This is a genomic window from Methylocystis borbori (genome assembly GCF_036576025.1).
Taxonomy (GTDB): Bacteria; Pseudomonadota; Alphaproteobacteria; order Rhizobiales; family Beijerinckiaceae; genus Methylocystis; species Methylocystis borbori.
Genome location: NZ_JAZHYN010000020.1, coordinates 1 through 54,259, shown reverse-complemented (window position 1 = coordinate 54,259; position 54,259 = coordinate 1). Strand labels below are relative to the sequence as shown.

The 54,259-nt window shown below is 63.7% G+C and carries 59 protein-coding genes and 1 pseudogene; 34 read left to right on the top strand and 26 right to left on the bottom strand.

Going from position 1 to position 54,259, the window contains the following annotated elements; translation table 11 throughout:
- Positions 1-93: 93 nt before the first annotated feature.
- The 7 genes from V3H18_RS08750 to V3H18_RS08720 all read left to right on the top strand — a co-directional run bounded on the left by V3H18_RS08750 (position 94) and on the right by V3H18_RS08720 (position 6,115).
- Positions 94-1,767, top strand: a complete 1,674-nt coding sequence (locus V3H18_RS08750; RefSeq protein WP_332081636.1) for an acyl-CoA dehydrogenase family protein — start codon at positions 94-96, stop codon at positions 1,765-1,767.
- A 40-nt stretch (positions 1,768-1,807) separates the two neighbouring features.
- Positions 1,808-2,047 (top strand): DUF4160 domain-containing protein, encoded by a 240-nt coding sequence (locus tag V3H18_RS08745; protein WP_332081635.1) that lies wholly within the window; start codon positions 1,808-1,810, stop codon positions 2,045-2,047.
- Positions 2,031-2,282 (top strand): DUF2442 domain-containing protein, encoded by a 252-nt coding sequence (locus V3H18_RS08740; protein ID WP_332081634.1) that lies wholly within the window; start codon positions 2,031-2,033, stop codon positions 2,280-2,282. The genes V3H18_RS08745 and V3H18_RS08740 overlap by 17 nt, the downstream gene beginning before the upstream one ends.
- Positions 2,283-2,580: 298 nt before the next feature.
- Positions 2,581-2,868 (top strand): hypothetical protein, encoded by a 288-nt coding sequence (locus V3H18_RS08735; protein ID WP_332081633.1) that lies wholly within the window; start codon positions 2,581-2,583, stop codon positions 2,866-2,868.
- Positions 2,869-2,985: 117 nt separating this feature from the next.
- Positions 2,986-3,441, top strand: coding sequence for a host attachment family protein (locus tag V3H18_RS08730; protein ID WP_332081632.1), 456 nt, complete (start codon positions 2,986-2,988; stop codon positions 3,439-3,441).
- Positions 3,442-3,820: 379 nt separating this feature from the next.
- Positions 3,821-5,047, top strand: a complete 1,227-nt coding sequence (locus V3H18_RS08725; protein ID WP_332081631.1) for an alpha/beta hydrolase — start codon at positions 3,821-3,823, stop codon at positions 5,045-5,047.
- Between the two features lie 147 nt (positions 5,048-5,194).
- Positions 5,195-6,115 (top strand): hypothetical protein, encoded by a 921-nt coding sequence (locus tag V3H18_RS08720; protein WP_332081630.1) that lies wholly within the window; start codon positions 5,195-5,197, stop codon positions 6,113-6,115.
- Between the two features lie 31 nt (positions 6,116-6,146).
- Here the strand turns inward: V3H18_RS08720 and V3H18_RS08715 are convergent, their stop codons facing one another.
- From V3H18_RS08715 to V3H18_RS08690, 6 genes and pseudogenes are all read right to left on the bottom strand, one after another.
- Positions 6,147-7,466, bottom strand: coding sequence for an alpha/beta hydrolase domain-containing protein (locus tag V3H18_RS08715; protein ID WP_332081629.1), 1,320 nt, complete (start codon positions 7,464-7,466; stop codon positions 6,147-6,149).
- On the bottom strand, positions 7,369-8,826 hold the full coding sequence (locus V3H18_RS08710) for a UdgX family uracil-DNA binding protein (RefSeq protein ID WP_332081628.1): 1,458 nt from the start codon (positions 8,824-8,826) through the stop codon (positions 7,369-7,371). The genes V3H18_RS08715 and V3H18_RS08710 overlap by 98 nt, the downstream gene beginning before the upstream one ends.
- Before the next feature lie 34 nt (positions 8,827-8,860).
- A pseudogene (locus V3H18_RS08705) lies at positions 8,861-10,100 on the bottom strand (putative DNA modification/repair radical SAM protein).
- A gap of 215 nt (positions 10,101-10,315) precedes the next feature.
- Positions 10,316-12,079, bottom strand: a complete 1,764-nt coding sequence (locus tag V3H18_RS08700) for a di-heme-cytochrome C peroxidase (RefSeq protein WP_332081627.1) — start codon at positions 12,077-12,079, stop codon at positions 10,316-10,318.
- A 127-nt stretch (positions 12,080-12,206) separates the two neighbouring features.
- A complete protein-coding gene (locus V3H18_RS08695) occupies positions 12,207-12,755 on the bottom strand; it encodes an RBBP9/YdeN family alpha/beta hydrolase (RefSeq protein WP_332081626.1) in 549 nt (182 codons plus the stop codon).
- Positions 12,755-14,443 (bottom strand): lysine--tRNA ligase, encoded by a 1,689-nt coding sequence (locus tag V3H18_RS08690; RefSeq protein ID WP_332081625.1) that lies wholly within the window; start codon positions 14,441-14,443, stop codon positions 12,755-12,757. The genes V3H18_RS08695 and V3H18_RS08690 overlap by 1 nt, the downstream gene beginning before the upstream one ends.
- A gap of 434 nt (positions 14,444-14,877) precedes the next feature.
- Here V3H18_RS08690 and V3H18_RS08685 point away from each other — a divergent pair, with 434 nt between their 5' ends.
- On the top strand, positions 14,878-16,200 hold the full coding sequence (locus tag V3H18_RS08685) for a carbohydrate porin (protein ID WP_332081624.1): 1,323 nt from the start codon (positions 14,878-14,880) through the stop codon (positions 16,198-16,200).
- A gap of 99 nt (positions 16,201-16,299) precedes the next feature.
- Here the strand turns inward: V3H18_RS08685 and V3H18_RS08680 are convergent, their stop codons facing one another.
- From V3H18_RS08680 to V3H18_RS08665, 4 genes are all read right to left on the bottom strand, one after another.
- Entirely contained in the window at positions 16,300-16,620 is a 321-nt protein-coding gene (locus V3H18_RS08680; protein ID WP_332081623.1) for a hypothetical protein, read from the bottom strand.
- Between the two features lie 211 nt (positions 16,621-16,831).
- A complete protein-coding gene (locus tag V3H18_RS08675; protein ID WP_332081622.1) occupies positions 16,832-17,713 on the bottom strand; it encodes an NAD(P)-dependent oxidoreductase in 882 nt (293 codons plus the stop codon).
- Between the two features lie 3 nt (positions 17,714-17,716).
- Positions 17,717-18,754, bottom strand: coding sequence for a GTP 3',8-cyclase MoaA (gene moaA / locus V3H18_RS08670; protein ID WP_332081621.1), 1,038 nt, complete (start codon positions 18,752-18,754; stop codon positions 17,717-17,719).
- 103 nt (positions 18,755-18,857) lie between these two features.
- Positions 18,858-19,016: a hypothetical protein gene (locus V3H18_RS08665; protein WP_332081620.1), complete on the bottom strand. Its 159-nt coding sequence runs from the start codon at positions 19,014-19,016 to the stop codon at positions 18,858-18,860.
- Positions 19,017-19,113: 97 nt separating this feature from the next.
- Here V3H18_RS08665 and V3H18_RS08660 point away from each other — a divergent pair, with 97 nt between their 5' ends.
- Positions 19,114-19,488: a DUF971 domain-containing protein gene (locus V3H18_RS08660; RefSeq protein ID WP_332081619.1), complete on the top strand. Its 375-nt coding sequence runs from the start codon at positions 19,114-19,116 to the stop codon at positions 19,486-19,488.
- Positions 19,489-19,696: 208 nt separating this feature from the next.
- Here V3H18_RS08660 and V3H18_RS08655 read toward each other — a convergent pair whose 3' ends face one another.
- Entirely contained in the window at positions 19,697-20,326 is a 630-nt protein-coding gene (locus V3H18_RS08655; RefSeq protein WP_332081618.1) for a L,D-transpeptidase, read from the bottom strand.
- 196 nt (positions 20,327-20,522) lie between these two features.
- Positions 20,523-22,112, bottom strand: coding sequence for a phosphoglycerate dehydrogenase (gene serA, locus V3H18_RS08650; protein WP_332081617.1), 1,590 nt, complete (start codon positions 22,110-22,112; stop codon positions 20,523-20,525).
- Between the two features lie 82 nt (positions 22,113-22,194).
- Here serA and V3H18_RS08645 point away from each other — a divergent pair, with 82 nt between their 5' ends.
- Positions 22,195-22,449, top strand: a complete 255-nt coding sequence (locus V3H18_RS08645) for an antitoxin (RefSeq protein WP_332081616.1) — start codon at positions 22,195-22,197, stop codon at positions 22,447-22,449.
- Entirely contained in the window at positions 22,446-22,868 is a 423-nt protein-coding gene (locus V3H18_RS08640; protein WP_332081615.1) for a type II toxin-antitoxin system VapC family toxin, read from the top strand. Before V3H18_RS08645 ends, V3H18_RS08640 begins: the two co-directional genes overlap by 4 nt.
- 98 nt (positions 22,869-22,966) lie before the next feature.
- Here the strand turns inward: V3H18_RS08640 and V3H18_RS08635 are convergent, their stop codons facing one another.
- A complete protein-coding gene (locus V3H18_RS08635) occupies positions 22,967-24,148 on the bottom strand; it encodes a phosphoserine transaminase (protein WP_332081614.1) in 1,182 nt (393 codons plus the stop codon).
- Positions 24,149-24,347: 199 nt separating this feature from the next.
- On the opposite strand from V3H18_RS08635, the gene V3H18_RS08630 reads away from it, so the two are divergent.
- From V3H18_RS08630 to V3H18_RS08615, 4 genes are all read left to right on the top strand, one after another.
- On the top strand, positions 24,348-24,809 hold the full coding sequence (locus tag V3H18_RS08630) for a MarR family winged helix-turn-helix transcriptional regulator (protein WP_332081613.1): 462 nt from the start codon (positions 24,348-24,350) through the stop codon (positions 24,807-24,809).
- Positions 24,810-24,840: 31 nt separating this feature from the next.
- Positions 24,841-25,242: a DUF1398 domain-containing protein gene (locus tag V3H18_RS08625; RefSeq protein WP_332081612.1), complete on the top strand. Its 402-nt coding sequence runs from the start codon at positions 24,841-24,843 to the stop codon at positions 25,240-25,242.
- Positions 25,243-25,399: 157 nt separating this feature from the next.
- Entirely contained in the window at positions 25,400-25,699 is a 300-nt protein-coding gene (locus V3H18_RS08620) for a DUF6156 family protein (RefSeq protein ID WP_332081611.1), read from the top strand.
- Between the two features lie 68 nt (positions 25,700-25,767).
- Complete coding sequence (locus tag V3H18_RS08615; protein WP_332081610.1) at positions 25,768-26,400, top strand: nucleoside deaminase; 633 nt, start codon at positions 25,768-25,770, stop codon at positions 26,398-26,400.
- A gap of 19 nt (positions 26,401-26,419) precedes the next feature.
- On the opposite strand, the gene V3H18_RS08610 is transcribed toward V3H18_RS08615, so the two are convergent.
- Entirely contained in the window at positions 26,420-26,716 is a 297-nt protein-coding gene (locus V3H18_RS08610) for a BolA family protein (protein WP_332081609.1), read from the bottom strand.
- A 217-nt stretch (positions 26,717-26,933) separates the two neighbouring features.
- Here V3H18_RS08610 and V3H18_RS08605 point away from each other — a divergent pair, with 217 nt between their 5' ends.
- From V3H18_RS08605 to cobT, 6 genes are all read left to right on the top strand, one after another.
- Positions 26,934-27,533 (top strand): J domain-containing protein, encoded by a 600-nt coding sequence (locus tag V3H18_RS08605; RefSeq protein ID WP_332081608.1) that lies wholly within the window; start codon positions 26,934-26,936, stop codon positions 27,531-27,533.
- Between the two features lie 149 nt (positions 27,534-27,682).
- On the top strand, positions 27,683-28,633 hold the full coding sequence (gene cobS, locus V3H18_RS08600; protein ID WP_332081644.1) for a cobaltochelatase subunit CobS: 951 nt from the start codon (positions 27,683-27,685) through the stop codon (positions 28,631-28,633).
- A 26-nt stretch (positions 28,634-28,659) separates the two neighbouring features.
- Entirely contained in the window at positions 28,660-29,136 is a 477-nt protein-coding gene (locus V3H18_RS08595) for a DUF29 domain-containing protein (protein WP_332081607.1), read from the top strand.
- A gap of 95 nt (positions 29,137-29,231) precedes the next feature.
- Positions 29,232-29,459: an FmdB family zinc ribbon protein gene (locus tag V3H18_RS08590; RefSeq protein WP_332081606.1), complete on the top strand. Its 228-nt coding sequence runs from the start codon at positions 29,232-29,234 to the stop codon at positions 29,457-29,459.
- Positions 29,460-29,697: 238 nt separating this feature from the next.
- Positions 29,698-29,949 (top strand): hypothetical protein, encoded by a 252-nt coding sequence (locus tag V3H18_RS08585; protein WP_332081605.1) that lies wholly within the window; start codon positions 29,698-29,700, stop codon positions 29,947-29,949.
- Positions 29,950-30,616: 667 nt separating this feature from the next.
- Positions 30,617-32,557 (top strand): cobaltochelatase subunit CobT, encoded by a 1,941-nt coding sequence (gene cobT, locus V3H18_RS08580; RefSeq protein WP_332081604.1) that lies wholly within the window; start codon positions 30,617-30,619, stop codon positions 32,555-32,557.
- Between the two features lie 71 nt (positions 32,558-32,628).
- Here cobT and V3H18_RS08575 read toward each other — a convergent pair whose 3' ends face one another.
- Complete coding sequence (locus V3H18_RS08575; protein ID WP_332081603.1) at positions 32,629-33,606, bottom strand: hypothetical protein; 978 nt, start codon at positions 33,604-33,606, stop codon at positions 32,629-32,631.
- 754 nt (positions 33,607-34,360) lie between these two features.
- Between V3H18_RS08575 and sorA the strand changes: the two genes are divergently transcribed.
- Positions 34,361-35,569, top strand: coding sequence for a SorA family sulfite dehydrogenase catalytic subunit (gene sorA / locus V3H18_RS08570; RefSeq protein ID WP_408631774.1), 1,209 nt, complete (start codon positions 34,361-34,363; stop codon positions 35,567-35,569).
- A gap of 10 nt (positions 35,570-35,579) precedes the next feature.
- Complete coding sequence (sorB, locus tag V3H18_RS08565) at positions 35,580-35,873, top strand: SorB family sulfite dehydrogenase c-type cytochrome subunit (RefSeq protein WP_332081602.1); 294 nt, start codon at positions 35,580-35,582, stop codon at positions 35,871-35,873.
- A 9-nt stretch (positions 35,874-35,882) separates the two neighbouring features.
- On the opposite strand, the gene V3H18_RS08560 is transcribed toward sorB, so the two are convergent.
- The gene (locus V3H18_RS08560) at positions 35,883-36,683 is read right to left on the bottom strand and encodes a quinoprotein dehydrogenase-associated SoxYZ-like carrier (RefSeq protein WP_332081601.1); all 801 of its coding nucleotides are present in this window, start codon (positions 36,681-36,683) and stop codon (positions 35,883-35,885) included.
- A gap of 89 nt (positions 36,684-36,772) precedes the next feature.
- On the bottom strand, positions 36,773-37,726 hold the full coding sequence (locus V3H18_RS08555; protein ID WP_408631773.1) for a quinoprotein relay system zinc metallohydrolase 2: 954 nt from the start codon (positions 37,724-37,726) through the stop codon (positions 36,773-36,775).
- Positions 37,727-37,989: 263 nt separating this feature from the next.
- On the opposite strand from V3H18_RS08555, the gene xoxF5 reads away from it, so the two are divergent.
- The 4 genes from xoxF5 to V3H18_RS08535 all read left to right on the top strand — a co-directional run bounded on the left by xoxF5 (position 37,990) and on the right by V3H18_RS08535 (position 42,070).
- Positions 37,990-39,804: a lanthanide-dependent methanol dehydrogenase XoxF5 gene (gene xoxF5 / locus V3H18_RS08550; protein WP_332081600.1), complete on the top strand. Its 1,815-nt coding sequence runs from the start codon at positions 37,990-37,992 to the stop codon at positions 39,802-39,804.
- Between the two features lie 322 nt (positions 39,805-40,126).
- Positions 40,127-40,594: a c-type cytochrome, methanol metabolism-related gene (locus V3H18_RS08545; protein ID WP_332081641.1), complete on the top strand. Its 468-nt coding sequence runs from the start codon at positions 40,127-40,129 to the stop codon at positions 40,592-40,594.
- Between the two features lie 19 nt (positions 40,595-40,613).
- On the top strand, positions 40,614-41,519 hold the full coding sequence (locus V3H18_RS08540) for a substrate-binding domain-containing protein (protein WP_332081599.1): 906 nt from the start codon (positions 40,614-40,616) through the stop codon (positions 41,517-41,519).
- Entirely contained in the window at positions 41,516-42,070 is a 555-nt protein-coding gene (locus V3H18_RS08535; RefSeq protein ID WP_332081598.1) for a PQQ-dependent catabolism-associated CXXCW motif protein, read from the top strand. Before V3H18_RS08540 ends, V3H18_RS08535 begins: the two co-directional genes overlap by 4 nt.
- Positions 42,071-42,079: 9 nt before the next feature.
- Here V3H18_RS08535 and V3H18_RS08530 read toward each other — a convergent pair whose 3' ends face one another.
- A complete protein-coding gene (locus V3H18_RS08530) occupies positions 42,080-42,685 on the bottom strand; it encodes a hypothetical protein (RefSeq protein ID WP_332081597.1) in 606 nt (201 codons plus the stop codon).
- 172 nt (positions 42,686-42,857) lie between these two features.
- Between V3H18_RS08530 and V3H18_RS08525 the strand changes: the two genes are divergently transcribed.
- Entirely contained in the window at positions 42,858-43,544 is a 687-nt protein-coding gene (locus V3H18_RS08525; RefSeq protein ID WP_332081596.1) for a HisA/HisF-related TIM barrel protein, read from the top strand.
- A gap of 16 nt (positions 43,545-43,560) precedes the next feature.
- Here V3H18_RS08525 and fae (V3H18_RS08520) read toward each other — a convergent pair whose 3' ends face one another.
- The 5 genes from fae (V3H18_RS08520) to mch all read right to left on the bottom strand — a co-directional run bounded on the left by fae (V3H18_RS08520) (position 43,561) and on the right by mch (position 47,895).
- On the bottom strand, positions 43,561-44,130 hold the full coding sequence (gene fae / locus V3H18_RS08520) for a formaldehyde-activating enzyme (RefSeq protein WP_332081595.1): 570 nt from the start codon (positions 44,128-44,130) through the stop codon (positions 43,561-43,563).
- A 258-nt stretch (positions 44,131-44,388) separates the two neighbouring features.
- Positions 44,389-44,898, bottom strand: a complete 510-nt coding sequence (fae, locus tag V3H18_RS08515) for a formaldehyde-activating enzyme (RefSeq protein WP_332081594.1) — start codon at positions 44,896-44,898, stop codon at positions 44,389-44,391.
- A gap of 137 nt (positions 44,899-45,035) precedes the next feature.
- Positions 45,036-45,908 carry a triphosphoribosyl-dephospho-CoA synthase gene (locus V3H18_RS08510; RefSeq protein ID WP_332081593.1) on the bottom strand — a complete coding sequence of 291 codons (873 nt, stop codon included), beginning with the start codon at positions 45,906-45,908 and terminating at the stop codon, positions 45,036-45,038.
- On the bottom strand, positions 45,901-46,857 hold the full coding sequence (locus V3H18_RS08505; protein WP_332081592.1) for an ATP-grasp domain-containing protein: 957 nt from the start codon (positions 46,855-46,857) through the stop codon (positions 45,901-45,903). The genes V3H18_RS08510 and V3H18_RS08505 overlap by 8 nt, the downstream gene beginning before the upstream one ends.
- Positions 46,858-46,917: 60 nt before the next feature.
- The gene (mch, locus tag V3H18_RS08500) at positions 46,918-47,895 is read right to left on the bottom strand and encodes a methenyltetrahydromethanopterin cyclohydrolase (protein ID WP_332081591.1); all 978 of its coding nucleotides are present in this window, start codon (positions 47,893-47,895) and stop codon (positions 46,918-46,920) included.
- 329 nt (positions 47,896-48,224) lie between these two features.
- Here mch and V3H18_RS08495 point away from each other — a divergent pair, with 329 nt between their 5' ends.
- Positions 48,225-48,377, top strand: a complete 153-nt coding sequence (locus V3H18_RS08495; RefSeq protein ID WP_332081590.1) for a hypothetical protein — start codon at positions 48,225-48,227, stop codon at positions 48,375-48,377.
- A 22-nt stretch (positions 48,378-48,399) separates the two neighbouring features.
- Here V3H18_RS08495 and V3H18_RS08490 read toward each other — a convergent pair whose 3' ends face one another.
- The gene (locus tag V3H18_RS08490; protein WP_332081640.1) at positions 48,400-49,383 is read right to left on the bottom strand and encodes a GlxA family transcriptional regulator; all 984 of its coding nucleotides are present in this window, start codon (positions 49,381-49,383) and stop codon (positions 48,400-48,402) included.
- 195 nt (positions 49,384-49,578) lie between these two features.
- Here V3H18_RS08490 and amoC point away from each other — a divergent pair, with 195 nt between their 5' ends.
- The 4 genes from amoC (at position 49,579) to V3H18_RS08470 (ending at position 52,664) form a co-directional block, all read left to right on the top strand.
- On the top strand, positions 49,579-50,352 hold the full coding sequence (gene amoC / locus V3H18_RS08485; protein ID WP_332081589.1) for a bacterial ammonia monooxygenase, subunit AmoC: 774 nt from the start codon (positions 49,579-49,581) through the stop codon (positions 50,350-50,352).
- Between the two features lie 314 nt (positions 50,353-50,666).
- Positions 50,667-51,992, top strand: a complete 1,326-nt coding sequence (locus tag V3H18_RS08480; protein ID WP_332081639.1) for a dihydroorotase — start codon at positions 50,667-50,669, stop codon at positions 51,990-51,992.
- 79 nt (positions 51,993-52,071) lie between these two features.
- The gene (locus V3H18_RS08475) at positions 52,072-52,386 is read left to right on the top strand and encodes a plasmid stabilization protein (RefSeq protein WP_332081588.1); all 315 of its coding nucleotides are present in this window, start codon (positions 52,072-52,074) and stop codon (positions 52,384-52,386) included.
- Between the two features lie 50 nt (positions 52,387-52,436).
- Entirely contained in the window at positions 52,437-52,664 is a 228-nt protein-coding gene (locus V3H18_RS08470) for a hypothetical protein (protein WP_332081587.1), read from the top strand.
- An 8-nt stretch (positions 52,665-52,672) separates the two neighbouring features.
- On the opposite strand, the gene V3H18_RS08465 is transcribed toward V3H18_RS08470, so the two are convergent.
- Both V3H18_RS08465 and V3H18_RS08460 read right to left on the bottom strand, forming a co-directional pair.
- Positions 52,673-53,167, bottom strand: coding sequence for a hypothetical protein (locus V3H18_RS08465; RefSeq protein ID WP_332081586.1), 495 nt, complete (start codon positions 53,165-53,167; stop codon positions 52,673-52,675).
- Positions 53,168-53,203: 36 nt separating this feature from the next.
- Complete coding sequence (locus V3H18_RS08460) at positions 53,204-53,716, bottom strand: hypothetical protein (RefSeq protein ID WP_332081585.1); 513 nt, start codon at positions 53,714-53,716, stop codon at positions 53,204-53,206.
- 131 nt (positions 53,717-53,847) lie between these two features.
- Between V3H18_RS08460 and V3H18_RS08455 the strand changes: the two genes are divergently transcribed.
- Positions 53,848-54,259: DUF4175 family protein (locus V3H18_RS08455; RefSeq protein ID WP_332081584.1), on the top strand; the 412-nt coding region annotated here is incomplete at its 3' end.

Below are 54,259 nucleotides of genomic sequence, written 5' to 3'. Positions count from 1 at the left end.
TACCAGCGCGGTTGCGTCTTAGGCCAAATGTCGGCATGTAGGGCGCGAATTTACCCGCGCCTGAGGGGCGCCTCGACTTCCGGACAAGAGAGAATGACCGCAGCCGTCGCGACGAAACTTGCAGCCGCCGATTGGACGAGTGACGCGAAAGAGGCGCTCGCCGCCGTCGAGGCGCTTTATCAGGACGCGCTGGCGAGCTTGCGCGCGCGTGTCTCGCGGGACGGCAAGATCGCCAACGACCTGTTCGAAGCCGACCAGCACGCCGCCCACGGCCTCGCCTGGCTCGCGACCTATGTGCAGGGCCTGCGCGAACTCATCGACTACGCCGAGCGGCTCTCGGCGGAGGGGGCCTATGGCGAGACCGAGGAACTCCTGAACCAGATCGGCTTCGCCGAATTCCTCGCCCAGGTCTATGGCGGCATTCCGATGAGCCAGGGCGAGATCGTCCGGCTCACGGACTTCGGGCTGACGAGCCAGCAGATCGCCGCGCGGCGCCCCACTTGCGTCGATCGGCTGATCCTTTCGGGCAATACGCCCGCGAACCGCGCCCGCCTCGCCGAGCTCATCGACCATCACGCCGCGGCGGAGACCATCGGCGCCTCGGGCCTCGACGAGACGCTGGAAGCCATCCGCAGCGAGATGCGCAAATTCGCGGCCGACAATGTCGTCCCCCATGCGCATGAATGGCATCTGAAGAACGACTATATCCCGCTCGAAGTGATTTCCGGCCTCGCCGAGCTTGGCGTCTTCGGCCTGACGATCCCCGAGGAATATGGCGGCTCAGGCATGGGCAAGATCGCCATGTGCGTCGTCTCCGAGGAATTGTCGCGCGCCTATATCGGCGTCGGCTCGCTCGGCACCCGCTCGGAGATCGCGGGCGAACTCATTCTCGTCGGCGGGACGCAGGCGCAGAAGGAGAAATATCTGCCGCAGATCGCTGTGGGCGAAATCCTGCCGACCGCCGTCTTCACCGAGCCCAACAACGGCTCTGATCTTGCCGGTCTGCGCACCCGCGCGACGCAGGAGGACGGCGTCTATAAGGTCTTCGGCAACAAGACCTGGATCACCCATCCGGTGCGCGCCGATCTGATGACGCTGCTCGTGCGCACCAATCCGGGTGAGAAGGGCTATAAGGGCCTCTCCATGCTGCTCGCCGAAAAGCCGCGCGGAACCGACAGCGATCCTTTTCCCGCGAAGGGCATGACCGGCGGCGAGATCGAAGTGCTCGGCTATCGCGGCATGAAGGAGTTCGAGATCGGCTTCGACAATTTCGAAGTTCCGGCGGAAAACCTGCTCGGCGGCGAGGAGGGCAAGGGCTTCAAACAGCTCATGGAGACATTCGAGTCGGCGCGCATCCAGACGGCGGCGCGCGCGCTCGGCGTCGCGCAATGCGCGCTGGATCTTGGCCTGCGCTACGCCAAGGAGCGCATCCAGTTCGGCAAGCCGCTCTTCTCCTTCCCGCGCGTCTTCAACAAGATCGTCTCCATGGCGATCGAGATTCACATCGCCCGCCAGATCACCTATTTCGCCGCGCGCGAGAAGGACGAGGGCAAGCGCTGCGACCTCGAGGCCGGCATGGCGAAGCTGCTCGGAGCGCGTGTCGCCTGGGCGGCGGCGGACAACGCCCTGCAAATCCATGGCGGCAACGGCTTCGCGCTCGAATATCCGGTCTCGCGCGTGCTGTGCGACGCCCGCATCCTCAATATTTTCGAGGGGGCGGCGGAGATTCAGGCGCAGGTCATCGCGCGGAGGCTGCTGGAGGGATAGCCGGCGCCGACGAGCGGCGTCGAGTTCGGATCGCCATGAAATGCCTCTCGTTTTTCGTCAAAACGGTTTCCGTTTCTTTTTCTATTCCAACGAGGGCAGTCCGCGCGAAGCGGCCCATGTGCACGTTCGAAAGGGGGAAGGCGACGCCAAGTTCTGGCTCGCCCCAGTCGCTCTCGCCTATAGCGATGGCTTTGATGCGCGGACCTTGCGCCTATTGGAGAAAATCGTCCAAGATCGCGCGGCGTTCATAGAGAGGGCGTGGCATGAGCATTTCGGCTAAATCGCTGCGTTTCGACCAAGACAACATGTGGGTCGAACTCTCCGACGGGCGCACGCTCGGGGTTCCGCTCGCCTGGTTCCCGCGTCTTCTGCATGCTTCTCCAGCGCAACGACTCGGCTATGAGATCAGCCGCAAGGGGCTGCACTGGAGCGAACTGGACGAAGATATCTCCATCGATGGCCTGCTCGCCGGCCGTGGCGATGCGACTCGCCAGAAGCCTGTCGCCGCGGAGTAAGGCGACTGACGCTTGGGCTTTAGTTAAAGAAAGTTAAGGCGGCGCGCCTTGCGGGCCGCTTTTTTCTGAATTGTTGCGCAACATTTTTCGGCGCGAGATTTGCTTCTTCTCCGGGGCCGCACGCCAAATCCGGCTTGTGTCAATCCTTCGGCAAACACTGGCGAAATGCCGCAGGCGCGTTGCGTTGACGCGGAATATGCTGCGGCGCACAATTCTCGCCACGATGATGCGCTAGAGGATTGCGGCGCTGGCGGCGGAATTGGCGGGCGGCCCTGTCCTGCGGCGCGAAGGAGGTCACATGGAAGCGATCAAACAATGGTTGCAGGATTGGTCGGACGCCTGCGAATACGCCAAGGAGTGCTGGCCGGATTTCTCGACCTTGCCGTCCATAGGCCTCGGCGAGCCCTATACGGCGCTGTTGAGCGTCGCCGGACTCTGCATCCTTATCTGGGCCTGGAATGAGAGAGCCCTTCGCCGCGACCACGCGCGGCGGCTTGCGAACCCGGCGCCCGTCGGCGGCGAATCCGACGCAGCGCTCGGCGTGATGAAAGCTGACGGCTCAGCGGAGCGGAAACTCGCCGCCTGACATATCGGGCGCGGCGTTTTTTAGCGATCCGCCATGCTCAAGGCGGCGAATAGCCACGTTGCCTTTCTTGTGCGAATGACCACCTGTAGGGCGGCTTTTTCACAGAGAGAGGCGATAATGAGCGAAATTTCCGTCGGCAACGGCGCCTGGGTCCTGGTCGGCGACGGGCGGCGCGCCCTGTTCTTTCAAAACCACGGCGACGCCGAGCTTCTCGATCTGCGGATCGTGGAGACGCGTATAGACGACAATCCCTCGACGCGCGAACAAGGCTCGGACAAGCCTGGCCGCAGCTTCGCCTCCAAGGGCGGCGTGCGCAGCGCGGTCGAGGACTCCGACTGGCATGAGCTGGAGGAAGAGCGCTTCGCCCGCGCCATGGCGGATCGAATCAATCACGCCGCCGAGTCGGGCGAATTGAGCCAGATCGTCATCGTCGCCCCGCCGCGTACGCTCGGCGACATCCGCAAGGAGCTCTCGCACAAGGCGCAGGGCAAGGTCGTCGGCGAACTCGCGAAGGATTTGACGCGCCATCCGCTCAAGGACATCGAAAAGGCTCTGGCCAGAACGACTTCTTGACGCTAGATCACGCTGCGTTTAGGCGGAGCCGCCCAAACGCAGATGACGTGATCGATTCCAAAAACTTAGAGCGCGCTGGACGCGAAAAACCGGCGTCCACTTTTTCGCGAGCCGCGCTCTAACGCCAGACCGAAAAGACAGGGGGACGCCTTTCGGCTTCCCCCTGCGCAAGTCGGAGACCGTTCGTCCCAGCCCCGTCTCCGACGCTCGCTTATTGGCGAGCGCCGCCATCATGCCGCAGTTTGGTTGAGATGTCCCTAGGATTGTCCACAATTACGCGCCGCGTCGCATTGCGGCCGCAAAATTGGCGGACGGAAGCGATTGGCTGCGTTCCGGGACGTTGCCGAACCATTCATTTCATCTCGACCATGGCGGACGCATGGCTGCCCAGCGCATCGCTCTTCTCATCGCGCTCTTTCTTGGGGCGAGCTCCCTTGCCGCCTGCGCCGCGAGGCCGCACGGCTCGCTCATCGCGACGCATCAGGCGCCGCCCGGCGCGAGCGTCGTCGATCTCCTCGTCGTCACGACGCGCAGTCCCGATGGGGTCGAGCCCGGCGTGATGTTTTCGGGCGAGCGCGGTTCGTCCATCTCTTTCGCGGACATCGCCGTCTCCATTCCGCCGGACGCCAATCGCAGGGTTGGAGAGGTGCAATGGCCGGAAGGGCCGACGCCGGACCCCTCGCGTCAATTTACGGTCGTCGAGGCCTCGGTGCTGAACCGCGAGGCGGCCATCGCCGCCTTCAACGCGCGCATCCGCAAGACGCCCCTGCGGCAGGTCCTCGTCTTCGTCCATGGCTTCAACACGCGCTTCGAAGAGGCGGTCTATCGCTTCGCGCAGATCGTGCATGACTCGGAGGCCCGCGTGACGCCGGTGCTCTTCACCTGGCCGTCGCGCGGCCGCTTGCTGCAATATGGCTATGATCACGAAAGCGCGAGCTTTTCCCGCGACGCTTTGGAGAATCTGCTGCAGGCCCTGCAGCGCGATCCCAATGTCGGCGAAATCTCCATCCTCGCCCATTCCATGGGAAATTGGGTGACGCTCGAGGCCCTGCGCCAGATGGCGATCCGCGACCGGGGCCTCGCGCCGAAAATCCGCAATGTCATGCTCGCCGCGCCGGACGTCGATTTCGACGTGTTTCGCCGCCAGATCGTGCAGATCGGCGCGCGGCCGTCGATCTTCACGCTTTTCGCCTCGCGCGAGGATGAGGCGCTCGCGGCCTCGCGCAAATTTTGGGGCAATACCCGGGTTGGCGCGGTCGACCCCAATGTCGAGCCTTACAGGGATGTGCTGGACGAAGATCGCATCAAGGTCGTTGATCTGACCACGATCGCCTCCAGCGACCCCCTCGGGCACAGCACATTCGCCTCCTCGCCGCAGGTCGTGCGCTCCATCGGCGTCCGGCTCGCGCAGGGCCAGCCGCTCAAGGACGGCCAGGCGGGCGTCGGCGACCGCCTCGGCCTCATGACCGCGGGGGCGGTTTCGGCGGCGGGCGAGGTCGCCGGCGCCGCCGTCTCGGCGCCTTTCGCCGTGGTCGATCCTGTCGCGCGCGAAAACCTGGGCGAGCGGCTCAACGCCGCCGGCGGCCGTCTCGATCCGCAATATTAACCGACGTCCACTTCTATGGTGCGGCGCAAAATAATTTGCGGCTGGACAGATTTTGGACGTTCTGTTGCGCCAATGTGACAGCCAGCGACGCCGAAGCTCAGTAGGGTGCCGGTGTCGATGGCGAGCATAGAAGGGACTTTATTCGCAATGTCGTATCCGCGTCAGCTTCTCGCCTCCACGGCGGTCGCCTTCGCTCTGTCGTCTGCCCTGTTCCAGTCGGCCGCATCGGCTGCGGAGCCTTCCTGGTGGAAGGCGCCGCTCGAGCCCGGTTTCACGCAGGGGCCGGCCGTCGACGGAGTCAACGGCAAGCTCGAGGGATTCGGAGGCTGGTCGGATTGGCGGGGCTATGGCCGGCTCGCCAATGTCTCGGCGGGCGGTTTGGGCTCGTTCACCGCGCCGCTCGGCAAGAGCTTCGGCGTGCAGCTCGACGGCATCGCGGCCAGCCATCGCGGCTTCTTCCTCGGCGGCGGGGCCGGCCATTTATTCTGGCGCGATCCCGGCGTCGGCCTTCTTGGCGCCTATGGCGGATTCCTCCATAACAATCGCTTGAACGACAGCCGCTATCGCGTCGGCGCCGAGGGCGCGGCCTATTACGGGCCTTTCACTGTGACGGGCGTCGCCGGCTATGAGGACGGAGCGTCGCATTTCACGCCGCTCGGTTTCGGCCCGAATTTCTTCGCCTATCAATGGTCGCCGTCGCGCGGCCGCTTCTTCGACATGATCGATATCAGCGTTTATCCGACCTACAACATCAAGCTCTCGGTCGGCCATCGTTATGTCGGGAGCCTGCACGCCGCCGCGCTCGGCGGCGAGTCGCTGATCTGGAACCTCGGCAATACGGCGGTCACCGGCTTCGTCGAGGGCCGCGTCGGCGAAAACGACTATAAGGCGATCTGGGGCGGCGTGCGCGTCTATTTCGGCCAGAACGACAAGACGCTCATCAGCCGCCATCGCGAGGACGATCCGCCGAACTGGCTGAAGGACGACATGTTCGCCTCGCAGAACGCCGTGCGCAACGGCGCGATTCCGCTGCCGCAGGCCGCCTCGGCGCCCCCGCCGCCGCCCTGATCCATCGACGCTGGCGGAGGATTCTTCCTTCCTAGAAGGGAGCGCTCTTCGCCGCCGCGACATAGGCGTCGGCGTCCTCCGGCAGCAGCAGCCGCTCCTTGACGAGCTTATTGGCGACGATTCGCATGGTCGCGACGAAATAGGCGCGCGAGCCATAGCGCTCATTGAGCGAGGGGCGCGGATCGGCGCTTTTTTCGCGCGCGGCCTTGTCGGGAGCGAAGGGGATCGCCGCGCCGGCGACGCAATCCGGCGCAACCTTGTCCTTCTCCTTTTCTTTCTCTTTTTCTTTCCTGGCGTTGAAGCCGGTGAACGTCGCGATCGGCAGCGCATGGTCCGGCAGGCGCAGGCCGGAAAGCTCATTGCCGTCGGCGTCGATCCGGGGAACGTCGCGCGCCGCTTCGGGAGCGCGCTGCGAAGAAGTGGAGTCGCGCTTTTCGCTTAAGGCGCGCTCTCCATTTTTTGAATCGATCGCTTTATCTACGTTTAGGCGATCTGGCGGCGCGGGAAATCCCGCGACTTTCGGCCATTTGAGGTCGCCCGCCTTGGCGAGCTCGGCTGCGGTCGGCGCGCGCGACGGCGGCGGGACGAGGCCTTTCGCCGTCCAGTCGTCGAGCGCGACGAGGAGCGCGCGCATGGCGGGGGCAATCGCGCGCGTATTAACGGGGGCGGCGCAATTGTCGGGCGAGACCGCCGCGGCCGTCCCCGCGAGATAAAAGCTTCGCTTGGTCGCGGGCTCGGCGCCCACCGGCGCCGCGCGCGGGACCGCGCGCCAATAGGCGTCGGCGCCCCATGTCTCGATGACCCGCGTGGGCGGGGCGGGAAACCGGCTGGCGTCATGCAGCAGCAGGCCGTCGAAAGCCGCGCCTGCCATCGCGTCGGCGTCCTTGCCCTGCGCGCTGCCGAGGACGCGCTTCATTTTGAGCGCGCCGCGAATATGCGTCACGAGATCGCGTAAGGCAGGCTCCTTGGCCTTGTCCGGGAGCTTAGCGAGATCGAGCGTCAGCGCCGCGAGGCCGCGTTGGAGCGCAAGCGCCTTGAGGTCGTCGCCCGACTGCGCCTCGATCAGAATCGCCTTGGCGCCGCCCTGCGGCTTTGCCGGCTTCGAAAGAGTTCCCGCAATATCGTATGAGATTCCGTCGATCTTGACGATCGCGGACACCGCTTCATTCGCGCCGTCGGCGCGCGTTTCGAATTTCAGAAGCTCGGCATGGGCCGCGCCGGCGCCCGCCAGCGACGCGATCAGCGCGAGGCCTTCAGCCCGCGATGCGCGCGTCGTCTTTTTCGATCCAGCTCGCGATTTTGCGAAGATCGGCGAGAAAGCCTCGCCATGCTTGGCGTTTATCCGACTCATCCTTCAAGCGTAGCAGAGAGGAGGGGTGAACGGTGGCCAGGAATTGCGCGCCGTCCTCAAGCTCGATGAATTCGCCGCGCAGACGCGACACGGCTTCCGAGCGGCCGAGCGCGCCGCGGATCGCTGTCGCGCCGAGCGCCACGATCAACCCGGGACGGAGCAAAGCCCGTTCGCGATCGAGCCACCAACGGCAAGCGTCGATCTCGCCGGCGTCGGGCTTCTTGTGCAGACGGCGCTTGCCGCGCGGTTCGAATTTGAAATGTTTCACCGCATTGGTGACGAAGCATATCTCGCGCGCGACGCCTGCGCGCGCCAGCGCAATGTCGAGCAGCTTGCCGGCGGGTCCGACGAAAGGGCGCCCCGCCAAATCTTCCTGATCTCCGGGCTGCTCGCCAATGAGCATCACGCGCGCCTGCGGCGGTCCTTCTCCGGGCACGACCTGAGTGGCGTTTTTATAAAGCGGACAGCGGGCGCAGCCGACCTCCTCCTCAGCGAGCGCCGCAAGGGTTTCGGCCTCAATCATGGCCGACTTGTCCAGGGCCGGGGCGGCGCCGCGCCGCGCGTAGCGCGACGGTCGCGTCGGCGGAGCCGCGACCATTTGCGACGACCGCGCGGCGGCGTCGCGGATGAGCGGCGCGATGAGCGGCGCTTCCGGCAAATTGCGCCAATATTTCTTCGGCATCTGCGCGGTCATGGCTTTCACTTTCAGGCGCGAAGGATTGAAGATCGAGGAGAAGTAAACGCGCCATTCGCGTTCAAGTTCGTCGTGGCTGGGCGCATCGCTGCGCGTCGCGCCATCGCCGATCGTCAAGGTTGCGCCATCCCAATGCGCGCTGCCGCGCGGGCAGAGGATCGACCAGCGCATGTTCGCGAAGCGTTTGACGAAGAAAGGCGCGACGGCCGAGACGATATGATGGTCGGGCTCGAACCAGGCGACGAAGGCCTCCTCGCCGTCTGGCGCCAACACCCGGCGAAAGCGTATGAAGGCTTTCATTTTATGGATGTCGCGGCGAACCGCCTTGGCGAAAATGTGCGCGCGCGCGACCTGCGGATCGCAATCGATCTGCAGAAGATTTGGCGTGCGCCGCACGCGCCATAAAAGCGTATAGAGGAGCGCGAAACGCTCGCGATCGTTATGAAGTGCGGCGCTCCGCGCGAGCTCGATGAAAGGTTGGGGAAGAGGCGTTGAACGAACCATACGTTCGCCAACGCGCGCTGACGCCGCGAAGAGGTCGGCGGAGGCGCCGACCGACCAGATAATGTCCTCGGGTCGCATCGTCGAGCGCAGCGCGTCGGCCGCCTGCGCCAAAAATCCCTCGACATCGTCGTCGCGCATAAGCGCCAGGTGAACCTGTCGCATGCCGCGACTTTCATTGAGGGCCGCGACAGAGACCTCAGGCGGCGAAGAGATCGAGCTGGCGGGGCGCATGAATGAGCTTTTCGCGCGGGCGCGCTTGATCGAGCAGCCGAGTGGGACGCCAGTCGGCGGCGATGATGAAAGGCCGCACCTTGTCCAGCGATTGCACGAGACGGCCGAGATCGATGAGGTTGAGCGTTGTGAAGCGCCGCGAGCGAATAATGCGGTCGACGCCGCGCGCGCCAAGACCGGGCACGCGCAGCAACGCCTCCTTCGGCGCGCGATTGACGTCGACAGGGAATCGCGCGCGGTTGGCGAGCGCCCATGCGAGCTTTGGATCGACCTCTAGATCGAGCATGCCGTCCGAAGTCGCCGCGTCGATTTCATCGAGCGCGAAGCCGTAATTGCGAAGGAGCCAATCGGCCTGATAGAGCCGATGTTCGCGCATAAGCGGCGGCGCCGCCGGCGGCAACGCTTGCGCGGCGTCGGGGATTGGCGAGAAGGCTGAATAATAGACGCGCCGCAAGCGGAAGCTCGCATAGAGCGTCGCGCTCATGGAAAGAATATCCATATCGTGCGCGCCGTCCGCGCCGACGATCATTTGCGTCGACTGACCGGAAGGCGCAAAGGCGGGCGCTTTGCTATTTTTCTTGCGCTCTTCCCGATGCCCGTCGATTGCGGCCCGCAGCCGGCCCATGGATTTCTTGATGTTCCCCAGCCGCTTTTGCGGCGCGAGCCGCGACAGGCTGGCCGCGCTCGGCAATTCGACATTGATCGACAGACGATCGGCGTAGCGTCCCGCTTCTTCGATCAGTCCCTGATCGGCTTCGGGGATGGTCTTGAGATGGATGTAACCGCGAAAATCATGATCGAGGCGTAAAGTCTTTGCGATGCGCGTCATCGCCTCCATCGTGTCGTTGGGAGAGCGGATAACGCCGGAAGAGAGAAACAGCCCTTCGATATAGTTGCGCTTGTAGAAATCGAGCGTGAGGGAAACGACCTCTTCCACCGAGAAGCGCGCGCGGCGCACGTTTGAAGAGACGCGGTTGACGCAATAGGCGCAGTCGAAGACGCAAAAGTTCGTCATCAAAATTTTGAGCAGCGAGATGCAGCGGCCATCCGGCGCATAGGCATGGCAAATGCCCGAGCCATTGGTCGAGCCGACGCCTTTGCCGCCGATCGAATCCCCGTTTCGATCCGCCGCTCGAGGCGCAGGAGGCGTCGTATTTCGCCGCATCGGCGAGGATTGCGAGCTTTTCGGTCAGCGTGAGCATCAGTCCGGCTCTGAATTATGTTCCTTATTTGTTCTAGAGCAAACGGACGCAAATTTCAACGCGTGGAGGCGTCGGACTTGCGATTGGCCCGCAAAGCGAAGCAATCGCGGACAAATCGCGGCTCCTCAACCGCTCGTCGGCTTGGGCTTATCGGACGAGCGCTCAGCTTGAGGCGGGACCGAGGAACGAATCGCGTGACGTTTTTCCCGCAGCGCCGATCAAAGCGTCTTCAAATATTCGAGCAGCGCGCGCTTTTCCCCGTCGCTCAACGCCGTTCCATAGTCATGGCCGCAATGGCTGACGCCGGAGCCTCTGTTGCAATCCGTTTTCATCAGGAAAGTCGACTTGGGCTGCTCGACCGCCAAGCCCACAGTGGAAATGTCATAGGCAGGACCGACCTTGAAATCCGCGACGCGCGACTGCGGCGGCTTCAAAAGCTCGGCGAGCGAGGGGGCCGAGGCGTTGTGCAGATAGGGCGCCGCCGCCCAGATCCCTTCCAGGACGCGGGCTTCATATTTGATTTTGCCTTCCGTCTCCGGCGCGCGGCGGCAGGCCCAGCGTCCGGCCCCGGGCGTGCCCGGGATTTTATAGACGCCCTTCAGTTCTTCGATCAGCGGCTGCAAAATCGCCAGCGCCACATCGGCCTTCTTGCGCTCGAGCGCGTTCACCGTGACCGGAATGAAGTGCTGCAGGATTGCGCCGCGCACCGCGGTCGCCAGCACCGAGACCGGCGCATCTTTCCTGTCGAGCGGCTGCGACACGAAGGGAATGAAGGCGCCCGTCAGCGCGCCGGTGTCGACCTTCCAGTCCGGCGCGAAATATTGATATTCGCGCGCGTCGGTGCCGACGTCTTGAACAGGGGTGCACCAAGTGTCCGGATTGAGCAGGCGCGGCTGCCCGCGATCGATTCCGTGGCAATCCGCGCATCCGCCCTCTTCATAGGGACGCTCGTAGATCAGCTTGCCTTGCGCGGCGAGCGTCATGTCGACGGGCCATGGCCATTTCGGCGGACCAATCCGCTCGACCAGCCGCTCCAAATCGATCAGCCCTTTAAAGTCGACCGAATTGGCCTTAACGTAATTGAAGCCGAGAAGATGCGAGGCGTCCTTCTCCGGGAAGAATTCGCCGAAGACGCCGTAGACCTGTCCGACGTTTCTAGCCATGGCCAGAATGCGGTCGCCATTATCGGCGAAGCCGGGCCATTGCGTATGGTCTTGCCGCGGCGCGTTCCAAAGGAAAGGCGGCCGCACGGGCGCGTCCGCCTTCCGGATATTTTCCACAATGAGATGCGTCGGCCCCGGTCCGATATCGAGGCCGGTCACCCGGTTGAGGATCATGCCGACGGCGTCGATGCGCCCGGCGCCCCAAGGCTTGTCCTTGGGCAGGCCCTTGTCGGTGATCGCATGGTGGCGCGCATACCAAAGCTCTGCCTCGGCGCGCAGCTTGACTTCCTTCTGGGGGTCGTAGCCGCTCCCGAGAACCGCCTTGGCGAATTCCAAAAAGGCCGTCGGCTCGCCGAGAATTTTGCTCACCGCCGTGTCGAGATCGGCCCAGAGCGTTCCTATGTCGGCGAGCGCCGGGCCGCCGTCGATGCGATAGGATTTGCCCTCGACCTCGATCTGCCGCGTATGGCACGCGGAGCAGGTCGGCCCCAGGACGCCGTCGGCCACGACGAAACCGACCGGCAGCCCCGGCGTCGCGCTCTCGGGATTGGCGAGATAGCCGTAACGAACGAGTCCGTCCGCGAGGAAGGGTTGGCCGTCGGCCTGTTTCAGCGCTTTGATCCAGTCCCAGGGGATAAGGCGCGAGCCCTGGCTCAAACTATAGAAATCGTTCCAGGCCTGTTCGTCCCAGAGGGCGGCGCCTGGAATGGAAGATTTCTGCTCGAGCCGCTCGAACGCCATCGGGCGGGAAATGGGCGCGCTTGCGATGAAAAAGATAGTTGCAAGCGCAGCGGCGCGGAGAGTTTTCGTGGCGCTCATCTCAAATCTTCTCAATAAATTGCAGTTGCAAACGGCTCGACGCCGACAGTGGCGAAGCCGCGGCCCTCGCGCCGCGTCAAACTCGATGATTGCCCATAGGGTGTCAATACTCCGAATTGATGACGGCTTAGAGCTTCGCCATGAAATTGGCGAAGGCGAGCGAGCCTTCCGGCCAGGGGCCATGGCCGCTATCGGCGTTGATATGGCCGCTCGCGCCGGCGTCGATAAATTGCGCGCCGATATCCTGCGCGAGTTGGCGCGTGAAGAGCAGATCGGCGTATGGGTCGTCGCTGCTGCCGACCATCGCCGCCGGAAAGGGAAGCCGCGCGCGGGGGATCGGCAGAAAGGCCTTGTCGACGGACGGCAGCTCGCGGATCGCGGCTTCGGAAGGCGGCGCGACGAGAAAGGCGCCGGCGATGCGCTCGCCGACGCGATGCGCCGCATGCAGCGTCGCAACGACGCCGAGCGAATGCGCGACGATGACGACCGGGCGCGCGCTCGCCATGACTTCGCGCGCGATCGTCTCTTCCCATTCGATGCGCTTCGGGTTCTCGAAGTCGCGCTGGACCACGCGGCGCGCGGTGGAGAGCTTCGCCTGCCAGCGGCTCTGCCAATGTTCCGGGCCGGAGCCGGAGAGGCCCGGAACAATGAGAATGTCGGCTTCGGCGGCGCGCATCAGGCGGTTTCGCGCGCCACAAAAGCGCCCTTGAGCGCGTCCTCGATGAGCTTGCGCGTCTCCGCGACGCCGTAAAGCGCGATGAAGGAGCCAAAGCGCGGGCCCTTCTTCTCGCCGAGCAGGACTTCATAGAGCATGTTGAAGAAATCATTGGAGACGCCGGGACGCTCGGGCGTCGCGCCCTTGGCGTTGAAATCCTGATAGCGCGGCGCGGCGCGGCCGACGTCGTAAAGCGCCGCCTGAATCTCTTCGGCGCTCGCGCCCGCGGGAAGGGCGCAGAGAGTCTCGTCGATCTTGCGCAAGACCTCGCGCTCTGTCTCGTCGGCGGCGCGATAGCTCTTCGCCGGCTTCACGAAGTCACGGAAATAGGCGACGGCGTAGCCGACGAGCTTGTCGAGCCGCGGATGGTTTTCGGGCGTCACGGTGGGCGCATAGCGGTGCAGAAAGCCCCAAAGCACCGCCGGGTCCTCGGCGTTGGCCACAGTGGCGAGGTTTAGCAACATGGCGAAGGAGACGCTGGTCCCTTTCGCCTCGCCCGTGTGTACAAGTACTTCCGCTTCCGGCGGCTCTCCGGCGTGAATATGCCAGACCGGATTGCCGAGACGATTTTTCCAGTCCTGGCGCGGATAGGCGTCGAGGAAAGAGAGGTAATCGTCGACCGCGCGCGGGATCACGTCGAAATAGAGCCGCTTCGCCGCGGTCGGCTTCTGATACATGAATTGCGCGAGGCTCTCGGGGCTGGCGTAGGTGAGCCATTCCTCGATGGTGAGCCCATTGCCCTTCGACTTCGAAATCTTCTGGCCCTTCTCGTCGAGGAAGAGCTCGTAATTGAAGCCTTCCGGCGCCCGCCCGCCGAGCGCGCGCACGATCGCGCCCGAGAGCTTCACCGAGTCGATGAGGTCCTTGCCGGCCATTTCGTAATCGACGCCGAGCGCATACCAGCGCATGGCCCAGTCGGGCTTCCATTGCAGCTTGCAATGGCCGCCGGTGACGGGCGTCGTGAATTTCTCGCCCGTGTCGGGGTCGGTCCAGGAGATGGTTCCGGCTTGCGCGTCATAGCCGTCGAGCGCCACCTGCATGACGATGCCGGTCTTGGGATGTACGGGTAAAAACGGCGAATAGGTCGCGGCGCGCTCCTCGCGAAAGCTCGGCAGCATGATCTCCATCACCGCATCGTAGCGGGCGAGCATGTGCTTCAAGGCCGCGTCGAAACGCCCGCTCTTGTAATATTCGGTCGATGACGCGAACTCATATTCGAAGCCGAAGGCGTCGAGAAAGGCGCGCAGCCGCGCGTTGTTATGCGCGCCGAAGCTTTCATGCGTGCCGAACGGGTCCGGCACCTGCGTTAAGGGTTTGCCGAGATGCGCCGCCACCAGCTCCTTATTGGGGATATTGTCGGGAACCTTACGCAGCCCGTCCATGTCGTCGGAGAAGGCGAGCAGGCGCGTCGCGACCTTGCCTTCGGTCATGACCTCGAAGGCGCGGCGCACCATGCTCGTGCGCGCGACCTCGCCGAAAGTGCCGATATGCGGCAGGCCCGAGGGGCCATAGCCGGTCTCGAACAGCACATTCTTCTGGCCGCTCGCCTCGATCCTTTTGACGAGCTTTCGCGCCTCCTCGAAAGGCCAGGCGGGCGAAACGCGCGCGGCGTCGACGAGTTCGGACGACAATTGGAGCGGTGCGGACATGGGCCTTTGACGTTCGTGACTCTTGCGGGAAGCGCGGCACAGTAGGGAGCGCGGCCAGGAGCGTCAACGCGGAAGCGGGCGGCGCCTAACGCAATGGGGGTGAAAGACGGTCATCCTCGCCCTCATCCTGATTATCTGGCTCATAATGCGAAAACCTCATCCTGAGGAGCCGCGAAGCGGCGTCTCGAAGGATGCTCCAGAGGCGGGATTCTCGGCGTTCCCACCCCTCGAGACGCGCCCTTCAGGCGCTCCTCAGGGTGAGGAAACAGATTATGAGCCAGACCCTGAGGAAACCTTCGCCCGATCGCCTAGGGGGCCTATCGAAAGCGCGCGACCGTTGCGCGCCGTCAATAGACAATGACGGAAGGCGCGCTAAGCTCGACAATCCATTTGATTCATGTTTGGCCGGTGACGATCGCAAGGAGAAGGGCGAATTGAGCGGGGCCGCCTCCCTTGGCAGAAATTGTCGCCGCCAAGTCGCGGCGCTTGCGGCCTGCGCCTTTCTCGCCTCGGCGGGGCCGGCCTTCGCCGATGACTCTTTCGTCTCCCTCGCCAAGCAGAAGTCGCTGACCGACACGCCTGACGGCCCCAAGGAGCAGTTGCGCAAGTTCGGGATCGACGTCGACGTCTGGATCACCCAATTTTATCAAGGCATCCCCGCCGGCGCGCTCGACCGGACCGCCCGTTATGGCGGCAAGATGGACGGGTTTCTCCGCCTCGACGGCGAAAAGCTCGGCCTCTGGCAGGGCCTCAAATTCAACGCGCAATATGAGCATTACTTCGGCCGTAATGTGAACCGGCAGGATCTGGCGCTGGTGCCGGTCAACGCCGCTCAGGCCTTCATCGAGCGCGACGGCTATCATTCGGCGCTCTCGATGAGCGTCACCCAGGAGCTCGGCGAGCATCTGTCGGTGACCGCCGGGAAATTCAACATGATGACGCTCGCCTCGCAAACGCCGCTCGTCGGCGGCGGCGGGATCGACACGTTCATGAACCGGGCCTTTGCGCTTCCCTCGACCGGCATTGGCGTCAGCTCGCCCGAAAGCGTCGCCGACCGCCTGATCGTCGCGCCGCCCTATCTCCTGGGCGCGGTCGTGGCGCTCAAAACCTCGCTGGTCGATCTCAAGCTGATGGTCGCCGATCCGCGCAACGCCCAGCAGCCGCGCGTGATCGAACGGCCCTTCGAGCGGGGCGTCGGCGCCGGCGTCGTCGCGACCGTGCCCGTCGAGCTTGGCGGGCTGCGCGGATTCCACACGTTCCGCGTCGCCTATAGCAACGCCCGCGGCTTCGATCTCGACGATTCGGGAGAAAGGCGGCCGCTCGTGGCGCGCCTTCTCGGGATCACGAAAAAGGGCTTTCGCTTCGCCTCCTACGCCATTCAGCAATATTTTCAGCAGAGCGAAGCCGATCCCAATGTCGGCTGGGGCCTCTTCACGCTGGCGACGCTCTCCGACGGCAATCCCAACCCCATCAGATGGAGCATGCTGGTCGGTCTTGCGGGAAATAATCTGACGCCCGGGCGGGAAGACGATCGCTGGGGCGTCGGTTTCTATCATTATGGCTTGAGCCAGCCCCTGCTGGATGGGCTGGAGGCGCGGCGCATCACTCGGCGCAGCGAAGGCGGCGTCGAGACTTTCTACAATTTCGCCGTCACGCGCTGGCTGCGCCTTTCCGGCGATCTGCAGATCATCGACCCCTGGAATCCGCGCAGGGCGCGGGCGAGCTATCTCGGCCTGCGCCTGCAGACGAAGTTCTAAACAATGGCGCAAACAAAAAGGCGAAGATGTTCGTTTCCGAACGATCCTCGCCTCAAGGCCAGCCCTATTGGCCTTAATCCGGGTGCGCGACTCTCGGCGTTAATTCGCGCAGGAGACGCTACGCATATAACGGACACGACCTTTCTCGTCAGCCTTCGGCGTAATGACGAGCGTGCAGTCTTCATCCTCGGCGCCATAGGCGCGCCCCACACGGATTGCCGGTCCACGCGCCAGCGGGCGCAGGCCGTCGTCGTTAAGGCTCACTGCGGCTTGGACAGCAGCGGCCACAGATTCGCCCTTGAGACCAGTTGGCGCCGACGGCGCGGCTGCGACAGCAGCAACCACGCAGGTGGCGACGGTCAATCCAAGGATAATCCGCGACGTACGGCTTGCGAAAGTGCTTTCGCGTGAAACGGCCATGATTTAGGGCTCCCCATAAGGGTGAACGGGAATTTTGCCCTGCTCGCTACTCAAACGCTGCAAGCCTGGACGCTTCCTCTTGTTGCGGGGGGAAAACGCGGTCGCTGCCGAATAGTTCCGCCAACGCCAAAATATTTTCACAAATGGCCTTAAAAGCGCCTTAACGCTCAGGAGCGGAAGTCACGCTTTGACGGAAAGCGTAGCGTTTTCGTCAAGAACGATCTCGCTCCAGACGCGCGATGAGGCTCGACGTGTCCCAGCGCCGGCCGCCCATTTTCTCGACCTCGGCGTAAAATTGGTCGACGAGCGCGGCGACCGGCAGGCGCGCGCCGTTGCGCCGCGCCTCCGCGAGGCAGATGGCGAGGTCCTTGCGCATCCATTCGACCGCGAAGCCGAAGTCGAACTCGCCAGCCAGCATTGTTTTCGTGCGATTCTCCATCTGCCAGCTCTGCGCCGCGCCATTCTTCAGAAGGTCCATGACGGCTTCGGCGTCGAGGCCGGCGCTTCTGGCGAAATGCAGCGCCTCGGCGAGCCCCTGAACGAGGCCGGCGATGGCGATCTGATTGACCATCTTGGTCAATTGCCCCGCGCCCGGCGGCCCCATCAGCCGGCAGGCGCGCGCATAGGACGCGATGACGGGCTCGGCCTTGGCGAAAATTTCGGGATCGCCGCCGCACATCACCGTGAGCTGGCCGTTCTCCGCGCCCGCCTGGCCGCCCGAGATCGGCGCGTCGATAAAGCCGACGCCGCGTCCGGCCGCTTCGGCGTGAAGCTCCCGGGCGATCTGCGCCGAGGCGGTCGTATGGTCGACGAAGACCGCGCCCGGCGCCATGCCGGCGAAGGCGCCCTCGTCGCCGAGGGCCACCGCGCGCAGATCGTCGTCATTGCCGACGCAGGAGAAGGTGAAAGCGGCGCCCTGTGCGGCTTCGGCGGGGGTCGGCGCCCACTCGGCGTTATGCGCCGCCGCGAATTTTTCCGCCTTCGCGGTCGTGCGATTATAGACAGTGACTCGATGGCCGTTTCGGGCCAAATGCCCAGCCATGGGAAAGCCCATGACGCCCAGGCCCAGAAAAGCGACGGATTTGGGCTCCATCGCTCAGCCGCCGGTCATGCTCATGTGACGCGAGACGGCGGATGCCGGCGCGGCGCGGTCGATGACGAAGTCATGGCCCTTCGGCTTGCGCAGAATGGCCGTCTCGATCGCCTCATGGAGCAGCGCGTCGCCAGCGCTGGCGCGCAGCGGCGCGCGGAGATCCGCGGCGTCCTCCTGGCCGAGGCACATATAAAGCGTTCCCGTGCAGGTGACGCGCACCCGGTTGCAGCTTTCGCAGAAATTATGGGTGAGCGGCGTGATGAAACCGACGCGCCCGCCGGTCTCCCGCGCGCGCATGTAGCGCGCCGGGCCGCCGGTGCGGTAGTCGATCTCGTCGAGCGTGAAGGCCTCGCCGAGCCGCTCGCGCACGACATGCATGGGCAGATATTGATCGACCCTGGCGGGGCCATCGAGTTCGCCGAGCGGCATCACCTCGATGAAAGTCATGTCCATGCCGCGCGCATGGGCGAAGCGGACGAGCGGGACGAATTCGTCCTCATTGACGCCCTTGAGCGCCATGGCGTTGAGCTTGACCTTGAGTCCCGCCGCGAGCCCGGCGTCCACGCCCGCGAGCACCCGGTCGAGTTCGCCGGTGCGGGTGAGCGCGCGAAAGCGTTCGGCGTCCAGCGTATCGAGCGAGACGTTGACGCGCTCGACGCCGCAATCGGCCAGCTCCCGCGCGAAGCGCGACAGCTGCGCGCCATTGGTCGTGAGCGTCAGCTCGTCGAGCGCGCCGGAGACGAGATGGCGCGAGAGCGCCCGAAAGAGCTTCATCACGTCATGGCGCACGAGCGGCTCGCCGCCGGTGATGCGCAGCTTGCGCGTGCCGCGCGCGACGAAGGCGGCGCAGAGCCGGTCGAGCTCTTCGAGCGTCAGCAGGTCCTGGCGCGGCAGAAACCGCATATGTTCCGCCATGCAATAGACGCAGCGGAAATCGCAGCGGTCGGTCACGGAGACGCGCACATAGGAGATCGCCCGGCCGAAAGCGTCGATCAGCGGAGCCGGCGCGGCGACGGCGGGCGTTTTGGCGTGCGCGTTCATTTATCTCGCTTTGGGCGGGCGAACTCCCGCCCGCTTCACTTTCATATATTGCGAGAAACGGATCGCGTGAAGCCTGAAAGGCCCTATAGCCCTATAGGGAGTCTTAGAGCCGTTCGTCATGTCCGTCATGGACCCGATATTGCAAGATCGCCTCGAAGCCGGTTCCAAGGCCGCCGATCAGAATGGGATTGCCGACGGGATCGAAAGGTTGCGGCTGCTGAATGACATTGACGATCTTTTGGCGCCCTTCGCGAAAAGACATAAAAGTCTAATGGCGCGCGCCGACGGCCCCTCGAGACGAGCTGCGCCGATCGACGGCTAACGCGGAAATAGAGCGCGAGAGGCGGGGAGAAGCATGAATGAGCGAAGAGCCTTGGCCGACCGAGATCAAGCTTCTTGAGGGCGGGCGCATGCTGAACGTCGCCTTCGACGACGGCGCGAGCTTCGCGCTCACCGCCGAGCTGCTGCGCACGCAAAGCCCGAGCGCCGAGGTTCAGGGCCATTCGCCGGAAGAGCGGGTCACCGTCGGCGGCAAGCGCAATGTCGCCATCATCGGCGTCGCGCCGGTCGGCAATTACGCCATTCGGCTCGACTTCGACGACATGCATGGCACCGGCATCTACACCTGGGGCTATTTGCGCGAGCTTGGCGAAGGGGCCCCGGCGATATTCGACGCCTATCTCCAGGAGCTCGCGGCCAAGGGGTTGGATCGCGACCGGCCCGGAGAGAGATAGGCGTTTAAGGCTCGCATCAAATGCCCAAGCCCCTCACCTACCTCTCCCCGCAAGCGGGGAGAGGGGTCGTCGACGTTGCGCCTGATATTGAAAAAATTTTGGCATCCCAGCGCCGCTTCTTGGAGCGAAGCGCTAGCCGCCTCCTCTCCCCGCTTGCGGGGAGAGGTAAGGTGAGGGGCTCGGGGGGTTATAGATCCCGCCGCTAAACCTAGCGCGTCACCACCACCCGCGTGCCGACTTTCGCTCGGCTGTAGAGGTCGACGACGTCGTCATTGGTCATGCGGATGCAGCCGGAGGATACCGCCTGGCCGATCGTCCAGGGCTCGTTGGAGCCGTGGATGCGATAGAGCGTGCCCGAGAGATACATGGCGCGCGCCCCGAGCGGGTTGTTGAGTCCGCCCTCCATATGGCGCGGCAGGTCGGGACGACGGCGGAGCATTTGCGAGGGCGGCGTCCAGTCCGGCCATTCGCGCTTGCTGGAGATGAAGCGCGTGCCGGCCCATTCGAAGCCCGGCCGCCCGACGCCGACGCCATAACGGATTGCCTGGCCGCCGCCGAGCACGTAATAGAGCCGCCGCTCGCTCGTCGAGATGACGATCGTGCCCGGCGCATATCCGCCGAAGGAGACGATCTCGCGCGGAACCGCCTCGGCCTGGGGGCGGCCGTCGGCGGCGTTGGGCGCCGGCGCGAACCCGCCGCCGCCAAAGAGCGCCGAGAGCGGGTCGACATCCGGCGCAGGCTGCGGCGTCGGGCCGCGAGCGAGAGCTTGTGAGGAGAAAGCGCTAAGAGCGCCGAGCGCGCCAATGGCGTAAATCAAGGCAAGAGCAGGACCCCGCATGATGTTCCCTTGGTTGTGAGCGTGAATGGGGAGATGCGCCGCGAATCAATCTATCCTGTTTCAAGGAACCGCGCCGATTAGACTTGCAGTCGGCGCGCGCAGGCAAGCGCCAAGGCGCGTTTGGGCGGTCGTCTCGCCTATTTTTGCAGCAACAGTGGCGGGGCGGCAACAGTCGCGCCCGCCGGCGGGCGGGCGTTCAGCTAAATTTGAGCGTAACGGCCTGCTTGACGCCGGGCAGGCGCTCGATCTTAGAAAGCGCCCGCGCCGGCAAGTCGCCGTCGATGGCGACAAGCGCCACGGCCTGCCCGCCGGGCCGGTCGCGGCCAAGCGCGAACGTGGCGATATTAACCTCGGCGTCGCCCAGCGCGCCGGCGAAACGGCCGATAAAGCCCGGTCGGTCCTCATTCGTCAGATAGATCATCGAAGGGGAAAATTCGGCGTCGACGCCTATGTCGCCGATGCGGATGATGCGCGGCTTGCCGTCATGGAACACCGTGCCGGAAACCCTGATCTCTCCTTGCGCCGTCAGCGCGTTGAGCGTGATCAGCGACTCATAGTCGCCTTGCGCCTCGCGCGTGATCTCCTCGACCGCGACGCCGCGCTCCTTGGCGACGACGGGCGCGGCGACGGCGTTGATGTCTTCGAGAATCGGCCGCAGCAGGCCGGAAATCGCCGCCGCCGTCATGGCGCGGGTTTTCTCGAGCGTGACCGCGCCTTCATAGACGACCGACAATTTCTCGACGCCGGCGCGGGCGACCTGTCCGGCGAAAAGACCGAGCTTTTCGGCAAGCTCGATGAAAGGCTTGAGGCGCGGGGCCTCCTCCGCGGTGATCGAAGGGAAGTTCACGGCGTTGGCGATCGCGCCGCGCGTCAAATAATCGGACATTTGTTCGGCGATCTGCAGCGCGACCTTCTCCTGCGCCTCGCTCGTCGAGGCGCCGAGATGCGGCGTGCAGACGACATGCGGATGGCCGAACAGCGGATTTTCCGTCGCCGGCTCTTTCGCGAAAACGTCGAAAGCGGCGCCGGCGATATGGCCGTCGTCGAGCGCCTTGCGCAGCGCCTCCTCGTCGACGAGCCCGCCGCGGGCGCAATTGACGATGCGCGCGCCCTTTTTCGTCTTGGCGATGTTCTCCGCCGACAGAATGTTCTTCGTATGCGCCGTGAGCGGCGTGTGCAGCGTGATGAAATCGGCGCGGGCGAGGAGATCGTCGAGTTCGACCTTTTCGACGCCAAGCGTCCTGGCGCGCTCCTCGGTGAGATAGGGGTCGAAGGCGATGACGCGCATTTTGAGGCCGATCCCGCGCTCGGCGACATTGGAGCCAATATTGCCGCAGCCGACGACGCCGAGCGTCTTGCCGGTGATCTCGACCCCCATGAAGCGGTTTTTCTCCCATTTGCCGGCCTGGGTGGAGGCGTCGGCGGCGGGGATTTCGCGCGCGAGCGCGAACATCAGGGCGATGGCGTGCTCGGCGGCGGTGACCGAATTGCCGAAGGGCGTATTCATGACGATGACGCCGCGCGCCGTCGCCGCGGGAACGTCGACATTGTCGACGCCGACGCCGGCGCGGCCGACGACCTTGAGCCGGCTCGCCCGCTGCAGGAGGTCGGCCGTCACTTTCGTCGCGGAGCGGATCGCCAGCCCGTCGTAATCGCCGATGGCGGCGGCGAGCTTGTCGCTGTCCTTGCCAAGCGTCGGCTCGCAATCGACCTCGATGCCGCGCAAGCGGAAAATCTGCGCGGCGGCCGGCGAGAGCGAGTCGGAGATGAGCACCCGGGGCGGCATGGCGGCTCCGTTTTGTTGAGCCGTTGCCGGCTCGCGGAAAGATTGATATCTATCATTGATAGATATCTATGGGAAAGCCAAGATGGCCACGGCCAAACTATTTCAACATGGGCGCAGCCAAGCGGTTCGCCTACCCAAGGAATTTCGTTTGCCGGGAACGGAAGTTCGCGTCAGCAAGATCGGCAATAAGGTCATTCTGGAGCCGATCGAAGCCTCCCCATTCGACGTCGACGCGTGGCGCGCCAAATTGGACGCCATGGGCGCTGAGAATTTCCTGCCGGCGGGTTTGCCGGATGAGCCGCCGCTTGCGCCCGACGAGTCGATCTCATTCGAGTGACGCCATCAATGTTTTGCCTCGACACCAATGTCGTCATTTTCGCGCTCAACAAACGCAAGCCCCAAATCGCCGAAAGACTCGCGACGGAACTGAAGGCGGGCGCGGCGCTGATGATTCCGGCGGCGGCGATTTTTGAACTCAGTTACGGCATCGCGAAAAGCAAACGTCCGCAACAGGCGAGGGCGCTCTTGGAGGAGTTTCTTTCCGCCGGCTTCGAACTGCCCGCCTTCGACGTCGAAGACGCGCGCGAAGGCGGAGACATTCGAGCTTTCCTCGAAGAACGCGGAACGCCTATCGGTCCGTTCGACTATTTGATCGCCGCTCAGGCGCGGCGGCGAGGGGCCGTGCTGGTGACGACAAATCGACGCGAATTCGATCGCGTCCCAAATTTGATGGTGACGGACTGGGGCGATCAATAGAGCAAGTTCTCAAAAAAAGTTGACAGACTTTTTCGATCGGAACTTGCTCCATGGCTTGAGGGATTTCCTTCGATCGGACGGCGTCGTCGGGTTGCTTGTTACGCCGCCTGCGCGATCTCGACCGACGCCTCGGCATAGGCCCAATCAAGCCATTGCGTCAGCAGCGCCACGTCGGAGGCCTCGACCGTCGCGCCGCACCAGATGCGAAAGCCGGGGGGCGCGTCGCGATAGGCGCCAAAATCATAGCCCGCGCCTTCGCTCTCGATCATCGCGACCATGCTTTTGGCGAGCGCTTTTTGCGCCTCCGGCGTTTTCGCCGCGCATTCCTTTGAGAAGACGAGGCAGACGCCGGTATTGGAGCGCGTCGCCGGATCTACAGCGAGAAAATCGATCCAGGGCGTTCTTTCCACCCAGTCGGCGGCGACGCGCGCATTGGCGTTCGCCCGCGCGAAAAGCGCGTCCAACCCGCCGATGGATTTCGCCCAGGCAAGCGCGTCGAGATAATCCTCGACCGCGAGCAGGGAGGGCGTATTGATCGTCTCGCCCTCGAAAATCTCCTCGTTGAGCTTGCCCCGCTTCGTCAGCCGGAAAATCTTCGGCAGCGGCCAGGGCGGCGCATAGGTTTCGAGCCGCTCGACGGCGCGCGGCGAGAGGATCAGCACCCCATGCGCCGCTTCGCCGCCCAGAACCTTCTGCCAGCTATAGGTCGTCACATCGAGCTTGGCGAAATCGAGCGGCTGCGCGAAGGCGGCGGAGGTCGCGTCGCAGATCGTGAGCCCCTTGCGGTCGAGCGGAATGAAGTCGGCGTTCGGAACGCGCACCCCCGAGGTCGTGCCGTTCCAGGCGAAGACGACGTCCCGCTCGAAATCGAGCTGCGAGAGGTCGGGCAATTCGCCGAAGGGCGCGACGACGCCGCGGGCGTTTTCGAGCTTCAACTGGTCGAGAACGTCCGTCACCCAGTCTTTCGAAAAGCTCTCCCAGGCGACGACGTCGACGCCGCGCGGACCGAGCAGCGACCAGAGCGCCATTTCGACCGCCCCGGTGTCCGAGGCCGGGACGATTCCGATCCGGTAATCCTGCGGAACCTGCAAAACCTCGCGGGTGAGCGCGATCGCCTGTGCGAGCTTCCCCTTGCCGGCCTTGGAGCGGTGCGAGCGTCCGAGCGCGGCGCCGGCGAGATTGTCGAAGGACCAGCCCGGGCGCTTGGCGCAGGGACCGGAGGAAAAACGCGGATTGGCCGGCTTGGCGCCGGGCTTTGTTATCTTGTCGACGGCGGGCATGAGCGGGAGCGTCCTAATCGATCGCGGCGAGGCCGCGCAAAGAATTCGCGCTACGCGCTGGGCGGGCGGCCGTCAAGAGCCGGGGCTTCGCCCGCGCCTTTAGGAAAACGCCCCTCACGCCCGCGACGACGGCGTCGCGCTAATATAGTTGACAAGGAAATCATTTTGAGTAGTTTCCTAGTCAACCAAAGAGCGCGTAATGCATTCGACTTCACCTGTTTCGGCCCTCACCGCGCATCTCGGCTTCTGGCTGCGCATGGTGTCCAACCATGTTTCCCATGCTTTCGCCGACAAGCTGGCGAGCAAGGAGGTGACAGTGGCGGAATGGAGCGTGATGCGCGCGCTCTACGGCAGGAAACCGACGCCGCCCAGCCGTCTGGCGGATGAGATGGGCATGACGCGGGGAGCGATCACCAAACTCGCCGACAGATTGATCGCCAAGTCGCTGATCGCGCGCGAAGCCAATGCGGACGACCGCCGCGCGCAGACGCTCGGCCTGACGGAGCGAGGCGTCGATCTCGTGCCGGAGCTGGCCGCGCTCGCCGATCGCAACGACGCAGAATTTTTCGGGCGCCTGACGGCGGATGAACGGAAGACTTTGGAACGGCTTCTGAAGCGCATGGCTGAGAGCGGCCATATGACGGCGACGCCGATCGACTGAACTCGATCACGCCCTTTCACGGAGAACGCCTATGAATGACCACCAGAAAACAACTGCGCGCGCCTGCCTCGAAGGGGCCGAGGGGAATATGATGGCCTTCCCCCAAATCGTCACAGCGCTAACGAATGCTGGATTTGAAGGCTACGCCGTCGACTTCCGGCGGGCGACCGCGACCTATTATCTGCCGGATGGGGAGAGCCTCGAGCTGCCCGCTCACCGGGTCGACGCGCCCGTCGCGCCGACGTTCGACGCCGCGCTCTTGCGGGCCGCCATCCAAGAAGCGCAGCAGCAAGTTCCTGGCTATACGTATGAGGGCTTTTGCAAGAACGCCGCATTAGCAGGTTGCGCCGGCTACATCGTGTCGTTCTATGGCCGCCGGGCGCTTTACATCGGCCGGACCGCCGAAACCCATGTCGAGCATTTCCCGAATTAGGAAACGGCGGTCCCTGGCCTGGCGGGCTGACGTTACGGCCGAAGCGAAGACGCCAACCCCGATCTGACGCGGATGAGAGGCAAGCGGCGGCGTGACTTTTTTCCGCGCGCGGTTACGCTGGGCCAAAAGCATAAAACCAAAGGGAGGAGCTCGAGCCATGTCGAAGCCTGCGGAAGGCTACCGCTATTTCGTCACCTATTCCGGTCTGCGCCTGCCGCTCAATCTCGTGCAGCCGCTCGACGAGAAGGAGCTGCATAATCGCAACACCTATATCCGCGCGACCTATGACGCCGACGGAAGGCTCGCGACCTGCGAAAAGCTCGTCTATGGCGAAGTGGAGCTCCTGCACGAATATTTCTATCGCGCGGATGGCGTGCTTTCGAGCGCCCGCATCGCCATGGGCGAGGATGAATCGGTCGTCGAATGCGACGCCGCCGGCGCGCCCATCAGGGCCTAGCCCCGCTTGCTCCCCGCCCTTGTCACGGCTAAGGCTTGGTCTCCGGAGCTTGATCACGGGGCGAGGACATGGCTGACAAGGGCATGGCTGACGAGGCGCATTGGCTGGACAGGCTGTTTTCGACGCCGCATGTCGTGCCCAGACGCGCATTTCTCGCATCGGGCGCCGCCGTCTTCGCGGCCGCCTCCATTGGCGAAGCGGGCGCGGCGACCGGCGCAAGCGGCGCGACGGATCAGGATCGCGCCTATATGCGCCAGGCGATCGAACTGATGCGCAAGGCCGGCGTCGTCGACAAGACCGGCGGCCCGTTCGGCGTCGTGATCGTGCGGGATGGCGAGGTGCTCGCCGCCGAGGGCAATAGCGTCGTGCGGGACAACGATCCCACCGCCCATGCCGAAGTGAAGGCGATCCGCGCCGCCTGCAAGAAAGTCGGCTCCCCGCACCTCAAGGGCGCCACCCTGTTTTCGAGCTGCGAGCCCTGTCCTATGTGCTATGCGGCCTCCTATTGGGCGCGCGTGAATAAAATCTATTATGCGGCCGCCTGGCCGGACTACGCCGATCTCTTCGACGACGCCAATATCAGCGCCGATATCAAGAAGCCTTACGCCCAGCGGACTGTTCCGGTCGAACCGCTGCTGCGGAGCGAAGCCCAGAAGGTCTGGGCCGAATTTCGCAATTTGCCCGACCGCGCCAAATATTGACGCTGCATCCCCGGAGCCGCTATCCCGTCGCGGCTTCCTTCGGCGTCTTGGCGGTGATCGCCAATGCATGGACGCGCTCGGCGAGTTCGTCCGCGAGAAGGGTGTTGATGAGGCGGTGGCGTTCGACCCGGCTCTTGCCTTCAAAGGCGTCGCTTACCACTTCTACTTTAAAGTGCGTTTCGCCGTCGGGGTGGTTGTGCTTGTGGCCCGCATGATGATGCGACTCGTCGATGACGTTGAGTATCGCGGGCGCAAGGCCGTCGGTGAGCTTGCGCGCGATCTTCGTCTTGACGACGCCCTGGCCTTCATCCGTCATTTTCATCTCCTCAAAGCGTTTTCCGCCGATGGGGTCGCCGGTTCGGCTTAAGAAAACGCATTAAATTTACTGCAAGCGCTGTCCATGAATCGATGATTCATGGATAGGAACTATGCGCCGCCTTTAAAAGCGGCGCCTTCAAACCGCCGCGCCTTTTTAGCACAACGCCGTATCCTTATGCTTGCGGCATGCCAGCGCGCCGTCATAATGGAAGAACATGGACCTCAACTCGCCCCTTTTTGATCGGATAAGGACGCAGCGTCAGTCGCGCGAAGAGCCGCGGGAAAGCAGCGTCATGCGTTGCGACGCGCCGGGCTGCGAGGCGGAGGGCGCCTATCGCGCGCCGATGGGACGGTTGCGCGAAGGGCAATATTTCTGCTTCTGCCTTGAACATGTCCGCGAATATAACGCGTCCTACAATTATTTTAACGGCATGAACGACGCCGACGTCGCCCGCTATCTTAAGGACGCAACCGTCGGCCATCGCCCCACCTGGTCGATGGGAACGCGGCGCGGGCAAGCAGGCTTTCGCGAGGAAGGGGCGGCGACGGAGGACCCTATGGGCCTTTACCGCAGCCGCTTTCGCCGTCCCGCGCCCGCGCCCAAGCGGGCGCCGCGCCATTCGCCGGTCACGATCCGGGCCTTCGTCGCGCTTGGCCTCGAGGAGACCGCCGATGGGGAGGCGATCCGAACGCGCTATAAGGAGCTCGTCAAGCGCCACCACCCCGACGCGAATGGCGGCGATCGCTCCCGCGAAGAAAAATTGCGGGAAATCATCCATGCCTATAAGACGCTAAGGGCGGCCCGGCTGGTCTAAGCCTTGCTCGTCGGACCGGGCGCGAAAGGCGAAAGCTCTTTGCGTCGCGAGGCGCGTCGCGGACGCGGGAGCGCGAACAGTCCGCGAACGGAGGACGTATTTTGGTCGTAGCAGAACACGCCGGCGCGGGCCTCGACAGCCAGCCGGATATGAAAATCTCGGTGCGCCAGGTCTTCGGGATCGACTCCGATATGGAGGTTCCGGCCTTCTCGGAAAGAAACGAGCATGTGCCGGATCTGGACGCGGATTATCTCTTCGACCGGCAGACGACGCTCGCCATTCTCGCCGGCTTCGCCAGGAATCGCCGCGTCATGGTGACGGGCTATCACGGCACTGGCAAATCGACCCATATCGAGCAGGTGGCGGCGCGGCTCAACTGGCCCTTCGTGCGCGTCAATCTTGACAGCCATATTTCGCGCGTCGACCTCGTCGGCAAGGACGCGATCGTCCTCAAGGACGGCAAGCAGGTCACGGAATTTCGCGACGGCATTCTGCCCTGGGCGGTCCAGCACAATGTCGCGCTCTGTTTCGACGAATATGACGCCGGCCGCCCCGACGTGATGTTCGTCATCCAGCGCGTGCTGGAGGTGTCCGGCCGTCTTACGCTGCTCGACCAGAATCGCGTCATCCGTCCGCATCCGTCCTTCCGTCTGTTCGCGACGGCGAATACGGTGGGGCTTGGCGACACGTCGGGCCTCTATCATGGCACGCAGCAAATCAATCAGGCGCAGATGGACCGCTGGTCGATCGTGACGACTCTGAATTATCTGCCCCACGACGCCGAAACCAATATCGTGCTCGCCAAGGCGAAGTCCTACGCCGCGACGAAGGAAGGCCGCGACATCGCCAATAAGATGGTGCGCGTCGCGGATCTCACGCGCAACGCTTTCATGGCCGGCGATCTCTCCACGGTGATGAGCCCGCGCACGGTCATCACCTGGGCGGAGAACGCCGAGATTTTCGGCGATATCGGCTTCGCCTTCCGCCTGACCTTCCTCAATAAATGCGATGAGTTGGAGCGGCCGCTGGTCGCTGAGTTTTATCAGCGCTGCTTCGGCAAGGAGCTGCCCGAAAGCGCGGTGAATGTGGTGATGACCTGATATAAGGCGGCTGAAAGGAGCGAAGGATGTCCGCGCCGGTCCGAAAGAGCCCTGTGACGCGCCCCGCTTCGCGCTATCGAGACGACCTTTACGGCTGGTCGCGCGAGCAGGCTGAACTGCTGCGCGCCGGCCGATTGAGCGAGCTCGACGCGTCAAACATCGCCGAGGAGCTCGACGACGTGGGAAGCGAGCAATATGACAAGCTCCAAAGCGCGCTAACCGTTCTTCTCACCCATTTCCTGAAATGGGATCGACAGCCAGAACTGCGTTCGCGAAGCTGGGTGAATTCCATCCGCGAACAGAGACGGCGCGTCGAGCGGCAGTTGCGCAAGAACCCCGGATTGAAATCGCGCCTCTCGGAAGCGATAGAGGAGGCCTATGAGGACGCGCGCGATCGCGCTTCCACCGAGACAAATCTTGATCTGGAGTCTTTCGCGCAGACGAACCCATACGCTCTTGAAGAAATCATGAGCCGCGCATTCGATTGGCCTCCGGCGGCGTGAGCCGAGAAGGGGCGTTGGTCGCGCCGCCCTTCGCTATACGGAACGAAATTTGCTTAAACGCGGGCGTCTCGAAACCCCATCAACGCGAGGAGCCGATGCCGCTTTACGCCTATGTCTGCAACGATTGCGCCGCCGAATTCGAGCTTCTGGTTCGCGCTTCGGACGTTCCGGCCTGCCCCTCCTGCGGGAGCGAGAAATTGCAGCAGCAGGTGTCGCGCATCTGCAATGAAATCAAATATCCGGCGATCGCCAAATCCTGGCGCCGGCGCGCCGCGGCGGAAGGCGATCTCTCCAATTTCAGCAAGGGCGAGCGCAAGTTATAGAGGCTTTCGCCCTAGACGCGCCGCGCTTGTTGGAAAAGCGCGAACGGGCGGCGGGCGAGCCGCCAAATTTCCGCAATTTTAAATAATCCTTGCTCTCGTCTCACGCAGGCGAGTTTTCGCCGGATTTCGATTCAAATACGCTGCAGCCCTTCGATTTGGCGCTATTTCTGCGCGCCAGCGAGGCGGAAAACATAGAGGCCACCCAAAATCGCCCCCGAATTGGGCGGAGGATCGCGAGATGCGGATCAGGGAAATGATCGCCGTAACGGGCCTCGCGCTCCTTGTCGGCGCCTGCGCCACGACCGCCGAACAGCGGGCGATCGACGAAGGGCGCTGCCGCGGTTACGGCTTTCGCAAGGGGACGGACGCCTTTTCGAAATGCCTTCTCGACGTCGACCTCAATCGCGACGCCGACCGGCGCGCAAGCCTCGCCTATCCTCGCTCTTGGGGGCCCGGCTGGTACGGGGGCCCCGGCTGGCGTTATTGGTGAGGCGTCAAGAAAGCGCGGATTAAGCCAGCCGAAAAGAGCATTCGCCGCTTCAAGCGCTTCGCAAGGGGCGGCGCGCGCCCGGCTCCCCGACAAGCTTTTCCATCGCACCAATCTTCGCCGCGCGCAGCGACCCTCCAACGGTCGTCGGGGTCGCCATAGGGGAAAGCGTCATTCGGCGCGAGTAATATTGCCCTGCGACAATTGGTCCATCTTCGTCCCGCGACGCGCCCATCCAGCAATATTTCCGTCTGCTTATATGAGCTTTTCTTGGTTGCTATTGATATAAATCAAGTAGAAATACTTTTTAAAAACCTAATGCTGTTAGAGCTTATGCTTGATAAAAGCTTGCAATATTCGAAATATTTCTTATACACCACGAGATAGGCTGCAGCTGTTTTGGACATTCCCGCGGGCGGCTTATGTAATTTCTTCGCAGGCATGTCCAAGTAAAAGAGACAAAATGAGCATGAACAGCGCAGCTTCTTCGCGTATGAAGGGTTTGGTATGGGTTGCCGGCGGCGTCGCCGCGATCGTGACCCTGATCTTCCTGGCCCCCTTCATTTCGCACCTCGGCTAATATTCGGCGTCCGAGAAAAGCCGCGCGGCGACGCGCGGCTTTTTCGCGTCTTGTTGTCGACTTGCGACCTCGCGGGCATATACTGGCTCCATGCCTCCCGCCCCCACGAACCGCCGTCCCCCCTCCGCCAAGGAGGCGCCGCAGGAGCCGTTCAAGCGCGCCGTCGCCGGCTGCATGCGCGCCATGGCGCGCTCGCCCGGGCTCGACGTGATCTTCGCCCCCGAACGCCCCTCGCTCGTCGCCGCGCCGTCGGGCTCCAATGAAGGCGCCAAGGCGCGTCTCACCGAGCCGCCGCGAAAGCTCACGCCGAAGGACGCCGCCATTTTGCGCGGCCAGTCGGATTCGCTCGCGCTGCGCCTCGCTTGCCACGACGACGCGCTGCATCGCCGCTATGCGCCGGACTCGCCTGACGCCCGCGCAGCCTTCGACGCGCTGGAGCAGGCGCGCTGCGAATCGATCGGGGCGCGGCGCATGGCCGGCGTCGCCGCCAATATCGGCGCGATGCTCGACGACCGCTATCAGCGCGCCCATGCGGCGGAGATTTCATCGCGCGAGGACGCGCCGCTCGAAGACGCGCTCGCGCTTCTCGCCCGGCAGCGCCTCGCCGGCGTCAACCCGCCGCCGCACGCCGAGAAGATCGTCGATCTGTGGCGCGACGCGATCGAGGATCGCGCCGGCGCCGATCTCGACCGGCTGTCCGGGGCGGTGGAGGATCAGCGGCTTTTCGCGCAGATTGTGCGCGAGCTTCTCTCTCATCTCGACATGGCGACTGGCGAAGCGCCGGACGAAACGTCCGCCGATGAGGAAAGCGAGGAGGCGCCGCAAAATCCCGACGAGAGCGAAAGCGAAGACAAGGACGAGGAAGAATCGAAAAGCGCCGCCGAAATGGAGACGGCGCTCGCCGCCGATGAGGCGAGCGAAGAGGGCGAAAGCGATTCGGCCGAAGCGCCCTATGGCGAGACCGAGCAGGAGTCGGACGCCGGCGACTCCGAGGAAGCCGCCGAGGCGCAGCGCCCCACGACGCCTTCCGCCGAGCGTTCCGGCGCGGATTATCACGCCTATACGACGCGCTTCGACGAGACCGTGCGCGCCGAGGAATTATGCGACATGGAGGAGCTCGACAGGCTGCGCGCCTATCTCGACAAGCAGCTGCTCCATCTTACCTCCGTCGTCGGGCGTCTCGCCAACCGCCTGCAGCGCCGCCTCATGGCGCAGCAAAGCCGGTCCTGGGAATTCGATCTCGAAGAGGGCATGCTCGATCCGGCGCGCCTGCCGCGCGTCATCATCGATCCGCAACAGGCCCTGTCCTTCAAGCGCGAGAAGGACATGGATTTTCGCGACACGGTGGTCACGCTGCTGCTCGATAATTCCGGCTCCATGCGCGGGCGCCCCATCACCGTCGCGGCGACCTGCGCCGACATTCTCGCCCGCACGTTGGAGCGCTGCGGCGTGAAGGTGGAAATCCTCGGCTTCACCACGCGCGCCTGGAAAGGCGGCCAGTCGCGCGAAGCCTGGATCGCCGAAGGCAAGAAACCCAGTCCCGGCCGGCTCAACGACATTCGCCATATCATCTACAAATCCGCCGACGCGCCTTGGCGGCGCGCCCGGCGCAATCTCGGCCTGATGATGCGGGAAGGGCTCTTGAAGGAAAATATCGACGGCGAGGCGCTCGACTGGGCGCATCGCCGCTTGCTCGCGCGCACGGAGCAGCGGCGCATTTTGATGATGATCTCCGACGGCGCGCCGGTCGACGATTCGACGCTTTCGGTCAATCCGGGAAATTATCTCGAACGCCATCTGCGCCATGTCATTCATGAAATCGAGACCAAATCGCCCGTTGAGCTGATCGCAATCGGCATCGGCCATGACGTGACGCGCTACTACCGCCGCGCGGTGACGATCATCGACGCAGAGGAACTCGGCGGCGCCATGACGGAAAAGCTCGCCGAGCTCTTCAGCGAAAACGCCGCGCCCCCGCCGCCCGCGTCCCGGGAGTTCCGCGCGGCGCCGCTTGCGCGCGCCGCGCATTAAATTAGCTGTCGACAGCGGCATACTCGGCGAGCCCAGGCGCGAATTACAACGCTTGCCGACTTCACGAAGCGTTACCCTTTTTTTATCGGCGTTGGGTCGGGGTTAGGTGCCGGATTGCTTTTGTTGCTGGGATCAGCCTTGGGCAACGGATTGGTCTTCGTCGAGGAGGCGACGGTTTTAACTGGCGCTTTGCTATTGGCCGACAGGGAGGGCTTAGGTTCCAACCCGCCACTGGGCAGCGGGCAGTTATTGGTGGGGGTGAAATTATAGGTGAGTTTGCCCCGGGCACCTTCGATGATGACTTCTCCGCTCTTCTTGCCTCCTTCTCCGCTCTTCTTGCTCCCTTCTCCGCTGTCAGCGCTCGCCGTGCTTGAGGAGGTGGTTGCCGTCTGTTTTGCTTTAGTCGCAGAATTACTCAAGCTTGCGATCGCGGAGTCCACGGTTCCTGCCGCCGCATACGCCTGTAAATCGGAAAGCACAAAGCCAATCGGATATTGCGCGGCTGAGCAATTATCCATCCGGTCAACAATAATATTTTTGATCTTTATTCTATCCGCATCCATCTGCGTCTGTAAGGCTTGGAGCGTTTGAGTTCGCAGAAGATCTTCATTGTAAATTGCTCTTGCTCCACCAACCGCCGTCGCGGCGGTTGCAAGCACTTTCGTTGTTTGCACAACAGGGATCGCCGTGGCGGCCGTGGTGAGACCGAGCTGAGCAAAATCTGAGAATGAGGCGACGCCGGTATCGCTCACGTTAAGGAGCGATACAAAATTGAAATACTCCCTATCAATGTCGAACATTTTTACAGAAATATATTGATTTCTTCTAAGTTTATCTGGGTAATATGTGTATTCATGGTGAAATATATAACCTTCTGCGCCACTTTTTATAACATTTAACTCATATTCTGGGAATGATTTAGCAAATTGATCGGCTCCTGATACCTGAGAAAAATATTGAAGTGATCTACATCCGCCAGTTAAACTTGAGCTAATTGCAACAATACCTGCAAAGGCCAATTTTATGGCCGGTTTTGAATCGTAGCTCATGTGTCATCCCTCAATAAGTTTGAAAAAGCCTCCAACAAACTCCAATACATTGATTCGAGATGCTACATATGAAACTGGGTTTCTGTTGTTGCAAAAAAATCACATTTGCCAAAAAGTGGTGTTCTCTCTTATGTTTAGCGTCCATGCAAATTTTTATCTTTATGCTATTGCCTTAAAATTCAATATTGTAAGTTTGGCGCAGCTAAAGACTAGAGTGATGCGTCGGGCGCGAAAAATCTGTGAGTTGGTGGCAAAAGCGATGGGCGAGCATCGCGCAATTGATTGACCTGACGCCACCGCAAATAATTAGGCATGACGCGCTATCGCCGCGCGCCGCCCGCTAAAGTCGATTGCGTCACATTGAAACGAATCTCCCGCCTCGCGCGTTAAGAAACTGGCGACCTTTCGGGGGCGTCGGCGAGCAGAACGCGGTGAGGGGCCGCAAGGAAAGGTCCAGCGGGGGTTGTGATGGCGTTCATCCATTGGCAAGACGACGCGCATTGGAAAGTCGAGGCGCGTGCGCGCCAAGCGAGCGAATTGGAGCGGCGCCTTTGCGTTGCGGCTGTCTGCGCGCTGGCGGCGGCTCCGCTTGCGGTCTGCGCCGCGCTGACGATTTGGGGCTCCTGAGCCGTCCTTCAAGCTTCTCGCCCGCGCTGCGCCGCAGCAAAAAACGCGGCCATTTCTTTTGGCTCAGCGCATAGACGTCGCGCGCTCGCGCCCGAGATAATGGGCGTGTTTGTTTGGCGCTGCGCCCATGAGCCTTGATCTCGACAGACGCGCCTTTTGCCAGAGCGCCGGCGTAGGCCTTGCGTGGCTCGCGTCGTCTCGACTGATGGCTGAAGAGCGCGCGGCGCTTCCTTTCGCCAATGGCGAGCGGCCGCTGGCGGCTTACCCCGGCAAGCGCCCGCTCATTCAGCTCACCGCGCGTCCGCCCCAGCTCGAAACGCCTTTCGCGGTTTTCGACGAAGGCCCGATCACGCCCAACGACGCTTTCTTCGTGCGTTACCATCTCGCCGACATTCCGCTCAGCATCGATCCCGATTCGTTTCGCCTCGAGGTGAAAGGAGAAGTCGCGCGCCCGCGGTCGCTTTCGCTTGCGGAGTTGAAAGAAGACTTCGAGCCCATTGAAATCGTCGCCGTCAATCAATGTTCCGGCAATAGTCGCGGCTTTTTCGAGCCGCGCGTCGGCGGCGGGCAACTCGGCCATGGCGCCATGGGGAACGCGCGCTGGCGCGGCGTTCCGCTCAAAGCGCTGCTCGAAAAAGCGGGGGTTCGGAGCGGCGTCCGGCTGATCGCCTTCAACGGCCTCGACAAGCCGCCCGCGCCCGAGACGCCGGATTTCGTCAAGGCGCTCGACCTCGCGCACGCCGGCGACGGCGAGGTCATGGTCGCCTACGCCATGAATGGCGAAGACTTGCCCTGGCTCAACGGCTATCCGCTGCGGCTCGTCGTCCCTGGCCGTTACGGGACCTATTGGGTGAAGCATCTCAATGAAATCACGGCGCTCGGCTATGAGTTCGTCGGCCATTGGATGGCGAACGCCTATCGGATTCCCGACAATGATTGCGCCTGTTCGCAACCGGGCGAGAAGATCGAAAAGACGACGCACATCAAACGTCTCAACATCCGCTCTTTCATCACCAATCTCGCCGATGGCGCGAAAGCGCCAGCGAATGCGCCTTTAGCGCTGCGCGGAATCGCCTTCGACGGCGGTCATGGCGTCAAAGAAGTTCTCGTCTCGATGGACGGCGGCGCAAGCTGGAAAGAGGCGCGTCTGGGCGAAGATCTCGGCCGCTACTCCTTCCGCGAATGGCGGATCGAAGCGACGCTGCCGCCCGGCGTCCATGAAGTGAAAACCCGGGCCGTCAATCGCAGGGGCGAGGCGCAGCCCTTGACGCCCAACTGGAACCCTTCGGGCTATATGCGCAATGTCGTCGAGACCATCCGCGTCGAGGCGATTTGAGAGGAAGCCCATGCGACGGCTGGCGATTACGATCGCGCTGTTTCTCGCTTCGCCTTGCGGCGCGGAGCCGCGGACCTATGCGCTTCCCGAAGAGACGGCGACGCTGCGCCCCGGCCCGGATAGGGAGGCGGCGCAGAACAATTGCCTCGCCTGCCATTCGGTCGACTACATCCTTCTGCAGCCGCCGCATATGGGCCGACCTTATTGGGAAGGCATCGTCAAGAAGATGATCAAGACTTACCGCGCGAAGATCGACGCGGACGACGCGCAAAAAATCGTCGATTATCTCGCGAAGACTTATTGAGCGGGAGTCTTACGACGCCTCGCCGATCGGCCATTCGCCCTTATAGACGCCGCCCTTATTGTCATGCGCTTCGACGCGCATCGTCTTCGCGCCGTTGGGCGCATAGCTGAAACGGAAGGCCGGGTCTTCGGAAAGCGAAATACCGCCCTCCATTTTGAAGACGAGCGCGTCGCCCCGCCACACTTCCACGGAATCGATGAAATGCGCCGGCAGATAGGCGCGCGTAACCGGGTCCATCTGCATGCCGGAGGCGTTGGGATGGCGGATCATGATCTGCGCCTCGCGCTTTGCGGGATCGGCGCTTTTGAATTCGCGATATTTCATCTTGCCGACATTGGCGAGCGCCTCGTCCTGATCCTTGACCGCCGGCGCCGAGCAGCCGCCCGAGGCTTTGACGAATTTCGCGTCGGCGCGCAGCGTGGCGCTTCGCGTCTCCGCCACGGCGTGGACATTGCTGTAGGAATTCACCCTGACGCGCGTCTCGATGAAGCCGACGCCGGCCGTCTCGCCAAGCGTGAAGGCGGCGGCCATCGGCATCGGATTCTGGTCGATGACGAGCGTCGCGACCTTGATTTGCGTCGGATCGGAAAAGCGCATCGTCATCGGCACGATGGCGGCGTCCTCGGCGCGCGCCGGCGCTTCGAGCGTGATGGCGCCGTCGGCGGCGCCGATCGCGCGGTTTTGGAAAATATCAGCGACAAGGCCGGGCCAGGGATCGGCGGGGCCTTCCGCGAAGGCGCCGGTCGCGACGAAGAAGGCGGCGAGCGCGCCAAAAGCGCCAATGGCGCAATGAGCGGTTTTGCGGAGCATGTTCCCTCCTGGCCTCGGTCGGCCTTAAAGCGCTTTTGACGCAGCATAGACCAATTTGGCGGGAAGTTACGAGACAAAGTCCCCTAACGTCACGGCGCCTCCCATTCCAGCTCCGCGAAGCCCGCCGTGGCGTTGCGGGCGTTGTAATCGTCGAAGAGCCGCCATTTGCCGCGTTCCTCTGCGCCCGCTTCCTTGGCCGCCGCCGCGACGCTTTCGCCCTTCTTGATCGCGGCGCGAAGGTCGGCGGTCAGCCGCGAGAGGTAAGCGCGCTCGTCGTCGAGCGCCTTGGGCCAGGGCGCCGGCATCGGGCCATGGCCGGCGACGACCTGGCGCGCCGGGATTGACGCGAGCCTGTCGGCGATGTCGAGAAAGCCCAGCAGGCTGCCGTCGACGACCGGCACATGCTGGAGAAACAGGAGATCGCCGGCGAAAAGCACGCCGCTGTTTTCGTCGAGAATGGTGAGGTCGCATTCGCTATGCGCCGTGCGCCAGGCCTGCAGCAGCAGCTTGCGGCCGCCGAGATCGAGCGTCAGCGACTGATCGACGGTGAGCGTCGGCGCAACGATGGTCACGCCGTCGAGCGCGTCGCCCATCTGCGCCCGAAAGGCGGCAAGATAATAGTCTCCCCGCGCGGCGAGCGCCCGCGGCAGATTTTTATGCCCGACGAAGACCGCGCCGGTCTCGACGAAAGCGCCATTGCCGAATGTGTGGTCGGGATGCGCATGGGTATTGATGACGTAGCGAATGGGCTTTTGCGTCTTCTCCCGCAGGGCGGCGAGAAAAGCGCGCCCCTCGATGAGACTCCCGCCCGTGTCGATCACCGCGACCGCTTCATCGCCGACGATGGCGCCGAGATTGGCGATGTCGCCGAGATTTTCCCGACTCATTAGGGAAGTTTGCCCCTGATGCGCATAGACGCCGGGAGCGATTTCCCGAAGCGAAAATGGCGCCGCGGCCCGCGCGACGGCGAGCGGCGCGGCGACAGCGACGAGAGCGAGAGCACAACGTAAGATACTGTCTAACAAGAGCGTTTCTTGCTTCATACAGGGCGTCGCAACCTGGCTTGGCGCCGCATTTTTTTGCGATTGCGATTCACTTGGCAGCGACATATTATCCCGCCGTTTCCGAGTTAAAAGATGCCTTCCGGACGGGAACCGGAAGCTTCTCCCCGCCGGAGGGCGTTTTGTCACGCCGGCAAGAGACAAAAACGGAAATCGCCTTCCCAATGTCGAGGCGCCTAGGAGGCGCGACGTCGGCGGCGGCGCAAGAATAATCGCGCGCCCCGCGTCGCCAGGAGGAAAAGCTCATGCATAGACTGTTGTTGTCGACTTCGGTGGCCGTTCTGGCGCTCGCGGGCGTCGCAAAGGCCGACGATCTGCTGACTTTGCAGAAGGACCCGAAACAGTGGGTGACGCCGACCGGCGACTATTGGAACCTGCGCCATTCGGCCCTCAAGCAGATTACGACCGAGAACGTCGGCAAGCTCGCGCCGGCCTGGCAGTTTTCGACGGGCGTGCTGCGCGGCCATGAGGGCGCCCCGCTCGTGATCGGCGACGTGATGTATCTGCATACGCCGTTCCCCAATATCGTCTATGCGCTCGACCTCAAGGATCCCGATCACAAGATCCTCTGGAAATACGAGCCCAAGCAAGACCCCTCCGTCGTCCCGGTCATGTGCTGCGACACGGTTAACCGCGGCCTCGCCTATGGCGACGGCAAGATTTTCCTCGCCCAAGCCGACACGACGCTCGTCGCGCTCGACGCCAAGACCGGACAGGTCGCCTGGTCGGTGAAGAACGGCGATCCGTCGAAGGGCCAGACCTCGACCGCGGCGCCGCATGTCTTCAAGGACAAGGTGTTCGTCGGCATCGCCGGCGGCGAATTCGGCGTGCGCGGCCATATCACCGCCTATGACGTGAAGAGCGGCAAGCTTGCGTGGCGCGGCTATTCCATGGGCCCCGACGCCGACACGCTCATCGAGCCCGGCAAGACCACCCATCTCGGCAAGCCGGTCGAGAAGGACTCCGGCATCACGACGTGGGAAGGCGATCAATGGCAGATCGGCGGCGGCACCACCTGGGGCTGGTACAGCTACGATCCGGATCTGAACCTCGTCTATTACGGCTCGGGCAACCCCTCGACCTGGAACCCGAAGCAGCGTCCGGGCGACAATCGCTGGTCCATGACCATCTGGGCGCGCGATCTCGACACCGGCAAGGCGAAGTGGCTCTATCAGATGACGCCCCACGACGAGTGGGACTATGACGGCATCAATGAGATGATCCTCGCCGACATCGACATCGGCGGCGCCAAGCGCAAGAGCCTCGTCCACTTCGACCGCAACGGCTTTGCCTATACGCTCGACCGCGTCACCGGCGAATTGCTCGTCGCCGAGAAATACGATCCGGCCGTCAACTGGGCGACCAAGGTCGATATGGACAAGAACTCCAAGACCTATGGCCGTCCGCTGGTCGTGTCGAAATATTCGACCGAGCAGAACGGCGAGGACGTGAACTCGCAGGGCGTCTGCCCGGCGGCGCTCGGCTCGAAGGATCAGCAGCCTGCGACCTTCGATCCGGCGACGCAGCTGTTCCTCGTCCCGACGAACCACGTCTGCATGGACTATGAGCCCTTCCGCGTGAGCTACACGGCGGGCCAGCCCTATGTCGGCGCGACGCTGGAAATGTATCCGGCGGGCAAGGTGCTCGGCGACGGCACGAACAACACCGGCAATTTCATCGCCTGGGACGCGCGCACCGGCAAGATCGTCTGGTCGAACAAGGAGCAGTTCTCGGCCTGGGGCGGCGCGGTGTCGACGGACGGCGGCGTGACCTTCTACGGCACGCTCGAAGGCAATCTGAAGGCCGTCGATTCGAAGACCGGCAAGGAGCTCTATAAATACAAGACTCCGTCGGGCATCATCGGCAACGTCATCACCTATGAGCATGGCGGCAAGCAGTATGTCGCGGTGCTTTCGGGCGTCGGCGGGTGGGCCGGAATCGGCCTCGCGGCGGGCCTCAGCAAGAGCAACGAGGGCCTCGGCGCGGTCGGCAACTATGCCTCGCTCGCCAATTACACGGCGCTCGGCGGCGTCCTGACCGTCTTCGCCCTGCCAAACTGAAGCAAGTTCCGAAAAAGTTGACAGACTTTTTCGATCAGAACTTGCTCCAGCTTGATGATTGGGCGCGATTTCTTATCGATCGGACGATTCCGTCCGATCGGAAAGCGCGCTAAGCGAGACGCGCAGCTAAAGAAAACCGGCGCTCGGCGCGCACCTTTCAAGGTGTCCGCCGGGCGCCGGCATTTACGGGGTTGGAGCAGAGTCCTTCTTGGCGGAAACGCCGCGCGCTTCCGTCAAGAAGGATCCTGTTCTAGGAAAGAAAGACCAAGGAGAAAGAGTGATGAGATCGTCGTTGGCCGGGGCGTTAGCCCTGGGCGTCATTATGTGCGTGGGAAACTCCGCGATGGCGGAAGCGCCGGGAGATCCCAAGGCCGTCAAGTCGACCGACGGCAAATATTATGACGCCAAAGGCGATCCCACCTATAATGTCAAACCCGACGGCACGGTCGACTGGTACACCTTCTCCGGCTATCGCCGCTATCACGCCGAATGCCATGTCTGCCATGGCCCCAATGGCGGCGGCTCGACTTACGCCCCCGCGCTCAAGGAGTCGGTGAAGCGCTTCGACTACGCCGAATTCGCCGGCATCGTCATCGGCGGCCGGCAGAACGGCAATAGCGTCATGCCGGCTTTCGCCGAGAACAAGAACGCCTCTTGCTATATCGACGACCTCTACATCTATCTGCGCGCGCTTTCGACCGGCGCGATCGAGCCAGGCCGGCCGGCGAAGAAGGAAGAGCGTCCCGAGGCCTTCGCCAAGGCCGAGGCCGAATGCATGTCGGCGAAATAAGGATTTCAGCGTCGATCGCATGATCGTCTCGCAGAAACGTCGCCGCGCTTTCGCCGCGCTTCTCGCCGTCGCTGGCGGCGCGGCGATTCTCCTTGCGGCGGCCGCGGGCGGCGCGCAGCAGCTCGATCCGCGGTTCAGCGTCAAGGGCGACGACGACAAGGGCTCGATCGAACTGATCGATCCCCAGACGTTGCGCGTCTGCGCCGATCCGAACAATCTTCCCTTCTCCAATGAGAAGGGGGAGGGCTTCGAGAACAAGATCGCAGAGCTGCTGGCCAAAAAGCTCGGCAAGGGGCTCGCCTATTCCTACTATCCGGGCGCTACAGGCTTTGTGCGCAATACGCTCAACGCCCATCTTTGCGACGTGATCCTCGGCATGCCGCAGGGCAACGACCTCGTGCAGCCGACCAATCCCTATTACCGCACGACCTACGCCATGGTGACGCGCGCGGGCTCCGATCTCGACGGGATCGCCGCGCTCGACGATCCACGGCTCAAGGAGAAGGGGCGTCGCATCGGCCTTATCGCCAATACGCCGCCCGGCAATGTGCTGGCGATGAACGGCCTGCTGGCTTCGGTGAAACCCTATCCGCTGGTGGTCGACACGCGCGTCGACGCCCCCGGCGCGACGATGATCCACGATCTCGAAAAGGGCGATATCGACATCGCCCTGCTCTGGGGGCCGATCGCGGGATATTACGCCAGGCAATCGCCGGCGAAACTCACCGTGACGCCGTTGCCGGAGACGCCGGGCGCGCGCATGGCCTTTCGGATCGCCTTCGGCGTGCGCCATTCCGACCAGAATTGGAAACGCGACCTCAACACGCTGATCGCGCAGAACAAGGCGGAGCTGGAGCGCATTCTGCTGGACTATGGCGTGCCTTTGATCGACGATGCCGGCCGTCCGATCACGGTGTCGCGATGAACTTCAGAATTTTCGGTTTTGTGGCGCTCGCGCTGCTCGCGGCTTTTCCCGCAGCAGCGACGGAGTCGCCGCCGCCCGAGCCCGAGAGCTACCGGCTCGACAATTATCACGCGCCGACGCCTTTGACGCTCAAGGGCGCGCGGGTGCTCGACACGCCGCAGGCTTATGAGCTGTGGAGCGGGAAGCAGGCGGCCTTCATCGACGCGCTGGCGCGGCCGCCCAAGCCAGAGGGCCTACCGAAGAACGCCGTCTGGCGCGATCCGAAGCGCTTCGACATTCCGGGCAGCATATGGCTTCCCGACACGGGCTTCGGCGAATTGTCGGAAAGCGCCGCGCGCTATTTCGAGCAGGGCCTTGCGCGCGCGAGCGGCGGCGACAAGTCGAAGCTTCTGGTTTTCTATTGCCGCACCAATTGCTGGGCGTCGTGGAACGCCGCAAAGCGCGCGATGTCGCTCGGCTATACGAATATAGCCTGGTATCCGCCCGGCGCCGACGGCTGGGAGCAGGCGGGCCACCCGCTCGAAGAGCGTGAGCCCGAGCCGCGCGAATAGCGGAACGTTTCACTCCATCGCGGCGATAATCGCCCGCGCCAGCGCGCCGAAGCGCTGTTCGATCAGCGCCGGACTTTCGCAGACATAGAAGATCATGCGTCGCTGCTCGTCGAAGAGCCGCAGCCGCCACTGCAGCGTCTCGCCCGCCTTTTTGACGGCTTCCGCGTCCATGGGCTTCGCATCCTGCGCGTCGCGCAGCGCCTGCGTCGCTTCGCGCGTCTTTTCCGCCATCTCCTTCAGGCGGCGGCCGAAACGGTCGAGGCCGTTGACGACGTCGCGCCGCTCGCCGTCCATGCGCTCATAGACGCCGGCCAAAAGAATCGTGAGCCGCTCCTTGCGCCTATCGCCGGCCGCCTTGGCGAAATCCGCGATGAGCCGCTCCGCTTCGTCAAGCGGCGTGCGGCGCGGCGCGAGGCGCGCGACGAGATCAGCGATCGCCGGGTCGTCGCGCCAGGCCTTGAGCGCCGCGTCCAGCGGCGGCCCGCTCCAGACGCCGGCGACCGCGAGATCCGGCACGCGCACCTGTTTGCAGGGCCAGTCCGGCTGCTGCTGCGCCTGCGCGCCGCCGGCGACGGCGAGAAGAAGAAATGCGACGGCCGGGCCGCGAAAGATCATGATGTCCGCCTAGCTCGCGCAGCATTTGGGCGGGATCGCCCAAATGCGGATAATATGACCGATTCCAAAAGTTCAGAGCGCGCAGCGCGCTCTTGCGTCGCCGGAACGCGCGACGCCGCTATAATGCCTCATGCAGCTTATTCCCGTCATCGATATTCGTGGGGGCGCAGTCATGCGCGCCGTCGCCGGAGACCGCGCGCATTATCGCCCGATCGCGACGCCGCTGGCGACAAGCAGCGCGCCGATCGACGTCGTCGCCGGCTTGCTGACGCTCTATCCCTTCGAGACGATTTACGTCGCCGACCTCGACGCGATCGAAGGCGAGGGCGACAATCGCGCCGACATTCTTCAGTTACTGGAAGCCTTCCCCGATCTGCGGCTGATGATCGACGCCGGCCGCAGATTTCGCGATTGGCGGGGACAGGCGCGCGTCGAGGCGATCATCGGCAGCGAATCCCTGACCGGCGCCGAAACGCTGTCCTTCGCGCGGGGCGATCCGGAAGTGCTTCTCTCGCTCGATTTTCACGACGCGCATTTTCTCGGCCCGAAGGCTTTGCTGTCGTCGCCCGAACTCTGGCCGAAGCGATTGATCGTCATGACGCTCGCGCGCGTTGGCGCCGACGCCGGGCCGGATTTCGTCCGTTTCGCCGAGATCGTCGCGCGCGCGGGGGAGCGGAGCGTTTACGCCGCCGGCGGCGTGCGCGGCGCCGAGGATCTCGCGCGGCTCGAAGCGCTCGGCGCGGCGGGCGCGCTTGTCGCCTCCGCCTTGCACGACGGGCGGCTCGCGCCCAGTGAGTGCGCGCGTTTCGCGTCGCGCGCCGCGCAACGAAAAAGGGAGCCGCGAGGGCTCCCTTCCTGACGCTATGGATGTTCGATCAATTGGGCGCGAAAGGATGTTTCGCGGTGACGCGCGCCGAGAGCACGGACTGCGCCGTCGGATCGCCCTTCATGGCGCGGGCGATCGCTTCTTTCGTCGCCTGATAGTTGAAGTCCTGAATCTTCTGGTCGTCATTGGCTTCCCAATGGATGAAGACGCCGACGCAGATGAACAGATCGTCGGCGGCGCTCAGGGGAATCACCCCTTCCGCGACGCTGTCGGCGACGGCCTTGGCGACGCCATGCTGCGCGGGTCCGAACATCTGCACCGCCTGTTTGGCGTTCTTGATCGTGACCTTGTTGAACAGGATCGTATAGGGCTTGACGAGCAGGTTCGGCGCGATCACCGCGAGCAGCGTGGTGAAGCCGTCCTTATTGTTGACGAGGGCGTTGGCGAAGGCCTTTTCCGCCGCCGAGCCGCGCGGTCCCATGATCAGGTCGATATGCGCGACCTCATTGCCGTCGCCGACGAGCGACTCGCCGATGCTGGTCTTGCCGGCGCTCCATGCGTGGCCAGGCGCCGACTTCGGAAAGAGCGCGCCAAGAATTTTATCGAAAAACGAAGCCATGATTTCATCCCTTCCGGTGCCGTTCGCGTCCCTGCGGCGCTTCTTATTCTTCGCGCGCGGAATGCCCTTTGTTCTCGCTTCGGCTTCCATGGGGAAGCCTTGGAAACCTCACGCGGGCCGCCCGCCTTGCGGCCGCGAGACCCAACATGCCGCCGGCGCCGCTTCGCGCGCGGCAGGCGCGGCTCGCCCCCTCGACGAGCCGGCGCCGCGACGGCGGGGAGTCATGGAGAGCTCCCCGCTGCGCATTCGATGGTCGGCTTAGTTGGGCGCGAAAGGATGCTTGACGTCGTTGCGCTTGGCGACGACTTCCGCGGCCTTCGGCTCGCCGGCGACGGCGCGCGCGATCGCTTCCTTCGTCGCCTGATAGTTGTAGTCCTGGATCTTCTTGTCGTCGCTCGCGTCCCAGTGAATGAACACGCCCACCGAAATGAAAAGGTCGTCCGCTTCTTCGACCGGGATCACGCCTTCGGCGACGCTGTCGGCGACGGCCTTGGCGACGCCATGCTGCGCCGGGCCGAACATCTGCACCGCCTGCTTCGCGCCCTTGATCGTCACCTTGTTGAACAGGATGGTGTTGGGCTTGCACAGAAGGTTCGGCGCAACGACCGCGAGCAGCGTCGTGAAGCCGTCCTTGTTGTTGACCAGCGCATTGGCGAAGGCAAGCTCCGCGGCCGAGCCGCGCGGCCCGATCAGAAGGTCGATATGCGCAACTTCGTTGCCTTCGCCGACCAGCGACTCGCCGACCAGCAACTTGTTAATCTTCGCCATGTGCGTTCCTCCCAGAAATCCCAAAACACGGCCCGCGCGCCCTTGCGCCGCGAGCGACCCCTATCCTCGCTTCGGCGCCGGGCGAAAAGCCCGACCGGTTGGCCAGATAGCCGCGAGACTTTCCCGCGCGCGCGGACTCAATCATTTTTGCGCGCCCTTGCCAAGATGGCCGCCAGATTATCCGCGAAAAGAACCGCGACGGTGAGATCGGCGCTCGTCCCGGGGTTGAGCCCGCGTTCCTTGAGTGTGCGGTCGAAAGCCAGCGCCATGTCGATCGCCGCTTCGCCTTTCGCCTCGCTCGCGAGACGCGCCGCAAAATGCGCGGCTTCGTTGCGCGCCTCCTCGGCTGCCGGCGCCCCATGTTTGCGCAATATATGGCTATCGGGGAATGCGCTTAAGAAAGCGGCATAAACGGCGAGAGTCGCGAGCCTCGGCTCGCGCCCCTTCGTCCGCGCCTCTCTCAACGTCTTCAGCCCAATGTCGAAAATATCGGCATAATCATTGGCGTATTGCCAGGCGATGCGGTCGCGCGCGGCGGCCGCACGCATCGCCTCCAAGAGAGTTGTCCGCGCCGGCGCGCGCACGTCATGCTGGGGCGCCGCGCCAAGGCCCGCCGGCCGCGCCAGGGCGATGGCGCGAAAAGCCTTCTCGGCGTCGTCGATGTCGAGCCCGCGCAGGACGCGCGCGGTCTCCTTTCGCAAATCGCCGTTCATTCCGGTTAGAGCCGCTTGCGCCAGCGGCGCGCAGAGCAGAACGATCCCGAGATTCGTGTTTTGTCCGACGCGCGCCCATGTCGCCTCGATCGCGCCGAGAATGCGCGCGCCCATAGTTGCGCGCGCGGCGGCGATGAAAGGCGCGGCCGCCTCGGCGCTGGTGCGAAAATCCGCCGCCGTCATGCCATGGCCGTCGGCGAAGACATGGACATTGCCGGGCTTGGGCGCCTGCAATTCCGCTTCGCAGGCGTCGATGAAAGCCTGGGCGACCGCTTCCGGCGCGATCGCCTCAGCCATCGACGCGCATATGATCGAGCGCGTCCGCCGCGAGGCGTTCGGCGATGGAGAAGGACGTCACCTGCTGCAGGCCGCTCCAGCCCGGCATGCTGTTCACTTCCAGCACGAGCGCCTCGCCCGCCTCGTCGTGGATGAGATCGACGCCGGCGATATCGACGCCGAGCGCATGGGCGGCGGCGAGCGCGAGATCGGCTTCGCGCCGCGAAGGCGTCGCGGCGAGCGGCTTCGCGCCCTGGCGCACATTGGTGATCCAATGCGAGGAGCGCCGACGCATCGCGGCGACGATTTCGCCGCGCGAGACGAGGATGCGCATGTCTTCATATGGCGGACGCGCCGGTCCGACGAAGCGTTGCAGATAATAGACGCCGCGCGCGTCGAGAAGCGCGGGAATGTCGCTTTCGCTTTCGATAAGTTTGAGGCCCCAGCCCTGCGCGCCGAAAAGCGGCTTCAAGACGAGCGGGCCCTTGACGCATTCGCGTCGCGCAAGGGCGCGCGCTTCGGCGAGCGTTTGCGTCGCAAAGGTCGCGGGCGTCGGAATTCCCGCCTGCGCCAGAAGAAAGCTCGCCATGCTTTTGTCGGTGCAGCGCTCGATGGCGCGCGCGCTATTGATAAGCGGAACGCGCAATGCTTCGAGCGCATGCAGAACGCCAAGCCGCATGGTGATCGCTTCCAGCGAGCCGTCGCCGATGGCGCGCACGATGGCGAGATCGGGGAGCGCATGAAAGCCTGGAATGGCCAGTCCGTCGTCGCGCGTCGTGTCGAATTTGCAGGCCGAAAGCCGGACGGCTTTGGCGCTCGCGCCCTGCGCGCGAAAGGCGCCGAGCGTGCGCTCGACATGCCAGTCGAGCTTGTCGGTGAAGATCGCGACGCGGGGCTTTTTACCTCCCCCTTGAGGGGGGAGGTCGAGCGCCGCAGGCGCTCGGGTGGGGGTGAAACAATCCGTCGTCATTTGAGACTCTGTCACCCCACCCCGGCGCTGAGCGCCGACCCTCCCCATCGAGGGGAGGGTTCACCCGAAGGACTTGTCGAGCAGCGCTTCGTTGATCTCGCCCGCGCGGAAAGTTTCGCCGGTCTCGATCGCCGTCACCAGCGCCTCGGCCGGCGAGAACAGGCTGCCGTCGATCTTATAGAAGTCGCCCTTATAGGCCTTGAAGATTTCCGCGAAAGGCTGGCCATAGTCGCGCGAATTGGAGCTTGGCAGCTTTTCGGCGAGCTCTCTCGCCGCCGCCGCCGGGCCCTTCACGAAGAGATGGGCGCGCCCGGCGTAGATGATCGCGTCATTGGTGCGGCCCATGGCTTGCACGAAATCCGGGTGGGGCGGCGAGAGCGGCGCGGTCGCGATGCCGTCAACGATGTCGTCGAGCGGGAAATGCAGCTCATGCGCCTTGTGCAGCGCGACTTCCAGCACGCGGCCGACGACCTGCGCGCCGCCCGCGAGCGACTGCGTCGGCGCATAGATGAAGGCGACCTTGTCGGGCGCGACGCCCGATTTCGTCGCGACTTTTTCCACGACCTCCTTGGGCGGCGGCGCGGCGCTTTCGAGGACGATGGTCACGCGTTCGGCCTGGTCCCGATAGGGAAGCTCCTCGAAGAGCTTTTCGGCGCGCGCCTGGGCGCGGCCGGGCCCCGAGCCGAGCGCGAAGAATTTTTCATGGGAGAGGCTCCAGCCCGCATATTGGCTGGCGAGACAGGCGACGACCGGATCATTGCTCGACACCGTCAGCCAGAAGGGCCATTTGGGCGCGCCCGGCGCATGCGCAAGGGTGACGCGGCCAAGGCCGCCCATGCAGATTTCAGTGAGCAGCAGGCCGACGTCGATCCCGCCGGGGACTTTCGCGCCGGCGTCGATCAGCAATTCGCCCAATTCGCCGCGCGAGACATGCACGCGATATTGCGCCGCGCCGGCGACCAGCCGGTCGACGATCTCCCCCGCGAGAGCGTTGACGCTCGCGCTCGCGCGGCCGCTGGTGTTCTGGCTTGCGCTCACTTGTGGCCCTTCCCTTAAATTTTACGTGGCTCTTTCGGCCGTTTTCCGCTCGCTTTAATAAAAGCGCGCGGCCGGATTGCGCGCGGAACTTATCGGGCTTCGCGAGGAAACGGAAGCGGGGGCTATGGCGCCGCCGCCTTAAAAAAACGCCGGAATTAGGGCTCCGCGCCGAGAATGACGCAAAAATTAAATAATTTTGCGCTTTAGAAGGAAACCAAAGCCGCGAAAGGGCGTTGAGCAAGGCAGTTTGTGCGGTCGCGCACGTTTACCGTTGCAGCGTTCGAATAGAAGTAGTCGGGTCAAATAAAGAAAATTGAGGGAACGCGAAGATGGAAGCGCAGACGACGACTGGACAAAATTCTTCGGGGCGCGTGGCGAAGGGCGACGTGCTGACCGTCGTTCTGGCCCTCGCGGCGATCGTTTTGGGCAATATGTTCCTCGTCCGGGCCCTCGACATCGCTTTGGACGCCTGGGCTCACTGACGGCGGCCCAAAAGACTGAGCGTCATCGCGCGCCGCGCCGCGCGGCCGACCAGGAGCGATAAGCGCCGGGCGTCATGCCCGAATAGCGTCGGAAAGCCCGCCTAAAGCTGGTTTCGTCCATATAGCCCGAGGCGGCCGCGAGCTGCTTGACGGATTTCTGCGTCGTCTCGAGCAGCATGCGCGCCGTCTCGAAGCGGACGCGATCGAGAAAATGCTTCGGCGTTTCGCCTGAAGCCTCCTTCAGCCGCCGGTGCAGCGTCCGCTCCGAGACCCCCAGCGCATGCGCGAGATCGATCGTCGTCAATTGCGCGTCGCCCGCCTGGCGGACGATATGCTCCGCTTCGAGCAGGAAAGGATTCGAGGCCGAGAGATGGCCAGGCGGAATATAGATCGCCTGGGTCGAGGGGACGGTGTCGACGACGGTGAAATCCGCGGCCTTTTTCGCCGCCTCCGGGCCGAGCAGCGCGCGAATGACGTGAAGCGTCAGGTCGATCCAGGAGAGCGGACCGCCGGCGGTCACGACGCGGCCGTCCTCGATGAGCGAGGCGCCCCACGCCGCGTCGGCGCGCGGATAGCGGCTTTTCAGCTCATTATGCCGCCACCAGGTGGTGGTGCAGCGCCGCCCGTCCAGCAATCCAGCCTCGCCGAGTAGAAAGACGCCGTTGCAGGAGCCGGCGACGATGGCGCCGAGCGCGTGCTGGCGCCTCAGCCACGCCGCCGCCGCGCCGATCGCGGGGGTGGGGGGCAGCGCATGGCCGCCGTCGCAGAGGTAGCCCGGCACGATGATCGCCGCGCAGCCGTCGGCGTCCTCGAAACGGCCGTCGACCTCAAGGAGCCGGCCGGCCCCGTCGCGAACGGCCCGGCCGTCATGGCTGACGCAGATCACCCGATAGGGCTCGGGCGCGTCCTTTTTTGCGAGCATGCGGCGGCTCAGGGTCAACATGTCGGCCGAACCGACGAAGGCGAGGCCCAGACAGCTTTCGAAGCCGAGAATTGCGATGTCCATCACGCGCCCAATCCTCTCGCCGCAGCCTTTGGCGACACCCCGTGGCGAATTTTGCACTAACAATGGCAAAGCCGCTGTCTGAATTTGCCAGACTAATGGCGAAGCCGCCAAGCTGTAAAGGACCCGGCCGCGCGCGACCCTAAGGCTCACCGGAAAAATATCATCGCATTCCGGTCGAACTGGAGGAAAACCGATATGAGCGTAACAACGCAGACGGCGGCAGGCGCAATCGATCGCGCCGAGCCGCTCGTCGATCTTAAAGGAATGTGGATCGGGCTGGCGGTCCTGAACGGCTTTTATCTGGTCGTGCGCATCTACGAGCAGATTTACGGCTGGCGCGCCGGTCTCGATTCATTCGCGCCGGAGTTCCAGACCTATTGGATGAGCATTCTGTGGACGGAAATTCCGCTGGAGCTCATCTCGGGCATCGGGCTCGCCGGCTGGCTCTGGAAGACGCGCGTGCGCGACATGTCGGCGCTGACGCCGCGTCAGGAGCTGCGCGCCGTCGCCGACAACGCGGCCTGGCTCGTCGTCTATGCGGCGGCGATCTATTGGGGCGCGTCCTTCTTCACGGAGCAGGACGGCACCTGGCACATGACGGTGATTCGCGACACGGACTTCACCCCGTCGCATATCATCGAATTCTATATGAGCTACCCGATCTATTCGATCCTGGCGGTCGGCTGCTTCTTCCATGCGAAGACGCGGATACCCTATTTCTCCAAGGGCTATTCGCTCGCCTATCTGATCGTCTCGATCGGACCCTTCATGATCATCCCGAATGTCGGTCTCAATGAATGGGGCCATACCTTCTGGTTCATGGAAGAACTGTTCGTGGCGCCGCTGCATTGGGGCTTCGTGTTCTTCGGCTGGATGGCGCTTGGCGTCTTCGGCGTCGTGCTGCAACTGCTGATCAACATCCACCGCGTGATCGGCAAGGAAGGCGTCGAGCTCCTCACCGAGGCCTGATAAGCGAAAAGTCGGCGCGCGGGCCGTCCCAGGAGTTTGCGCGCCGAAACTCCCCCTCCTAAATCAAATGTCGAGCTCTGGCGCCTTCCGGCCGCTCCCAGGCCAGGAGGCGCCTTTTTCCTTATCTTCTCCGCCGCTCCTTGAGTCTCGCGCGCCATTGGCGCATGAGAGCGTTTTCCGCCGAAGTGGATCCGAGTTCGGCGAAGAAAATGCGTTAATTCACAAAACGAGATCATGGAGTGACGCATCGATTCACGACATGATCTAGCGACGTGGATCGCTATGACGCGATCTATCGCAAGCGGAGCGCCTTCATGACGCAGACCTTCGACGTCATTCTTTCCGGCGGGACGCTCGTCAATCAGGACGGCGCGGGCCTGCGCGACGTCGGCCTGCGCGCCGGGAAGATCGCGGGGATCGGCGATCTCTCCCGCGCCTCGGCCGGCGAGCGCATCGACTGCCGGGGCCTGCATGTGCTGCCCGGCGTCATCGATACGCAGGTGCATTTCCGCGAGCCCGGCGCGCCGCATAAGGAGGATTTGGAGTCGGGTTCGCGCGGCGCGGTTCTGGGCGGCGTCGTCGGCGTTTTCGACATGCCCAACACCAAGCCGCTGACGACCGGCGAGGCCGAGCTTGCCGATAAGGTCGCGCGCGCGCGCGGGCGCATGCATTGCGATTTCGCCTTCTGGGTCGGCGGCACGCATGAGAACGCTCGCCATCTTGGCGAATTGGAGCGCCTGCCGGGCGCGGCGGGCGTCAAGGTGTTCATGGGGTCCTCGACCGGTTCGCTGCTGATCGCCGACGACGCCGGCATCGCGGAAGTTCTCTCCCACACCCGCCGGCGCGCGGCTTTCCATAGCGAGGATGAAGAGCGCCTCAACGAGAGGAAGCCTCTGCGCGTCGCGGGCGATCCTTCCTCGCATCCGGTGTGGCGCGACGTGGAGACGGCGCTGCGCTCAACGCAGCGGTTGATGCGGATCGCGCGAGAGAAGCGCGCGCTCGTTCATGTGCTGCATGTGACGACGGAGGAGGAGATCGCGCTTCTCGCCGAATATAAGGACATCGCCAGCGTCGAGACGACGCCGCATCATCTGACGATGGAGGCGAGCGACTACGCGAGGCTCGGAACCCTCGCGCAGATGAATCCGCCGGTGCGCGAAGCGCGCCATCGCGAGGGAATCTGGCGCGGCGTCGCCGAGGGCGTCGTCGATATTCTCGGCTCCGATCACGCCCCGCATACGCTTGAGGAAAAAGCCAAGCCCTATCCAGAGAGCCCCTCGGGCATGACCGGCGTGCAGACGCTCGTCCCGCTTCTTCTCGATCATGTGAATGCGGGCCGTCTCACCCTGCAGCGTTTCGTCGATCTCACAAGCGCCGGGCCGGCGCGGCTTTTCGGCATCGCCGGCAAAGGCCGCGCCGCCGTCGGCTATGACGCCGATCTGACGATCGTCGACATGAAGCGCCGCGAGACGATCAAGAATTCATGGATCGCTTCGCGCGTCGGCTGGACGCCCTATGACGGCAAGGAAGTGACAGGCTGGCCCGTGGGAGCCTTCGTGCGCGGCGTCAAGGTGATGTGGGAGGGCGAGCTTGTGACGCCCGCGCAAGGCGCGCCGATCCGCTTTCACGCGGCGCTCTAAAACAACGCCAAATTTTCTTCACGCGGAACAAAGCTCTTCGCGCGTGGTTGCTCCAAAGCAACGCGTGAAGGAGAGCGCCATGCCACGGGGAGAGAAATCCGCATACACCGATAAGCAGAAGCGTAAGGCCGAGCATATCGAGGAAAGCTACGAGAAGCGCGGCGCGCCGGAGAAGGACGCCGAGCGCATCGCCTGGGCCACCGTCAATAAGGACGACGGCGGCGGCAAGAAAACAGGCTCCGGCCGCGGCCATGCCGACACCGGCCATCCGGCGGCGCATAAGGGCGGCAAGGTTGGCGGGGAAGCCTCGGCCGCGCGCCCTGCGGCGGAACGTTCGGCGTCCGCGAAAAAGGCCGCGGAGACGCGCAAGCGCAACGAGCGGCGCGCCGGTTAGTTTCGGAACATCGCTGTCCCTGTCGCGTTCAGTCGCTACAGGAGAACGCAATGAGCAAGGACACGGACATGCACTCGAAGAACGAAGGCGAAGGCAGCCGCACGGCGGCAAAACAGTATAACGACGCGACGAAGAAATTCGTCGAGAGCGGCAAGGTGGAGTCGGCGGCGAAGGACGCCGAGCGCGCGATCGAAGGCGACGAAGCGGAAGAGCTGAAACGCGCCGAAGAGAAAGGCCGCTCGCACGCCAAGCCGCATGAGGAGAAGCGCGAAATCTAATATTCGCGTCAGGCGTCGACGCCCTGCGCAAGCTCAGCGATGACCGGCCAGCCGACTTCGCCCTGCGGGTCGGCTTTAGCAAGCGCGGCGAGATGTTTTTGCGTAATCTCGGGGCGCCCGCGCTTCAATTCGATGAAGGCGAGCGCCTTTAGCGTGAAAAGCGCGAAACGGCCCGGGCCTTTATGCGAGGCGGCGCGCGCCGGCCATTGCGCGGGATCGTCCGGCCAGCCCGCCTGGCGCGTCGCGATCCGTAGCCCCTGCTCGGCGATGTCGGCGGCGTAATCGAGCCCGCCCATATAGGTGTGGATTTTGTAAAGGCAGAAATAGGTGGAAAGCTCCTCAGGCGCCATGGCCAGCGCTTTCTGGAAAAGGGCGTTCGCCGCATCGCGGTCGCGGCGATAGGCGACCACCCCTTCTTTGAGCACTTCGTTGATTTCAGGCGGCGCTTCCGCGAAATCGACCTGCGCGGGAAGTTCGTTATCGAGGTGGAAAATATCGGCCATGCCGGCGCCGATGCAAAGGCCAGGCCATAGGCAATGTTAGTTTTCGCTCCAAAAATAATGCCAAACGCCGTCGGATGCGATCCCGACCCGCGTCGCATGCGGCCTTCCTTCCACATTGGAGCGGGTAAGATCGGCGAAGCGCACGCAGCGCCATCTCGCCAGCGCCTCCGCCTCATTCGTGGGCGGGTCGGGACGGCGGGCGAAGGCGGGCCATTCGTAAAGCGTCGTCGGGCCCCGCGCGATCGTCACGAAAGGCTGGGCGAAGATCGCGCGCAGCAGCTCGATCGTCTCGCGTCCCTTGCCGTCGAAGGACAGCGCCTTCAAGATTTCGATGGGATCGGCGCCCGCCTTGAACGTCCCGCTTTTGGCGAAAAGCGGTCGCGTCTCGTTCCAGTCGATCGGAATGCGCAGCGCCTCGACGTCTCCCGTCTCGCAGGCGGCGAGAATCTTGTCGCGGATCTTCGCGACGGGCGTCGGCAGAAGCGAAAGATCGGTAAGGGGCGGCGAGACGATGTCTGCGAACTCTCTCGATTGCGGCTTGCGGGTCATGGGCGATGTTAATCGCCGGGACGCCGACCGCGTCAATCGAGGCGCTTGTTGGCGCGAAGCTTGCCGTGGCGCGCGGATTGTCTAGTCTCCTTGAAATCGCCATGTGAAGGGCGAAAGTCGCGGGAGAGCGAATGGACGAGCTGCAGCATCAGGCCGCGCCGGAAGGCGGGGAAGACACAAGCCCGCTTGGCGCGCTTTTGCGCCGCTCGGCCCTGGCGCTTATCGCCGAGCGCCTTTGGCGCCTCTTCGTCGCGCTGGCGACGCTCGCGCTCTTCTTTCTGACGTTCGCCTGGCTTGGCTTCTTTCGCGCCGCGCCGCTCGAGGCGCGGATCGGCGTCGTCGCGCTCTTCGGCTTCGCGGCGCTCTATGTCGTCGCGCGGGAGATCGCGCGCGGCTGGCCGCGTCGCGCTCTGGCGCTCGCGCGTCTCGACGCAGCCGCCGATCCGGCGCTGCGGCCGGCCTCTTCGCTCGAAGACCGGCTGGCATTCAAGGACGCCGATCCCGCCGCGCAGGCGCTCTGGACGGCGCATCGCAGGCGGCTCG

Excerpts from the sequence above, each read along its gene's own strand:
- V3H18_RS08750 (WP_332081636.1), top strand. The coding sequence starts at position 94 with ATGACCGCAGCCGTCGCGACGAAACTTGCAGCCGCCGATTGGACGAGT.
- V3H18_RS08745 (WP_332081635.1), top strand. The coding sequence starts at position 1,808 with ATGCCTCTCGTTTTTCGTCAAAACGGTTTCCGTTTCTTTTTCTATTCC.
- V3H18_RS08740 (WP_332081634.1), top strand. The coding sequence starts at position 2,031 with ATGAGCATTTCGGCTAAATCGCTGCGTTTCGACCAAGACAACATGTGG.
- V3H18_RS08735 (WP_332081633.1), top strand. The coding sequence starts at position 2,581 with ATGGAAGCGATCAAACAATGGTTGCAGGATTGGTCGGACGCCTGCGAA.
- V3H18_RS08730 (WP_332081632.1), top strand. The coding sequence starts at position 2,986 with ATGAGCGAAATTTCCGTCGGCAACGGCGCCTGGGTCCTGGTCGGCGAC.
- V3H18_RS08725 (WP_332081631.1), top strand. The coding sequence starts at position 3,821 with ATGGCTGCCCAGCGCATCGCTCTTCTCATCGCGCTCTTTCTTGGGGCG.
- V3H18_RS08720 (WP_332081630.1), top strand. The coding sequence starts at position 5,195 with ATGTCGTATCCGCGTCAGCTTCTCGCCTCCACGGCGGTCGCCTTCGCT.
- V3H18_RS08715 (WP_332081629.1), bottom strand. The coding sequence starts at position 7,466 with ATGAGTCGGATAAACGCCAAGCATGGCGAGGCTTTCTCGCCGATCTTC.
- V3H18_RS08710 (WP_332081628.1), bottom strand. The coding sequence starts at position 8,826 with ATGCGACAGGTTCACCTGGCGCTTATGCGCGACGACGATGTCGAGGGA.
- V3H18_RS08700 (WP_332081627.1), bottom strand. The coding sequence starts at position 12,079 with ATGAGCGCCACGAAAACTCTCCGCGCCGCTGCGCTTGCAACTATCTTT.
- V3H18_RS08695 (WP_332081626.1), bottom strand. The coding sequence starts at position 12,755 with ATGCGCGCCGCCGAAGCCGACATTCTCATTGTTCCGGGCCTCTCCGGC.
- V3H18_RS08690 (WP_332081625.1), bottom strand. The coding sequence starts at position 14,443 with ATGTCCGCACCGCTCCAATTGTCGTCCGAACTCGTCGACGCCGCGCGC.
- V3H18_RS08680 (WP_332081623.1), bottom strand. The coding sequence starts at position 16,620 with ATGGCCGTTTCACGCGAAAGCACTTTCGCAAGCCGTACGTCGCGGATT.
- V3H18_RS08675 (WP_332081622.1), bottom strand. The coding sequence starts at position 17,713 with ATGGAGCCCAAATCCGTCGCTTTTCTGGGCCTGGGCGTCATGGGCTTT.
- moaA (WP_332081621.1), bottom strand. The coding sequence starts at position 18,754 with ATGAACGCGCACGCCAAAACGCCCGCCGTCGCCGCGCCGGCTCCGCTG.
- V3H18_RS08665 (WP_332081620.1), bottom strand. The coding sequence starts at position 19,016 with ATGTCTTTTCGCGAAGGGCGCCAAAAGATCGTCAATGTCATTCAGCAG.
- V3H18_RS08660 (WP_332081619.1), top strand. The coding sequence starts at position 19,114 with ATGAGCGAAGAGCCTTGGCCGACCGAGATCAAGCTTCTTGAGGGCGGG.
- V3H18_RS08655 (WP_332081618.1), bottom strand. The coding sequence starts at position 20,326 with ATGCGGGGTCCTGCTCTTGCCTTGATTTACGCCATTGGCGCGCTCGGC.
- serA (WP_332081617.1), bottom strand. The coding sequence starts at position 22,112 with ATGCCGCCCCGGGTGCTCATCTCCGACTCGCTCTCGCCGGCCGCCGCG.
- V3H18_RS08645 (WP_332081616.1), top strand. The coding sequence starts at position 22,195 with ATGGCCACGGCCAAACTATTTCAACATGGGCGCAGCCAAGCGGTTCGC.
- V3H18_RS08635 (WP_332081614.1), bottom strand. The coding sequence starts at position 24,148 with ATGCCCGCCGTCGACAAGATAACAAAGCCCGGCGCCAAGCCGGCCAAT.
- V3H18_RS08630 (WP_332081613.1), top strand. The coding sequence starts at position 24,348 with ATGCATTCGACTTCACCTGTTTCGGCCCTCACCGCGCATCTCGGCTTC.
- V3H18_RS08625 (WP_332081612.1), top strand. The coding sequence starts at position 24,841 with ATGAATGACCACCAGAAAACAACTGCGCGCGCCTGCCTCGAAGGGGCC.
- V3H18_RS08620 (WP_332081611.1), top strand. The coding sequence starts at position 25,400 with ATGTCGAAGCCTGCGGAAGGCTACCGCTATTTCGTCACCTATTCCGGT.
- V3H18_RS08615 (WP_332081610.1), top strand. The coding sequence starts at position 25,768 with ATGGCTGACAAGGGCATGGCTGACGAGGCGCATTGGCTGGACAGGCTG.
- V3H18_RS08610 (WP_332081609.1), bottom strand. The coding sequence starts at position 26,716 with ATGACGGATGAAGGCCAGGGCGTCGTCAAGACGAAGATCGCGCGCAAG.
- V3H18_RS08605 (WP_332081608.1), top strand. The coding sequence starts at position 26,934 with ATGGACCTCAACTCGCCCCTTTTTGATCGGATAAGGACGCAGCGTCAG.
- cobS (WP_332081644.1), top strand. The coding sequence starts at position 27,683 with ATGAAAATCTCGGTGCGCCAGGTCTTCGGGATCGACTCCGATATGGAG.
- V3H18_RS08595 (WP_332081607.1), top strand. The coding sequence starts at position 28,660 with ATGTCCGCGCCGGTCCGAAAGAGCCCTGTGACGCGCCCCGCTTCGCGC.
- V3H18_RS08590 (WP_332081606.1), top strand. The coding sequence starts at position 29,232 with ATGCCGCTTTACGCCTATGTCTGCAACGATTGCGCCGCCGAATTCGAG.
- V3H18_RS08585 (WP_332081605.1), top strand. The coding sequence starts at position 29,698 with ATGCGGATCAGGGAAATGATCGCCGTAACGGGCCTCGCGCTCCTTGTC.
- cobT (WP_332081604.1), top strand. The coding sequence starts at position 30,617 with ATGCCTCCCGCCCCCACGAACCGCCGTCCCCCCTCCGCCAAGGAGGCG.
- V3H18_RS08575 (WP_332081603.1), bottom strand. The coding sequence starts at position 33,606 with ATGAGCTACGATTCAAAACCGGCCATAAAATTGGCCTTTGCAGGTATT.
- sorA (WP_408631774.1), top strand. The coding sequence starts at position 34,361 with ATGAGCCTTGATCTCGACAGACGCGCCTTTTGCCAGAGCGCCGGCGTA.
- sorB (WP_332081602.1), top strand. The coding sequence starts at position 35,580 with ATGCGACGGCTGGCGATTACGATCGCGCTGTTTCTCGCTTCGCCTTGC.
- V3H18_RS08560 (WP_332081601.1), bottom strand. The coding sequence starts at position 36,683 with ATGCTCCGCAAAACCGCTCATTGCGCCATTGGCGCTTTTGGCGCGCTC.
- V3H18_RS08555 (WP_408631773.1), bottom strand. The coding sequence starts at position 37,726 with ATGAAGCAAGAAACGCTCTTGTTAGACAGTATCTTACGTTGTGCTCTC.
- xoxF5 (WP_332081600.1), top strand. The coding sequence starts at position 37,990 with ATGCATAGACTGTTGTTGTCGACTTCGGTGGCCGTTCTGGCGCTCGCG.
- V3H18_RS08545 (WP_332081641.1), top strand. The coding sequence starts at position 40,127 with ATGTGCGTGGGAAACTCCGCGATGGCGGAAGCGCCGGGAGATCCCAAG.
- V3H18_RS08540 (WP_332081599.1), top strand. The coding sequence starts at position 40,614 with ATGATCGTCTCGCAGAAACGTCGCCGCGCTTTCGCCGCGCTTCTCGCC.
- V3H18_RS08535 (WP_332081598.1), top strand. The coding sequence starts at position 41,516 with ATGAACTTCAGAATTTTCGGTTTTGTGGCGCTCGCGCTGCTCGCGGCT.
- V3H18_RS08530 (WP_332081597.1), bottom strand. The coding sequence starts at position 42,685 with ATGATCTTTCGCGGCCCGGCCGTCGCATTTCTTCTTCTCGCCGTCGCC.
- V3H18_RS08525 (WP_332081596.1), top strand. The coding sequence starts at position 42,858 with ATGCGCGCCGTCGCCGGAGACCGCGCGCATTATCGCCCGATCGCGACG.
- fae (WP_332081595.1), bottom strand. The coding sequence starts at position 44,130 with ATGGCTTCGTTTTTCGATAAAATTCTTGGCGCGCTCTTTCCGAAGTCG.
- fae (WP_332081594.1), bottom strand. The coding sequence starts at position 44,898 with ATGGCGAAGATTAACAAGTTGCTGGTCGGCGAGTCGCTGGTCGGCGAA.
- V3H18_RS08510 (WP_332081593.1), bottom strand. The coding sequence starts at position 45,908 with ATGGCTGAGGCGATCGCGCCGGAAGCGGTCGCCCAGGCTTTCATCGAC.
- V3H18_RS08505 (WP_332081592.1), bottom strand. The coding sequence starts at position 46,857 with ATGACGACGGATTGTTTCACCCCCACCCGAGCGCCTGCGGCGCTCGAC.
- V3H18_RS08495 (WP_332081590.1), top strand. The coding sequence starts at position 48,225 with ATGGAAGCGCAGACGACGACTGGACAAAATTCTTCGGGGCGCGTGGCG.
- V3H18_RS08490 (WP_332081640.1), bottom strand. The coding sequence starts at position 49,383 with ATGGACATCGCAATTCTCGGCTTCGAAAGCTGTCTGGGCCTCGCCTTC.
- amoC (WP_332081589.1), top strand. The coding sequence starts at position 49,579 with ATGAGCGTAACAACGCAGACGGCGGCAGGCGCAATCGATCGCGCCGAG.
- V3H18_RS08480 (WP_332081639.1), top strand. The coding sequence starts at position 50,667 with ATGACGCAGACCTTCGACGTCATTCTTTCCGGCGGGACGCTCGTCAAT.
- V3H18_RS08475 (WP_332081588.1), top strand. The coding sequence starts at position 52,072 with ATGCCACGGGGAGAGAAATCCGCATACACCGATAAGCAGAAGCGTAAG.
- V3H18_RS08470 (WP_332081587.1), top strand. The coding sequence starts at position 52,437 with ATGAGCAAGGACACGGACATGCACTCGAAGAACGAAGGCGAAGGCAGC.
- V3H18_RS08465 (WP_332081586.1), bottom strand. The coding sequence starts at position 53,167 with ATGGCCGATATTTTCCACCTCGATAACGAACTTCCCGCGCAGGTCGAT.
- V3H18_RS08460 (WP_332081585.1), bottom strand. The coding sequence starts at position 53,716 with ATGACCCGCAAGCCGCAATCGAGAGAGTTCGCAGACATCGTCTCGCCG.